Origin of the sequence: Gluconacetobacter asukensis, assembly GCF_014174375.1 — a bacterium.
In the GTDB taxonomy this organism is placed as follows: domain Bacteria; phylum Pseudomonadota; class Alphaproteobacteria; order Acetobacterales; family Acetobacteraceae; genus Gluconacetobacter; species Gluconacetobacter asukensis.
Window position 1 is genome coordinate 1 of the sequence record NZ_JABEQE010000016.1, and the last position, 57,057, is coordinate 57,057.

A 57,057-nucleotide genomic window follows, 5' to 3' on the forward strand; every position below is an offset into this window, starting at 1 on the left:
CCGGACCAAACGCCGACCACGCCGAAAGCCCGCCCCACGCCAGAACCGCAATCAACCCACCCAGCAGGCCAAGGATCAGCCACCCGGACAGACGCACCAGGCCCGCAAACAGGCGGTCACCGATTTCCGTGTTTGTGGTTTGTCTCACCGGGACCATGTCCCGGGATCGCGGCATCCGCTGCATCCATTTATTCCCGATGCCGTCCTTAATCCGTTCCTCCAATACATTTCGCCCCCTCGGGCTTCAATCGAACAGGATCGGAAGGGCAATTAAGTTTTTATGACATCCCCCACCCTCTCCATGAGAGGATACTTCGGAAATACCGGTGGAGAGCCGGAACGCGGCGAACATCACCCGTGCAGCGCCTTTTCGCCCCGCCGCACAATGCCATCAGGATCGCAGGAAACAACGCTCGGCAATCCGGCAGTCACGGCCCGTCATGTTCGTACGAAGCTGGCGCCCGGCGTGCGCACTCACCCCGCCGGCGATCCGAAGCGGATGCACGTCGCCCCCGCCCATGCAGCCTAGCTACGCCGCGGGCAGCCGCGCCAGCGAGGCCGGATAGGATTGCTGCCACGTACGCACCCAACCCGGCAGATGCTCGACCTCCAGCGGATGGGAAATCAGGAATCCCTGCACCACCGGGCATCCCAGCTCGTCCAGAAGCTCAAGCTGCTGCTTCGTCTCGACCCCCTCGGCCACGATGGACATGCCCAGATTGCGGCCGATACCAAGGACGGCGTTCACGATCAGACGGCTTTCATCGACCCGATTCAGCCCGTCCACGAAGCTGCGATCGATCTTCACTTCATTCAGCGGCAGGTTGACCAGATTGGCCAGCGTCGAGAAACCGGTGCCGAAATCGTCCATCGACAGGCCGACCCCCAGGGCCCGGATGGCACGCGCCGCCTGGATCGTGCTGTCCACATCGGCGATCATCGTGCTCTCGGTCATTTCCACCATCAGGCGGTTGGCCGGAATGCCGGTCTCCTGCAGGATGGCGGCAATCATCGACGGCAGGCCGGGCTCCCGGAAATGCCGCGCGGACAGATTGACCGACACCGACGGAATCCCGATCCCTTCCGCCATCCATCGCGCCATCTGGCGGCAGGCCTGGCGGAGCGCCCATTCCCCCAGCGCCTGGATCAGGCCGGTTTCCTCTGCCAGCGGGATAAAGCGCACCGGCGAGATATCGCCGCGCACCGGGTCATGCCAGCGCGCCAGCGCCTCCACTCCATGGATGGCGCCCGTATGCGGCGAAACCTGGGGCTGATACACCAGCCGCAGCCGATCGGACGCCAGCGCGGTCCTCAGCGCACTGCCCAGAATGACGCGGTCATGGGCTCGCTGGTTCATCGCCGGACTGAAGAAGCGGTAGCAGTTCCCACCCGCATCCCGCGCGCGGGAAACCGCAATCCGGGTATTGCGCAGCAACGTATCGACGGTGCCGCCTTTCTCACCGCCGGCACAGATGCCGATGCTGACGCCCGACGTGACCGGCAAGCCGTTGATGACGAACGGAAGCGCCATGCTCCGCAAGATGGCACTCGCAACCACTGACGCATGATCGACCGCGATGAACCCGTCCCGGTCCACGCAACAGCCCGGCCCCATCGGGGTGCGGCCACACCCGGTCACGATCGAAAACTCGTCTTCGCCGGTACGGGTCAGGATACCGTCCTGCCCCACCGCGCGTTTCAGCCGCTGGGCGACCGTCTCCAGCAGTTCATCCGCCCCCGCGCCACCCAGCCCGTCACGAATCGTCCTGAACTGATCGAGATCAATCGCGATCAGCGTCAGGCCGCACCAGCCCGGCCTGTCCTGCAGACCTGCGAGATGCTCGCGAAGCCACGTCCGGTTGGGCAAGCCGGTCACCGCGTCGTAATGCGCCAGTTGCGCGATTCGCACCCGTGCGCGCTCCTGTTCGACCGCCAGCGTGCAGAAATGGATGCAGGCCTCCACGACCCGGCGGTGCCACAGCGTCGGCTCCCGCCGGTCGAGAAAATATATGGCCAGCGCCCCAGCCACGCTGCCGTCGCGCAAACGCACCGGTATCGACCAGCTGGCGCGTATTCCCAGCGGGCGCACCTTGTCGCGCAATGCAGGCGACCAGCGCGGATCGGTCTCGATATCGGGGGCCAGGACCTCATGGCCGGAATAGATCGCTGCTCCGCAGGTCCCCACCATCGGGTTGACGGCCATCCCGTCGAAACCCGAGGCAAACGATTCCGGCATCGCGCCCCGGCCCGCCATCCAGGCCGTGCCCTCGTCCGTCACCAGCAGGACCGACACCAGGACATCCGGCAAAATCGCCTCGACCCTCTTGCAGATCAGCGCCATGACATCATTGAAGTCCGTCGCACTGCTCAGGGCCGTCGTCACGTCCTGCCGCAGGCTCTGCAATTCCATCGCCCGGGTCTTGTCGGCCAGAAGGACGATGACATCGCCATCCGCCGCGCCATCATCACTTACCGGGCTCACGGCCGTGCTCAGCCAGATCTCGCGTCCCCCGCGCGACCGCGCCCGCAGGTCGATCTCGAATGCCTTTCGGCCCCGCAGATTGTACCGGAACTCGCGCAGGACCGGCATGTCGGCCTCTTCCGCCGACAGGACGACCGAGACATCCCGCAACAGCACATCTTCCGGACGATAGCCCAGCAGGTGCTTGAAGGCCGGATTGACGTAGGTGATCCGGTCCAGCCCATCGAGGACCATCACACCCCGGTCGGTCCGATTGACAACGGTGGAACACAGTTCCCCGGCCTCACGCCGAGCGACCTCCACGCTCACATCACGCAGCGTGACGATCCATGCCGCACCGTCAGATGCGTCGCCACGCGCGACGACCGCTTCCAGCCAACGAACCGGGCAGCCGGGCCGGAAGAGCGGCAGTTCATGGGATGCCGGACCAGATGTCAGGTCCAGCGCGGGCACCATGTCGCGCACCGGCCGCCCCACCCACGAATCAGCCCCTCCGCCGCACATCGCCACGGACGCGTCGTTGACGAAAACCACCATGCCGCTGTCGTCGACCATGATCACGCCATCGGCCAGCGCGTTCAGAACCGACGAAAGAGATGACGGCCCATTGTGCAACGCCGGCTCCCTCATGAATCAATTCTCCACCCTGCAATCACCTCACGCAGGACATTCAGGACTGCTTGGAGACGATAGCGACGGTCAGCCCACCTGACCCGATATCTGGCTTTTTCTTATTCCATACCGCTGGCCGCCCGCAATGTTCGACAGGTCATATCCGCACACTTTCTACACATACCTGCCATTCAGCAAGTAAAAATGTAACATGATATAACTCAATACACCCTACGTCACTTTGGCGTACAGGCCGCCGAGCGGGCATGGAGATTCGGAGCCGCTTATTTTGTCATATTGTTGCAGAACCGCACTCATGACACCGGTTCCAATGTTCGCTTCCTGCCCCATCGAGAGGGTCCAACATTCTACGCCGGCCCTCCTCCCGGTCAGGAATTGGCAGCCTGATGCGAGATCGTGCACGCCCAAAAACCGGAAACCATCCGTACGCCAACGCACATATTCATTGTGTCAAAATATGCCTACCCACAGCCCCGATCAATAGTAACAAAACTGAAACAATTTTCTATAGTCTTTTTTCCCCTACAGTCTTAAAAAGACACACAAAAAAACAGTCCCATGGCATTGTCCCGACAAAGGCACCCCGTAAGCCGACCACCGCGCGCTTTCACCTGAATGACCGGCCTCGGCCCGGACAGGCGGCAACAATCCCGTCAGTGGACACCGCGCTGCCCGCCGAACCGATCACATGCCGACACGCAGAGTTTCAAGAAAATGCGCGAAAGGTTGGCCGACAGGAAGATCCCGCCCCAGACTGGTCATCCTGGCGAAAGCGGCGATGCCGGGCGAAATCGGAAACGACACGGCCTGTCGGCCGCAAGACGCCGCCCGCCCAGTCAGCCCGGGCCGGCGCCCTGGGCCGGGCATTTGGCGTAACGCCCTTTTTCGTCACGGCATTTGGCAGGCTTCGGCTTGGGACAGGTCGTAAACTTGCCCTTGGCGTCCCGACACGGCGCGGCGGCGGAAACCGGAGCCGACACGCCGATCAGGGTGACGACGGCCAGGCTCGAAAGAAGCAGGCGCAAGCGCATGTGAAAACATCCTTATCGCAGTGGAAGGCCGCCAGCATGCCAGCGTTGCCCGGCACCGGACAAGCAAATCCCCTATCGGGATCATCCCTCCGGCAGATCGTGGGGATGTGATCATGCGACACGCCTTGTTCGCGCGATGGCACATCCCACGTCCAGCAACGGGCAGACGGGTAAGAACGACCCTCGGCAAAGGAGGCAGTCATGGCCCATACCATCACACGCGGCATCTCCGCCACGCCACCCCGCTCGATCGGTTACTGGACCATCATGGTCGGCGGGATCGTCGCTCTTGTCATGTTCTATGCCGGCGTCCTGCTGTTCGGACAGGCCTGGTAAGGAAATGACGGCACGGTCCGGCAACATGGAGCCGGGACCGTCGCAGCAGGGCTTTTCTTTTCCGGGAAACATGCTCAGTCTGGCAGGACATGATGCATGGTCACGGGTGTATCGACGCGCCCGTTACACCGCGCGGGGCCGAAAGACGATGACGATAAGGACAAAGATCATCCTGTCCGCATTCCTCGCGGGTGTCGGCCTTGCGGGGCCGGCGCTGGCGGCTCCCGGCGTGGTCGTCGGCGGCACGGACATTTTCGCCGGCCCATCACCGGCCTATCCCATTGTCGGGGCATTGCCGCCGGGCGCCCCCATCGAAATTTTCGGATGCCAGCCGGGCTGGGGATGGTGCGACGTGGCCGGAGGCCCCTATCGCGGCTGGGCCCCCTCTGACAGGGTGCAGATCCTGTATGACGGCTCGCCGGGACCATTGAGCGAATATGGCCCCATGATAGGCCTGCCCCTGATCGGTTTCGCCTTTGGTCATTACTGGGGCGCGCATTATCGCGATCGCCCATGGTTCTCCAGTTACGATCGCTGGGGCGGTGGCCGTGGTCGCGGAGAGGACATCCGCGGCCGGGGACCAGGCGATGGTCCTGACAGACGCTGGGGCGCCGGTCCCGGAAGACCCGGACCAGGCAGCGGTTACGGCGGACCGGGCAACGGCCCCAGGGGAGCAGGTCCCGGAGGACCGGGACCCGGATGGAGTGGCCGAGGCGGCCCGCCGCCGGGCGACCATCGCGGAGGGGGCTTCCCCGGCGGCGGACCCGGCAATGCGCGCGGTGGCGATAACAGGGGCGGTGATCATCGGGGCGGCGGCATGCCCCATGCCGACATGCCCCATGGAGGTCCCCCCGGCGGCGACCGTGGGCATGATGGCCATGGCGGCCATGACAGGGGGCCCCGGTGATCATCATGGCGGACAAGTCTTGGGTTTGCGTCTGAACTTTGCTGATCTCTCCGGGTTCAACGCCCGGCATCCTGGGCAGGAGGACCATGTCGATGACACACGCGGCCGGCATCATCGGACATATCCTGGTCCGTGACTGGATCGGCACCAGGCAGCCCGCCCCCGCCGACGACCATCAGGGCATATGCCTGACACAGAACCCACGGACCCGTCGCGCCGACCGGCAGCGCTGGACAGGCAATCGGTCCCTGTCATGGCCCGGCTATGTCGCCTCGATGCGCCAGATGTCGGCGGGCCTGTCGCGCCGCGTCGCCTTCCGCCGACAGCGATAGACGCACAGTCCCGCCTACCCTGCACGAGGACCTCGCGCGGTGCCCCGGCGTCGTCCTCATTGACACATCGCAACATCCGCATCCTCATGGCAGGACATCGTGTCCACAGCCGTCCGGATTGCCATGCGCCGCGCCTCGCTCCTTCTTGCCGCCTCCTCTCTCCTCGCGGCCCATGCCACGCTTGCCGCCCCGGCACCCCCGGCCGATATCCTGCTGACCAACGGCACCATCCGCACCGTCGATCATGACGACAGGACGACCGAAGCCCTGGCCATCCGTGACGGACGGATCGTCTGGACCGGCTCCAGCGCCGATGCACCGGCCCACGCCGATGCCCATACGAAGACCATCGACCTCAAAGGCCATATGGTCATGCCAGGCCTGACCGACGGCCACATGCACCCGCTGGAGGGCGGCCAGAACCTGGTCGGCTGTTCGCTGGACTATCTTCCGCTGACCGCCGACCTGTTCACCGCCCGCATCCGCGCCTGCGCCGCCAACCCCGCCTATCGCACCACGTCCGGCTGGCTGGTCGTCCGCAACTGGTTCCAGGAGGCGATGCAGCCCGCCGGCCTGCGGATGACGAAAGCCGCGCTCGATTCCATCGACAGCACGCGTCCCATCATCGTCCTCTCTTCCTTCGGCCATTCGCTGCTGGCCAACAGCGCCGCCCTCCGACGCGCCGGCATCACCAAAGCAACGCCCAACCCCACCGGCGGCCAGATCATCCATGGCCCGGACGGACAGCCAACCGGTATCCTCGAGGACACGGCGCTGGATCTGGTCATGACCGTGCTGCCGCACCCAACCACGCAGGAAAATATCGCGGCAGCATCGGCAGCCCTCGCCGCCATGCGCGCCCAGGGCATTACCGGCTTTCTCGACGCCTGGGCCCTGCCCGAAGATCTGGATTCGTTCACCGCCCTGCAAAAACAGGGCAAACTGACTGCCCGCGCCCATTTCGCGCCCGTGATCGAGCCCGCGCAGGGCAAGGATATCGCGGGCGACATCAGGCGCCTGACCACCATTCGCGCCCGCTACGACCAGGGCCCCCTCACCCCCGCCCCCTCCATCACGGTACGCAACGTCAAGCTGTTCATGGATGGCGTCATCACCGCCCCATCCCAGACCGGACTGCTGCTCGCCCCTTATCTGGTCAACAAGGGAACGAAGGACCATCCGGACTGGCAACCCGGCCCGTCGAAGGGCCCCGCCCCCTACTTCCCGCTGGAAACCCTCAGCCCGCTGCTGAAGGCCCTCGTCACGGCAGGCTTCGACCCGCACATGCATGCCGATGGCGACGGCGCCGTCCGCCTGGCGCTCGACGCCATCGCGGCCACGCGCAAGGCGCTGCCCGCCAACGATTTCCGTCCGGCGATCGCGCATGACGAAATGGTCGATCCCGCCGACATGCCCCGCTACCGCGCGCTGAACGCCACCCCCGTCCTGTCCTTCCAGTGGGAAAAACAGGCTCCGGACACCACCGAGGGCGTACTGCCCTATATCGGCCCCGGCCGCGCCCCGTATCTCGAACCCGCTTCGCAGATGGAGAAGGCCGGCGCCCGCATCACCTATGGCAGCGACTGGCCGGTCGACCCGCTCGACGAATGGTTCGCGCTCAAAGTCGGCGTCACCCGCACCAACGCGCCCGCCGCCGGCGCGCAATACGGCAAGCCACTCGGCACGGAACCGGGCCTGTCGCGCGCCAGCGTGATGCGCGCCATCACCATCAATGCGAATGACGAGCTTCGTTCCGACCCGGTCGCCGGCTCGCTCGAACCGGGAAAATTCGCCGACCTCATCATCCTGGACCGCGACATCGCCACCATCCCGGCCGAGCAGATCGCCGGCACCAGGGTCCTGCTCACCATGGTCGGCGGCCGCATCGTCTACAGTACCGGAACCTTCAGCCCACCCGTCAGATAGGCCAGGGCCAGGTCAATGCACCGGCACGCCCGCTGTCACCAGCAGGGCGTGCAGCAGGATCAACATCAGCACCAGCCCGATCAGAACGGCGAACACACCCCCGAACAAGCGGAAGGCACCGATCGCCAGGCTGACCAGCAGAATGATCAGAAGCGCAGTCTGCAACTCGCCCCGGATGCCCATACCGGCAAGGACCTGCCGTGCCAGGTTCTCGATCGCGGCAACCGCCGTCAGGATCAGGCCGAACAAGCCCAGCAGCAGGCCCGTAACAACGGCAATGACGCCCTCCATGACGATTTCCCTTCCTGGCAGAGCCGGGGTCATCCCCGGCGCCCGGCCCCGTTACGGTGTTTTCGGCCGTCGGTCCATCCCGTCGAACCGCCGTAACCGGAAACGCCCCGCCCGGTCAGCCGTTCAACGCGCGGACATATTCTGCGCGCGTGTAAGGGCATCGAGGAACATGCGCGCACAGGCCTCCCAGGTAAACCGGGCGGCATGAGCCCGGCAGGCGGCACGATCCCCCCGCAACGCCGCCAGGATATTGCGCCGCAGGTCGGGCCCGATCGCACCCACCGCCGACACGCCCGGCGGCAGAATATCCCGCGGCCCGGTCACTTCGAAGGCCGCAACCGGCACTCCGCAGGCCAGCGCCTCCAGAATCACCAGCCCGAACGTGTCGGTCAGGCTGGGAAAGACGAACACGTCGCTGGCCGCATAGGCCGCCGCCAGATCCGCGCCGGTCAGATAGCCGGTAAACAGCACGTCCGGATAGCGCGCGGCCAGAGCCACCCGGTCCGGCCCGTCCCCCACCACGATCCGGGTGCCGGGAAGGTCCAGCGACAGGAACGCCTCCAGATTCTTCTCCACCGCCACCCGCCCGACATAGAGCAGGTACGGACCGCGTATGTCATACCGAACATGCCAGTCGATCGCAGCAGCATCGGGGTGGAACCGGTCAGCATCGACACCCCGGGTCCAGCATTCCAGATGCTGGAAGCCCCGCTCGCGCAGATCTTCAAGAAGACTGGCCGTCGGCACCAGCGTCAACGCCGCCGCACCATGGAACCAGCGCAGGAAGCGATAGGGCAGCGGCGTCGAGAACCCGATACGGGCGCGGATATATTCCGGAAAACGCGTATGGAATGACGAGGTGAAGCACCGCCCATGGCGGATCGCCCAGCGGCGCGCGGCCAGGCCCAGCGGCCCTTCGGTCACGATATGGATCGCATCGGGCCGAAAGGCTTCGATCAACCGCTCCAGCCGGCGGCCGGGCAGGATGCACAGCCGGATCTCGGGATAGGTCGGGCACGGCACGGTGCGGAACAGATGCGGGCCGATGATCTCGACCGTATGCCCCATCGCTTCCAGCGCGTCCCGCAGGCGCGAGACGGTGCGCACCACGCCGTTGACCTGCGGATACCACGCATCGCTGACCATCAGGATGCGCAGGGGGCCCTCCGCCGTGTCCTCCTGCCGTTCGGCAGCGGCAGCCACGCCGTCCGTCACTCAGGCACCGGCGGCAAACAGGGGCGACGCCAGCGGCGCAGGCGCCGGGAACCGGTTGCGGACATCGGTCACGTCCAGAAGTTCCATGCTGCCGTCATGATGTTCCACCAGCGCACTGCAACTTTCGACCCAGTCGCCGTCATTCATGTACAGCACGCCGTCCAGATCCTTGATCACGGCATGATGGATATGGCCGCAGATCACCCCATCCATGCCCCGGCGCCGCGCCTCGTCCGCCACGGCGGTCTCGAACCGATCGATGGCCATGACCGCGCTCTTCACCTGACGCTTCAGCCATTGCGACAGCGAGCGGTAGGGCAGCCCCAGCCGGCGCCGCGCCAGGTTGAACCAGCGGTTGACGACCAGCGCCAGCGTATAGGCCCGGTCCCCCAGCATCGCCAGGAAGGGGGCATAGCGCACCACGCTGTCGAATTCGTCTCCATGCAGGACAAGGAACTTCCGACCGGTCGCCGTCACATGCTCGGCCTCGCCGCACAGGCGGATGCCGGCGACTTCCAGCTCATGCGGCAGCCAGCGGCGGAACATCTCGTCATGATTGCCGGGAATATAGATGATTTCGGTCCCACTGCGTCCCATGCGCAGAATCAGGTTCAGCACATCGTCATGATGGCTGTTCCAGAACCACGACCGCTTCAGCTTCCAGCCGTCGATGATATCGCCGACCAGATACAGGCGCTGACAGGTCAGATTGCGCAGGAATTCCGCCAGCAGGTCGGCACGGCAATCGCGCGTTCCCAGATGGACGTCCGAAACAAAGACGGCCCGATAACTGGCGGATGCAAGTCGATCGTTCAGAATCACGTTCATCGCAAGCGGCATACCCTGATGAAGGACGTGCCCTCTCTAGCCGCATCCGACTATTTCTTTCGTGTATCTTTCATGAAACTATCTGCTCTCCTTCGGAACGGCCGCGCGGTCGGGCAAGGCAGGACCATCCAGGGCGCCCCCAGGCACCGGAACGGTCGTGCGGGTAAAACTGTCCAGGCTGCCCAGCGCCAGCAGAATCGTCAGCCAGAACAGTCCACCAAGCGCGAAGATGATCGCAAGCGGTGGCCCGCGCAGGATCTGCATGAAACCCAGCACGATGACCAGAACCATCAGGACCGCCACCACACAGACAGCGATACCGAGCCCTGCCCACGTGGCCGCCAGCTCCGCCGCCAGCAGCAGCACCAGCATCCCCCAGCAGGCCGCGATGCGCGCCATCACGCCCGCCCGATCAGATAGAGCAGCGGGAACAGCAGCATCCAGATCAGATCGACGAAGCTCCAATACAGCCCCACGACATCGACGGGCGTGCTCCATGCCGGACTGAATGCCCCCTGACGGGCCTTGCGGCAGATCCACAGGATCAACCCGATCCCGACCACCATGTGCATGCCATGCAGGAAGGTCGCCAGGAAATAGAAGCTGTAGAACAATGCAGCTGCCCCGGACGCCGGACCATGAAGGGCGAAATGCGGCCCGGGAAACAGGTTCTCGCTGAATTCCTGCCCCCATTCGACACCCTTCAGGACCAGGAACGCCAGGCCCAACCCCGCAGCGCCCAGTCCGGCCCGAACCACGCCGCGATTGTCGCCGCGCCTACCCGCCTCGACCGCCAGCGTATAGACCGCGCTGCTGGTGATCAGGATCAGGGTGTTGACCGCGCCGATCGTCAGGTTCGTATGGCGCACGCCCTCGGCCCATCCCCCGGCACGGGTCTGTGAATAGACCAGGCAGACCAGAAACAGGCCGCCGAACAGCAGCGCCTCGCTGGCCAGGAACAGCCACATACCGGCAATCGCGCTCTCGTCGCGATGCAGCGGCGTCTCATAAGGGGAATGGTGGTCCAGCACCGACCCGTCAGACATGATGCGGCCCTCCCGCATCCGCCCGGCCAGCACGGGCGTCCAGATCCCCGTAATCATAGGCATCGGTGGTCACAACCGGCGTCTCGGCAAAATTTTCGGTGGGCGGCGGCGATGCGGTCCGCCATTCCAGCCCCGTCGCCCCCCAAGGATTGTCGGGCGCCCGCGCGCCACGAAACAGCGACCAGCCGAAATAGACCAGCGGCATCACATAGGCGACCGCGAGGATACCCGCCCCCGCCGAGGACAGCACGTTCAGGATCTGGAACTGCGCGGGATAGGTGGCATAGCGTCGGGGCATGCCTTCGAAGCCCAGGATGAATTGCGGAAAAAAGGTCAGGTTGAAGCCGAAGAAGATCAGGGCGGCAGCCAGCCGTCCCCAGATCTCGGGATACATCCGCCCGGTGATCTTGGGCCACCAATAATGCAGCCCGCCGAAATAGGCCGACACCATGCCGCCGACCATGATGTAGTGGAAATGCGCGACCACGAAATAGGTCTGCGTCAGATGCACGTCAGCGGCCAGCGACGCCAGGAACAGCCCGGTCAGCCCCCCCACGGTGAACAGGCCGATAAAGCCCATCGCATAGAGCATCGGCGCATCCAGCCGGATGGACCCGCCATGCATCGTCCCCAGCCAGTTGAAGACCTTGATGGCCGACGGCACCGAGACAAAGAAACTGAACATCGAAAAGACGATCGCGGAATAAAGCGATTCCCCGGCCACGAACATGTGGTGCCCCCACACGATGAATCCGATCGCCGCAATCGAGACCGAGGACCACGCCACGAAGCGATAGCCGAATACGGGCTTGCGGCAGAAAGTGCTGACGATCTCGCTGACCACCCCCATGCCGGGCAGGATCATGATGTAGACGGCGGGATGGGAGTAGAACCAGAACATCTGCTGGAACAGCAGCGGATCACCGCCCAGTGTCGGATCGAACACCCCCACCCGGAACAGCCGCTCGAACGCCAGCAGCAGCAGCGTAATGCCCAGGACCGGCGTCGCCAGCACGAAGATGACGCTGGTGGCATACAGCGCCCACAGCATCAGCGGCAGCCGGTACCACGTCATCCCCGGCGCGCGCAGTTGATGGATGCTGACGATAAAATTCACCCCGGTGGCGATCGAGGAAAACCCGTTGAGGAAGATACCCAGCACGACAGGCAGCACCCTGCCCTCGCTATAGTCCGAGGAAAGCGGGGTATAGAAGGTCCACCCGGTCTCCAGTCCGCCCCGAAACAGGCCATAGAGCACCAGCAACCCCGACGCCACGAACAGGTACCAACTCAGAAGATTGAGGCGCGGAAAGGCGAGATCACGCGCACCGAGCATCAGCGGCACCAGGAAATTGCCCAGCGTGACCGGGATCGACGGCACCAGGAACAGCCAGACCATCACCACGCCATGCATGGTGAACATCCGGTTATAGGTCGCATCGGACAGGATGGTCCCGGTGGGTTCCAGCAATTGCAGCCGGATCAGCGCCGCGCCGACGCCCCCCAGCGCGAAGAAGGCGGTGATCGATCCCAGATAGAGCAACGCGATCCGCTTGTGATCGCGCGTCAGCAGCCATGATCGCAGGGTGCCGTCCTGCCAGAGATAGCTTTCCGACATCGCATTCAATTCCCTGCTTCTGGAGGAAGGGCGGGCGAGAGGGTCTGCAGATAGGCGACCAAAGCGGCCAGATCGTCCTCGGCCAGCACCCCGCGAAAGGACGGCATTTCGGTCGCGAACGACGCACCCGGGCGGTGGGGCGGATCAAGGATCGAATCATGCAGAAAGGCGGCATCGGCCACGATCGCCCGCCCATCCGCCAGCGCCACCCGACTGCCGTACAGCCCGACCATCGACGGCGCCCGGCTGGTATCCCCCGCATCCGGGGCATAGCGGCTGGAGGCATGGCAGCCGCTGCAACCGCTGCGGATGAACAGCGCCTCCCCCACCGTCGCCAGACTGCCACTGGCCGGGGCGCTGTTCAGCCAGCCGGCATAATCCGTGGCATTCATGACCGTCAGCGTGGCGGTCATGCGGGAATGGCCCAGTCCGCAGAACTGCGTGCAATAAAGACGAAACGATCCGGTCCGCGTCGCCGTGAACCACAGGCTCTGATACCGGCCGGGCAGCACGTCGTGCTTGATCCGCAGCGCCGGGATCGAGAAATCGTGGATCACGTCTTCCGATGTCAGCAGAAGCTGGACCGGCCGGCCCGCCGGCACATGCAGCGCGTTGATCTCGCGCTGGCCGCCCGGATACTGGATCTTCCACATCCATTGCTTGCCGGTGACATAGATCTGGATCGCATCCGCCGGCGGCCGGAAGCCCACGACATAAAGCTGCGTCGCCCACAAAAACAGGCCGAAGAAGATCACCAGCGTCGCCGAGGTCCAGGCGATTTCGAACCACCAGCTCTTATGTTCGGCGATGGCCCGCGCGATGGCCGTCGTCCGGCCGGCGCGAAAGCGCAGCACGTTCAGCACCATCAGCCCGAACACCAGCCCCAGCACCGCCAGGCTGATGATCACCAGCCCGGCCAGCAGGATATCGATCCGCATGGCATGGGCCGAGGCTTCGGGCAGCCAGGTCATCGCACCCTCCGCCAATGCGCCATGCCCAGCATGGTCCCCAGGGCCAGCACCGTCATCAGCGCGCCCAGTTGCAGCAGCTTGCGAACGGCCAGCGTATAGCGCCCGGTGACCGCATCGTAATGAAAGCACAGCAGCAGCACCGGCGACGCCTCGGCCCGCTGCCCCGCCGCCGCCTGCATCACGGCCTGGCGCACATCGCCGGAGCGGTAGCCCACCCCCAGCACATAGCCCGAAACCATGCCGGCCGGCGTCGTGAACACCAGCCCCATCGGGTGCAGATACTGCTTCAGCCCCGGATCGTAGCGCGCATGGAACCCCACCGCATCCGCCAGCCGCCGGATCGACGGCCCCTCTCCAACCAGAAAGTGCCAGCCCCGCTCCGCGCCCGGCGTGGCATGGCGGCCCAGATCGTCCTCCCGGGCCTGACGGGCCAGCGCAACGGTTTCGGCGGGGTCGATACTGACGACGATCAGCGTGTAATCGTCAGGCGTCTTCAGCCCGCTGCCATCCAGCGCATGCAGCAGGTCCTCGCGTTCCAGCGCGCATAGATTGGGGCACGCATAATAGCCGATCGACAGAATCGCCGGATGGCCGTCCACAAACGCCCCCAGCGGCAAATTGCGTCCCGCCGTGTCGGTAAAGCGCGCGTCCAGCGGCAGTGTCGCCCCCTGCCGCTGGGTGAAGGCCAGATCCCGCATCGTGCCCGCCCATGCCGGCATGGCAATCACCAGCACCAGCGCCGCCATGACGGCACGCCCGACCCTCCCCCCGCGCATCATGGCCGGTCCGCCACGGCGGCAGGCCAGTCGGGGATACCATCGCGGGCCACCTGCCGCATCGCCTGCCCGATCGGCACATGCGCCACCCCATGCGCGCGATCCACCCAGCCGAACCCGTTCAGCCGCGCCATGTCCGCCGCGCGAAAGGCCGCCATATCGGCCGGCGGATCGCTTTGCAGCGCGGGTGCTGCCATCGGCGGCAGAGGCGCGGCCAGCAGCCGGTCCAGCCGGTGCTGCGGAAACAGCAGATTGGCCACCACCGCCAGCATCACCAACGCCACGCCTACCCCAAGGCCAACGGCAAGGACGGGGCGCAGCGCAACATCCCGGGCCTCATGCCGGGGGCGGGAAAAAGGCGGGGCGGCAGCCGGCGCGGGATCGTCAGGCATGGCGTACCTCACGCTGCATCGCCCGGATGCCAAGCGCCGCCCCCGCTGCCCCAAAAAGCAGAAGCGACGCCAGCGTCAGCAGCACCGAAACCGACGCCTGCCCGGGCAACACCAGCCACAGATTACGCACGACCTCCATGGCCACCAGCAGCCCCGCCGCACCCAGAACAACGGGGCGCCGAACCTGCAACGGCGCAAGCATCAGCAGCGCAAAGGGCAACAGGAAATGCAGCAGCACGATCCCCACCGCGACGCCCCCCCACCCGCCATGCAGGCGGCGGCCATACCACGCCGCCTCGACCGGCAGATTGGACTGCCAGACGATCAGGAACTGCATGAAATCCAGATACGCCCACAGCACCGTCAGCCCCAGCAAGAGCCGGGCCAGTTCGCGCAGCACGATCCGGTCGGCCTGCGGAGCACCCGCCAGCAGCACCAGCAGCATGGCCAGCGCCAATGCCAGCAGGCCGGCCCCTGCGGAGGCAATCAGCCCGTAAGCACTGGAATTGAAGTGCGGATCGAGCGATTCCGTCAGATCGATGGACGCGAAACTGAACGTCAGGGCCAGCAGGATCAGCCCCGCCGGCGCAATACGCGCCAGCCCCTGCCCACGCAGGCACAACACCCCCAGCGTGCCCCAGATCCCGGCATACAGAGCAATCCGCAGCAGGGCGAAGAGCGGGTTCAGATAGAACCGGTTCGCGGCATGCGCCGCTCCCTCCCCATGCAGCCAGGGATAAAGCTCCCCCGCCCCGGCCAGCAGAACGGCCAGCGCCGGCAGCCCCAGCGGCAGGGTCGCCACGCCGGCACGCAGGGCAGGCCGCAGGATCTCGCCCCAACGCCCGCCCGTCAGCGCATGCACCAGCATCAACGCCATGCTGCCCAGCGGCCAGCCCAGCCATGCCGCGCACGCCCCCAGCCAAGGGCGATAGACAGCATGAGGCATCCACACCAACCCCGCCAGCACCGCCACCCCCGCCAGCCCGGCAACGGCCCATGCAACGCCTTCGACGGGGAGCCGAGCCCCGGTCATGGCGCAACCCGCTGTTCCGGCGTCAGGTCGGCCACCATCATATGCTGGCTGCGCTGCAACGCATGCACATAGGCAACGACGGCCCAGCGATCCTCCGGTGCGATCCGCTGGGCAAAACCATACATCACGCCCCGACCGTTGGTTATGACATCATAGACAAACTGCGGGCGCTCAGCGGCCAGCGGCGGCGGCGCGGGAAAGCCGCGCTGCACGATCATCCCGTGCCCATCGCCGGTCTCCGCATGGCAGGGCGCGCAGAAGACGTGATATTCGGTCTGTCCACGCTCCAGCAGCGCCATCGTCACCGGCGGCACCGGGGCAGAAATTTCGCCATACGCCACCGTACCGGCCGGAACCTCGCCAGGCGCGGTCGCACGACTGGCATACGGATTCTGCTTCTTCTGCTTAGTCATGTCGTCGCAGCCGGCAACCAGCACCAGCGCGGCAGCAAGTCCAAGGACAGTAGCAGGACGCGGCATCATTCCGCCACCTCCTCGATCCTGATCGGGGCATGCCGGGCCAGCACCCGTCGCGCGCACGCACTGTCGGCAGGGCGCACGACCAGCACATAGGACCCCAGCATGGCCCCGCGCATGCAATCGGCCTCATCGACCGGCTCATACAGGCGCAGCATCCCGGCCAGCAGCAGAAACCCGGCCATACCGGCGACGACCGCCCCCAGAACCGCCAGTTCGAAAGTCGCCGGCACATAAGATGGCCAGGACAGATCCGGCCGCCCGCCGATATTCTGCGGATAGCTGACGGTCGTGGCATAGGCCTGCATCAGAAAGCCTCCCACCCCGCCCACGATTCCGCCACCCAGCATGACGGTCGGCAGGACGGAGCCCCCCTCCACGCCGACCTCGGCCTCCCACGGCTCCATCGCCATATAGGTTTCGACAAAACCGCAATCGCCGCGCCGCATTTCGGCGGCAGCCTCCCTCATCCCCTCTTCGGTGGCGAAGGCGGCGACGATCATCCCACCCCTCCCCGCAGCATCGCGCGCATTTCCGCCATCGCCACCACCGGCATCAGCCGCACGATCAGCAGGAACGTGGTCAGGAACAGCCCGATCGTGCCGAACAGCAGGCTCCATTCCCATATCGTCGGCGTATATTGCCCCCACGAAGAGGGCATCTGCGTCCGCGCCAGACTGGTCACGATGATCTGGAACCGCTCCAGCCACATGCCCACCAGCACGCCCAGCCCGATCAGCCAGACCAGGGGCGCAGTCATTCGCACCGCGCGCCACCACAACAATTGTGGCAACACGATATTCAGGACGATGGTGCCCCAATAGACCGGCGCATACAGGCCAAAAACGCGCAGGACGAACATCGTCCGCTCCGCCGGGTCCGAACCGTAGAACGTGGAAAACGCATCCATGAGATAGGCATAGGCGACACACAGCGAACTGGTCAGGAACAGCCGGCCCAGCACATCGATATGCCGCGCCGTCACATAGGCCTGCAGCCCCAGCAGCGCGCGCAGCGGCAGAATGGCCACCAGCACGACGGCGAACCCCGACAGCGCCGCACCGAACACAAAAAAAGGCGGAAACTGCGTGGAATGCCAGCCGGTGGCGGCACTCCCCGCGAAATCCATGCCTACGATGCTGTGGACCGACACCACCAGCGGCGCCATCAGCGCGGCCATGACGGCATAGACCGCCCGATAATGCCGCCATTGCCGGCCCGATCCGCGAAAACCCAGGGCCAGCACACCATAGAACACACGTTGCCCCGGCCGCCCCGCCCGATCGCGCAAGGTCGCCAGATCCGGCAGCAGCCCGAAATACCAGAACAGGATCGACGCGAGAACATAAGTCAGGATCGCAAAGAAATCCCACACCAACGGACTGCGGAACTGCGCCCATAACCCCATCGTGTTCGGATAGGGAAACAGCCAGTAGAAGAACCATGGCCGCCCCAGATGCAGAATGGGAAAGATCGCGGCACACAGCGCCGCGCATAGGGTCAGACTTTCCGCCAGCCGATTCAGCGCCGTGCGCCATTCCACCCCCAGCAGAAAGAACAGCGCGGAAATGAACGTGCCGCCCGAAGCAATGGCGATCCACCAGACGTAATTGAGAATATCCAGCCCCCAGACCACCGGCCAGTCGATGCCCCAGATCCCCAGCCCGGCATAGAACAGCCACGCGACCGAAATCACGCCCATCCCCAGCAACCCCAGCGAGACTGCAAAGGCTACCCACCACCATAGCGGCGTCCAGGGACGTGCCCCCTCCCGCAGCGTCACCGCACAGATGCGCTCGGTCACCGATTGCGCGGTCTCGCCGGCGGCAATAACGGCCGGGGCACTCATGATTCGAGAGCCGGGTTGGGGTTGCGGATGCGCGCCTCATACGTCACGCGCGGATGCGTGCCCTGCTCGGGCAGCACACCATAAGTCAGCGGACTGGCCTTGCGATGCCTGACGGCAGCATCGGGATCGTTGATATCCCCGAAGGTAATGGCCTGCGTGGGACAGACGGCCTGACAGGCCGTCACCACCTGTTCCGCCACACCATCCCGGTCGGCCGCAATCCGTGCCTGCGCAATCCTCTGGACGCAGAAGGTGCATTTCTCCATCACCCCCCGCGCGCGCACCGAAACGTCCGGATTGCGGCTGATCGGCGGCCGGCGCTCCTGCTCGGCAAAGGCGAAGTAGTTGAATCGCCTGACCTTGTAAGGACAATTATTGGAACAGAATTTCGTGCCGACGCATCGGTTGTAGACCATTACGTTCAGGCCCTCCGAATCATGCGTCGTGGCACCGACGGGGCAGACCGTTTCGCACGGCGCCTGTTCGCAATGCATGCAGAGCATCGGCTGGAAGAACGTGTCCGGGGCATCCGGCGTTCCTTCATAGGCGCGATCGATCCGCAGCCAGTGCATCTCGCGCTGGCGCAGCACCTCATCCCGCCCCACCACCGGCACGTTATTCTCCGCCTGACAGGCGATCATGCAGGCATTGCAGCCGATACAGGCATTCAGGTCGATGCTCATCCCCCACGCCACCGGCGCGCCGGGGTCCCGCCGGTACAGGGCAGCTTCGGATGCCCGATGATCCTGCGCGGTACCGAGAAATCCCGGCTCCTGCCGAAACCGCGCCAGCGTGCCATGCCGCACGATGTCGGAAGGCGTATCCGCAACCAGCGTGGCATGATGTTCCGTGCAGGCCACGTCGACCCTGCGGCCGGTAGCGGCAATCCGCACCGGCCCCACGGCATCGCGCAACGGATACAGGTCGGTACCGACCCCATCCCCCGTTTCCCCGGCATGCCGCCGCCCCGACCCCAGCAGCCCGACGACACAGCCCGATGCCTGTCCCGGCTGCACCCAGACCGGCAGCACGGCCCGGCGTGCGTCCACCGACAGCACGATTTCATCTCCATTGCGCAAACCCATTGATCGCGCCAGATCCGGCGGAATCAGCAACGGATTCCCCCAGACACTCTTGCTGAGCGGCCGAGGCAATTCCTGCAACCAGGGATTATTCGCCTCACGCCCGTCCCACAAATGCGGGTCGGGCCGCAGCAGCAACGTCAGATCCGCGGATGCTGCCCCACGGGGCGAAACAGGCGGCATGACGGGCGAAATCGCCGCCTCGAGGCGCGCGCTGGCCGTACCGGGAATAACCCCGGCAGCCAGCGCCGCCCGCCAGTCGCGTTCCGACGCCAGATGCTCCCGCCAGACCTGCCGCACCAGTTCCCGCGCCGGGCGGCCAACCTCTCCGGCACAGAAGCGCAGGATGGTCGCGGCGCTGGTTCCGCCATAGAGCGGCATCGCCTGCGGCTGGAGGATCGTCGCCGTACCATCATCGGCACGCGCATCACCCCACGCCTCGAACCCATGCGCCAGCGGAACATGCCACCGCGCCGCCCGCGCCGTCTCATGCGGCCGATCCGCCAGCGCGACGCTGAGAGGAACACGCGGCAGCACCGCCGCAAAGCGCGGCACCTGATGGACCGGATTGACGTCCAGGATCAGCAGCGTGCGCACCCGCCCCTTTTCCATATCGTCCATCAGGTCCGACAAGGTGGAAACGGGCTGCACCGGGCGATATTCAGGCGGTTCGAAAACATCGAACACCTTGCCCCGCCCACCCAGCGCCTCGTTCATCGCATGGATCGCAGTATGGGCCGGTGCCCCGTAATCAGGGCCGAGATGAACCAACGCCCGCCCGCGATGCGCGCGCAGATCGGCCACCACCGCCCCCAGCCAGTCCGGACCGCCCGAAGGTTCCTCATTGTGCAGCAGAGCCGCAGCCAGACGCCCGATGATCTCCTCACAGGCACCAGGCGCCGCGATGAAGCGATGGTCGGCCGCCACCCCCGTCAGGCTGGGCGTCGGTTCCACGGCATACAGGCGGCTCATGTCCCCCAGCACCGGATTGCGCCGCCCGGCGAAGGCCCGCGCATGGCGCAGATGCCCCGGAGCGCTGTCCAGCAGGTCGCTATCCACCGCCAGCGCGACATTGACCTGCCGCAGATCCGGAATCACCATCGCCGGGCGCCCATAAGCCCTGGCCGCGCCCTGCCGCACCGCCTCCCGCCCGATCGCGTCCCAACGATGCCAGATGGCACCGGGATGGGCCGCCAGCAGCGCATCGATCGCCGCCCCCAGCGTAGGCGAGGTCACCGTCCCGGTCAGGATGCGCAAACCCGCCCCACCCGAGGCGCCCGCACCATCCGGCCCCGCGCGCAGAGCCTGAAGCGCGGTCGTCACCTCCTGCCACGCGGCAGGCATCCCATCATGCAACGGCCCGCTGGCCCGGTCGGGGTCATAGAAATCCTGAATCGCGGCCTGCGCGAACAGATCGGTGGCCCCCAGGCTGGACGGATGCCCGGGATTACCCTCCACCTTGATCGGCCGCCCCATCTGATGGGTGACGAGAATGCCGTTGGCATAACCATCGCGCACATGGGCACTGGCATAGATGTTGGGCACACCCGGTACCACCCCCGGCGCCGCCCGCACCGCCGAGACGAAGCCGCGATCCGGCGTCCCGGGATCACATCCCGCCAGCCCGCCGCCGGCCAATGCCAGGGCCAGCAGCTTCAGCGTCCGCCGCCGGTCCAGCGGATGCGCCAGCGCCTGCTCCAGTTGCGGAAAGCGCCTGATCCAGTCCTCTTCGTCGCCCGGCAGCCCCTCTAGCGATGGCATAGTGAGCACTCCGTCAGGTTGCGCCCGCCGATATGATAGGCACGCATCAGATCCGCCGGAGGCGGCGTCGCATGGTCCGGATGCCAGTCCATGTCATAGACATGCGCAAGCGGACGCAGGTTCGGCCCCGGATTGCGATGGCAGTCCAGACAGAACTGCATCGTCAGCGTCCTGGCTTTAAACGTCAGAGGCATGCGCGCCACGTCGCCGTGACAGCTCTCGCACCCAACCCCTTTGGAAACATGGATGCTATGGTTGAAATAAACGTAATCCGGCACATCCGTCACCCGCGCCCAGACAATCGGCCGGTCTTCCGTCAGGCTCTCGCGAACCGGCGCCAGCAGGGCGGCATTCGTCCAGATCTGCGAATGGCACGTCATGCAGGTGAAAGTCGGCGGCAGGCTGGCCTGCGCGCTACGCTCCACGCTGCTGTGGCAGAACCGGCAATCGATCCCCAGTCCCGCAACATGATGCTGGTGGCTGAAAGGAACCGGCTGCTGGATCGCCCACCCGACATGCCGGACATAATCCGACCGCGGCCATGCAAACCACCACAGGCACAGCCCCACGACGGCACCCACGGCCCCCAGCATCGCCACCGCGACGATGACGTTGGCGCGTGGACTGAATACCGCCGCCATCAGCCATGTTCCACCTTGCAGACCGGGGCGGCCCGATCCACCCGGGCATCGTTCCTGCCTCGAACGCATCCGAAGCAAAAAACGATCCCATCACGTCGCGGTGACTGACGTCAGCCGTTCAAATCCCCCGTGTTTTTCGCGTATTTTTCACGAACCCGTTCGTTCGTCGTCGGCCCGCCCATCGGTCAGGCTCCAGGGCACGACCGCATCACCCACCCGGCGGACAGTCACACGATAGACCGCGCGCATGGCCCTGTCGGTCAGGATCTCCGCCGGACGCCCCTGCGCCACGATCCGCCCGTCCCGCATCAGCACCAGCCGATGACAGAACCGCCCGGCCAGCGTCAGGTCGTGCAGCACCACCGCCACCCCCATGCCCGCGCGCGCCAGCCGACCGAACGACGCCATCACCGCCAACGCATGCGCGGGGTCCAGCGCCGCCACCGGCTCATCCGCCAGCAGATAGGGCGCCTCGACCGCCAGCGCCCGCGCCAGCCGCAGGCGGGCACGCTCACCACCCGACAACTGGCTGGCCGGCCGGTCGCGCAGATCCAGCAGCCCGGTTTCCGCCAGCGCGCATTCCACCGCCGCCCGATCATGCGCCCCGTCCCGCGCCGCACGATGCGGCAGACGCCCAAGTGCCACCAGATCCTCGACCCGCATCGGCGGCGGCGGCTCCCCCTCCTGCGGCAGAAAGGACAGGCGCCGAGCCCGCTCGCCCGGCGTCATCCCCGCCAGCCCGCGGCCTTCCAGCATCACCTCTCCCGCATCGGCAGACTGGATGCCGGACAGCACCCGCAGCAGCGTGCTCTTGCCCGCGCCATTGGGGCCGATCACCCCCACAACCTCACCGGGGGCCACCGCAACACACGCCTCATGCAGCACCCTCCGTCCCCCCAGCGACAGCGTCACCCCACGCGCGACCAGGCCGGTCATGCCTGGCTCCGCCGCATGGCGATCACCCGATGAAAGAAGACAGGCGCCCCGATCAGCGCCGTCAGCACGCCGATCTGGATCTCGGTGGCACCGGACAGCAGCCGCACCGCCGCATCGGCCACCAACAATAGCAGCGCGCCCCCCAATGCCGAGGGCAGCAACAGGCGCGACGGCTGGTGCCCCGTCAGCGGACGCAGCAGATGCGGCACCACCAGTCCCACAAACCCGATGGCCCCGCTGACCGCGACGCAGGACCCGACGGCGACGGCCGCCCCCACCACCACCCGCGTCTGAACACCGGACAGGCCGCGCAGGCGAAAGCCCATGCTCTCGGCCACCTCATCCCCCAGCGCCAGCGCGTCCAGCGCCCGCGCGGTCGTCAGCATCAGCAGGCAGCCCGCGACGGTGCCGGGCAGGCTGATCGACACATCGGTCAGGGTCCGGTCGGTCAACGACCCCATCACCCAGCGCATGACCTCATAGGCCGCATAGGGGCTGGGCATCAGATTCATCGCCATGGCCGTCAGCGCGGCGGCAAAACTGCTCAGCGCTGCCCCCGCCAGCAGCAGCACCAGCGTCCCGCCCTGTCCCACCAGCCCCAGCAGCAGCAGCACCGCCAGCAGCGCCCCCGCCAGCCCGCCCGCCGGCAGCAACAGCGCGGACACACCGGCCAACCCGGTATAGAAGACCAGCACCGCCCCCAGCGCCGCGCCGCCCGACACGCCCAGCAGACCGGGATCGGCCAGCGGATTGCGCAGATAACCCTGCATCACCGCCCCACACAGCCCCAACGCCGCCCCGATCGAAACCCCGAGAATCGCCCGAGGCAGGCGCAACTGGCCAACGATGATCGCCCCCACACTATGCCGGCCAGCCATCAGGTCGCGCAGGGCCGACGGCAACGAAACGGCGCTGTCCCCCCACGCCAGCGACAGCACCAGCATCACCAGCACACCCAACGCCAGGGCAGCGATCAGCGGATAGTCGCGGCGGTCGATCATCGGGACATCTCCAGCGCCTTGCGGGCCGCAATCAGCCTGTCCAGCGTATCGAGCGTCTGCGGCAGGCCGCATAGCCACATCCGGTCGGGCAAGGACAGACGATGCGAGGCGGGAAAGGCATCGCGCAAGGCCGGATGGTCCAGCATCGCCTGCGCCATCGACGTGCCGACATCGGATCGTGCCACAATCAGCAGGTCAGGCGGCCGGGTCAGCAGGCTCTCCAACGGCACAGCGAGCGCATGCCGCCCATCCAGCCCGTTCGCCGCATTGCGAAAACCGGCACGCACCAGCATATCGTCCGCCAGCGACCCCGCGCGGGTCACGAAACCATTGGCGGCATAGATCACCGCCGAGGGAACAGCCCCACCACCCGCCGAAACAGAATAAGCCGCGAGACGAGAGTTGAACGCGTCGGCCAGTTCCCGCCCCCGCGCAGGCACGCCCGCCGCATTTGCCACGGCCACGATCTGGCCCGGAATATCAACCAGCCGCTCGACAGGGTCGAACAGTTCGACCGGCATTCCCGCCTGCCGCGCCGCCAGCAAGGCGGTAACACCCGCATAGCGCCCACCCAGTACCAGATCGGGACGCGCCGCCACCACGGCCTCGGCCGTGGGGCGCACAACAGGGACCGACCGCGCCTCGCCGCACATCACGGAATAGGCGCAATCCCGCGCCAGCGGCGACAGGCCCGCAATGTCACGGGCCGGCACCAGTTGCAGCAGCAACTGGTCGGTACACAGATTCAGCGAAACAATCCGATGCCGGGGCTCGGCCCGCGCTCCTCCCGCCAGCACCACCGCCAGCAGCATGATCGCGGAGCATCGAGCCCAGGTCCGCATCCCGTCAGTAGGACAGCGTAAAGCCGCCATACCCGCCACGCCCGGGCTGCAGATAGCCGATCGGCTCCTCATATTGCCTGTTCAGCAAATTATCCGCATGGGCGTAGACCGAAACAAACCGGTTGATCTTGTAATTGGCCGCGATGTCGATCGTGACATAGCCATGCCCCTTGGCGCAGATGCTGCATGTCTCGCTGCCGATCACCGGCAGGTCACGCCAGCCGCTGGTATAGAGGATGTTGCCCGAGAAGGTCAGATCCCGGATCGGCGTCCATGTCGTATTGAAATTGAACTTATGCTGCGGGCGCTGCTGCAATTCCGTATGCAGCGTCTCGTCCCGCGCATGGGTCCAGGTGTAGCTCAGGTTGAATTCCAGGTCGCTGCGGGCCTTCCAGTTCAGAAAGGCCTCCACGCCATACATGCGCGCCTTCGCCACATTCTCGTATGAATAATTGTAGTTATACGAAGAGTCGATCGACAGGGACGACTGGATCAGGTTCCTCACCCGGTTGTCATACCAGGTGGCGCCGAATTTCAGGCGCTCATGCAGCAGCTTCTGTTCGACACCGGCATCATAGCCGATCAACTGTTCCGCCTTCAGGTTCGGATTGCCTTTTTCCGAATACCCCACGCCGACCTGATTGGCGAAGAGCTGATACAGCGAAGGCCCATGGAAGCCGGAGCCGGCGCTCGCCTTGATGATGGTCCCGGTCCCCGGCACATGGATGGCAGGCGCCACCCGCCAGGTCACATGGTTGCCGTAGCGCGAGTTGGCATCATAGCGGATATTGGCCGCACCATAGAGGATGCGGTTCCAATTCCCCTGATACTGCCCATATCCCGCCGTCGTATCCATGCCGGCCGAATTGTTATACCCGCTGTCCCACATGCTGGACGCGGTATGGCTGGTGTTGAAATTATCGTGGAAATGTTCGGCACCGATCAGGAACTGCCCATACTGCTTCAGGTCGAAGGTCCCATGCCAGTCGATCTTCAGCCGGTCGGAACGATAATAGCTGGGGTCCGGATTGAGCGGGCTGCCATAGCTCGTGCCGGTCTCCGTCCAGCGATTGCGGTTGGTCATGTATCCCAGCCCGATCACCTGGTCGAACAGCCCGTTGAACGACACAAGATGCGCCGTGCCGCGCACGATCGCCTCATTCTTGTTGTTCTGCTCACGCACCCCGGACGCCCCATACAGGTTCTCGCTCTGCAGGTCGTACACCGAATAGGAATGATAATTCGACTGGATCAGGCGCGCCGTCAGGCCCAGGTCGAACGTCCGGGTCACATCATATCCCAACCGGATATTCGCGCTCCGATTGTCGTTGCGGTTCCCTTCGCTCCGTTGCTGGCGGTCGGCACCGTAATACCGCTCGATATAGGATGGGATATTGTTGAACCCATCCATGCGGTAATGGGACAGCGCGACATTGTAATGAAACCGCCCCTTGCTGCCACGCGCACCCAGCACCTGGTTGAACGTGCCATACTCCCCACCCTCGAGCCGGACGAACGGCGCAAAGCGCCCCTGCCCCTGCGCGGTGGTGATGTCGATGACGCCCGCCATGGCATCGGCACCATACAGGCCGCTCTGCGGCCCGCGCAGGATTTCGATCCGCCCCATGCCATCGGTCACGAACTGTCCAGCATCGAACGCACCGCTGGTCGAACTGCCATCATTGATGTCCATGCCGTCCAGCCGGACCTTGACCTCGTTCGAATTGTTCCCGCGCATGAAAATCGAGGTCGTGCCGCCGAACCCGCCCGTCTGCACGACATTCAGCCCAGGCTGCCGCTCCAGGATATCCGCCAGGCCACGGCGCTGCTGGGTCTGGATCTGCTGTTCGGTCACGATCGTCACGCTGGAGCCGATGTCATCAACGCTGACCGGGCGGCGGGCGGCACTGACCGTAATGGTCTCCCCTCCATCCCGCTGCTTCAGCGCGACATGGTTGCCGACAGCCGCGACCGGGCGCGTCGTCGCGGTAGCCGGACGGACGGGAGGAACCTTCGCCGGCACGGGCGCGGACGGCACCTCCTGCGCCAGCGCACCGGACAGGCCGACGGCGGTAAACAGCGTGGAGAAAAAAAGAATCGAGCGAAAATCGTGCATCAGGACCGTTCTCGTGACCATGCGCGGCTGCCACGAGACCACGGGCCACGATCCGCCATCCGATGCCGTGATGACGTCCCTGTCCCGTCCGCCAGATCACCCCGCCTGACGGTTCCCGGTCGCAACCAGTGCTGACGGCAGGTCTCCTGGCTCGCGGTTGTCGTTCCGCATGGCCTTCCCGGGTTGAACGAAACCCCAGTGGCCCCGGGCCATGACGCCCGGCGATGCGTGAACATGCCGCCTACAGTTGCGGGGACAGCCACAGGCTTGGGCCTTCTGGCCCGCACTGTGTTCCCTTTTAATCCTCGTTGAGAGGAACCATCGCGCCCTTCATAGAATCTGAGCCCCGCCTGTCAAGAAAAACGCATGGCCAGCTTCAATAGAACCGCCACACTTCGTCCCAGGCACCACGACATGAAATGGCGGCGAAACTCCCTCGTCCCGCGCAATTGTTTCTTTTCCCTTGATCGCCTGCGCCCGATCCCGATTGATCGGGTCATGACCGCTCCCCCCGCCGCTCCGACCGATACCCACTGGCTGCTCCTGGCCCGCCACCCGCCCGTGGCGATTGCGCCAGGCACCTGTTACGGCCGGCTGGACGTCGCCTTACGCCCCGGCTGGGAACGCCATGCCGACGGGCTGGCGGTGCTGGCGCGCGGCGCGGCACTCCGCGTGATCCACAGCGCGCCGGCCGCCCGCTGCCAGATGGTCGCCGGGCGGCTGGCCACCACGACCGGCCTGCCGTTGCGGATCGACCCACGCCTGGCAGAACTGGATTTCGGCACGTGGGAGGGCCAGCCGTGGGCGGATATCGACCGCGCGGCGCTGGATCGCTGGGCGGCAGACCCGGAAGGGTTCGCCCCCCCCGGCGGCGAGAGCGGCGCGGCCCTGCGCCGGCGCGCCCTGTCCTTCTGGGCCGACCTGCTGCACGAGGGGCAGCCGGCCGGAATCATCGCTCATGGCGGTCCGTTGCGCCTGTTATGGGCGCTGGCGCGCGGCAGGGCGCCGGACCTGCTCGCCTCCCCGCCGCCGCAGGGGGGCGCCGGCCTGTTCCCCCTGCCGGCCGTCAGCCGGTCAGCACATCCCACAGCAGCTTGCCGTTCAGCCCCAGAATAATCAGCGCCACCCCCCAGGACAGGACGGCAACCGGGCGGGAGATGGCAAAGGGCCCCATCATCCGCCGGTCGGACACGAACCAGACCAGCGGAACGACGGCAAACGGCAATTGCAGCGACAGCACCACCTGGCTGAACACCAGCAGCCGGTCGACGCCCGCATTACCGTACAGGGCCGTCACCACCACCACCGGAACGATGGCGATCCCCCGCGTGACCAGCCGCCGCGCCCAGGGCGGCAGGCGCAGGTCCAGGAACCCTTCCATCACGATCTGCCCCGCCAGGGTCCCGGTCACGGTCGAATTCATCCCCGCTGCCAGCAACGCCACGGCGAACAGCGTGGCGGCAGCCCCCAGCCCCAGCAGGGGCGAGATCAGGCGCCAGGCCTGCCCGATATCGGCCACGTCGCGATGCCCGCTCTCATGAAAGGCGACGGCGGCAACGATCAGGATCGCGGCATTGACGAAGAACGCCATCATCAGCGCCAGCGTACTGTCCCAGGTCGCCCAGCGGATCGCATCGCGCCGCCCGGCCTCCGACCGCTCATAGGCCCGGCTCTGCACGATCGAGGAATGCAGGTACAGATTATGCGGCATCACCGTCGCCCCGATGATGCCGATGGCAACGTACAGCATCCCCGGGTCGGTCAGGATCTCCGGCCGGGGCACCAGCCCCCGCAGCACCGCCGCCACGGGCGGGGCCGCAGCCACGATCTGGATCGCGAAACACACCGCAATCACGCTCAGCAGCCCGATCACGAAGGCTTCCAGCGCACGAAACCCCCGGTTCATCAGCATCAGCACCACGGTGGCATCCAGCGCGGTCACCACCGCGCCCAGCAGAAGCGGAATGCCGAACAGCAATTGCAGCGCGATCGCGGTGCCGATGACCTCGGCCAGGTCGCAGGCGATGATCGCCGCCTCGCACGCCACCCACAGCATCACGGCCACCGATGGCGCGAAACGGTCGCGGCAGGCCTGTGCCAGGTCGCGCCCGGTGGCAATGCCCAGCCGCGCCGACAGGGCCTGCAGCAGGATCGCCATCAGGTTGGACAGCATGATGACCGAGAGCAGCGTGTAGCCGAACGCCGAACCACCGGCCAGGTCGGTCGCCCAGTTGCCCGGGTCCATATAGCCGACCGACACCATGTAGCCCGGCCCCAGAAACGCCAGCAGCCGCCGCCAGCCGACCGCCCCCGGCGGAACCCGTATCGAAGCGCTGATATCGTCGGGGCGCGAGGGCGATGCCGCGCGCATCCTGCCGCCACCACCCTTCACGCCGATGGATGCATCCACACCAGGGAAACGATCAGACATCGATTGGAACGCCCTCCGCCGGAAACGGGATTACGGACCGCCTATGGCCCAGCCTAGGACCGGACGAGAGGAATATGCAACATGCTATATGATGTGGCCGAGGCAATGTGACCAGACGCACAACCCGCTGCCCCCGCCGGGTTTTCCGTCCCTGCCGCATCGCGCGAATCCGATCGGGCATCACGCACATTGTAAAATCCGTGAGATCAGTCTTGAGTGAGGAGCCGCCACCGGCACGCACCCTGTCGAGGAGGATGCAGCGTGAAGAAATTCCTGTCCGCCGGACTGACTCTCTACGCCCTGGGCCTGCACACGGCGGTTTGCGCGACGCCCGACCCGGCAGCCATGACGACCGGACAGGTCACCTTCATGATGAAGGAGATCGGAGTCGGCGCCGGCTACACCTGGGGCACCGGCCAACTGGTCTATGGCGGCCGGTCCTACGACTTCACAATTTCCGGCGGTGGGCTGGGCAGCCTCGGATATTCCTACATCAAGGGCCACGGCACCGTGCGCAACCTCGCCCGCCTGCAGGATTTCGACGGCACCTACTGGGCCGTGCAGGCCGAAGCGACGATGGGGCGAGGCCTGGGCAGCAAACTGATGGAAAACAACCACCAGGTGGATATCGACCTGACAGCCGCCACCGCCAGCGGCGCCCGCCTGTCGGCGGAAGCCATGCGGATCACGCTCCACCTGCGTCCCCCCGGCTGAGAGGCTGGCCGGCAATGCGCGCTGGTGGCGATCCGGCGCGCGTTTCCTGCGCTTCGCTGCTCACGGCCATCAAGGCCGCTCCGCTGCGATGCTCGGAAACACACGACGGCCGTGCCGCTGCGCGGCACTCTCGCTCACCAGCCCACATTTCCGACCAGCCTCTGCGAGGCGACACGCTGTTTCAGAAGCCCTGCTGGCGGCGGCCGTAAGGCCCGTCTCCCCCGCCCGGCTGCTTTTCAGATCTTACGATCCCCGCATGGTCCCCCATCCCGCCCCGAGCGGGTGGAATGCGCCCGGCACAATGGACATCGGCACACTTAAATATTAAGTATTATTCTCAACTGAACCTCACGTGCCGAAACGGACCCGGGATGCGACTGAACGAACTGAAACTGGGGGGCAGCGCCATCATCGACCATGTGGAAGACCACACGGCCGGCGACCCGGTCGCCGAACGGCTGCGCGCCCTGGGTTTCGTGCCGGGCGAGCCGATCCGGATCGTGGCCGTGGGGCCGATCGGCGCCGACCCGATCGCGGTCGGCATCGGCTTTACCCGCTTCGCCCTCCGCCGTGCGGAAGCGTCGCGCGTGCTGCTGCGCGACGCGGCCTGATCCCCCGGGCCCCCGACATGAGCCTCCTCTGACATGAGCGTCCTCAACGCCGCCCTGGTCGGCAATCCGAACTGCGGCAAGACGGCCCTGTTCAACCTCCTGACCGGCAGCCGGCAGAAGGTGGCGAACTATGCCGGCGTCACGGTCGAACGCAAGGTCGGACGGCTGACCACCCCGGGCGGGCTGGCGGTGCGCCTGCTCGACCTGCCGGGCGCCTACAGCCTGGTCGCCACCAGCCCCGACGAGGCCGTGACGCGCGACGTCTGCGCCGGCACCTATCGCGGCGAACCCGCGCCGGAACTGCTGGTCTGCGTGCTGGACGCCACCAATCTGCGCCTGCACCTGCGCTTCGCGCTCGAGGTCCGGCAGATGGGCCGGCCGATGATCCTCGTGCTGAACATGATCGACGCGGCAAGGCGGCAGGGCATCGCCATCGACGTGCCGCGCCTGGCCGCCGAATTCGGCGCCCCCGTGGTCACCGCCGTCGGCATCCGCCGCAATGGCGGGCAGGAGGTCCTGCGCGCGCTCGACCTGCCCCCCCCGCCTCCGCCGCCCGCCCTGCCCCCGGGCAGCGATTTCCATGCCGAGGCCCGCCGCATGCTGGCCGACTGCGTCGCCCGCCCGTCACGGCTGGGCATGGCGCTGGAAGAGCGGCTGGACCGCTGGTTCCTGCACCCCGTCTGGGGCATGGTGATCCTGTTCGCCCTGATGTTCGTCATGTTCCAGGCCGTCTTCTCCTGGGCCCAGCCGGTGATGGACCTGCTGGATGCCGGCACCGCAGCCCTCGGCCAGGCCGTCGGCACCGTGCTGCCCGACGGCCCGCTGCGCAGCCTTATCGTCGACGGCGTCATCGCCGGCGCGGGCAGCGTGGTGGTGTTCCTGCCGCAGATCCTCATCCTCTTCCTGTGGATCCTGGCACTCGAGGAATCCGGCTACCTGCCCCGCGCCGCCTTCCTGCTGGACCGCATCATGGCCACGGCAGGGCTCAGCGGCCGGTCGTTCATCCCCCTGCTCTCCAGCTTCGCCTGCGCGGTGCCCGGCATCATGGCCACGCGCACGATCCAGAACCCCCGCGACCGGATGATCACGATCCTGATCGCCCCGCTGATGACCTGCTCCGCCCGGCTGCCGGTCTATACGCTGCTGATCGCGGCCTTCGTGCCCGAACGGCGGATCGGCGGCCTGTTCAACCTGCACGGGCTGGTGCTGTTCGCGCTCTACCTGGCCGGCATCCTCAGCGCGCTGGTCGTGGCCCGGGTGCTGAAGAACCGCGACCGGCAGGAGGAACATCCCCTGCTGCTGGAACTGCCGGCCTACCGGCTGCCCAACCCGCGCGACCTCGCCCTCGGGCTGAAGCAGCGCGCGGTGATCTTCCTCTCACGGGTAGGGTCGATCATCGTCACGGTCAGCGTCCTGCTCTGGGCGCTCGCCAGCTTTCCCGCCCCGCCGGCCGGCGCCGTCGGCCCCGCGATCGAATGGAGCCTGGCCGGCCGGATCGGCCACTGGATGCTCCATGTCATGGCGCCGATCGGCTTCAACTGGCAGATCTGCGTCAGCCTGATCCCGGGCCTGGCAGCGCGCGAGGTCGCGGTCAGCGCCCTGGCCACCGTCTATTCCCTGGGCGCCACGGATGGCGACGCCGCCCGCCAGCTCCAGCCGCTGCTGTCGGCACATTGGAGCCTGGGCACGGCCCTGTCGCTGCTGACATGGTATATCTTCGCGCCACAATGTTTTTCAACCCTCGCCGTAATCCGGCGTGAAACCGGGTCCTGGCGTATGGTAGGCATAACGGCAGGCTATCTGTTCGCCATGGCCTACGGCGCCGCCTTCATCGTCTGGCACGCATCGCTTCTTCTGGGTTGGGGGGGCAGTCCATGATCGAAACCATCGTGATCGTCACCATCGTCACGGCCTCCGCGCTCTACTGGGTGCGCCGGCTGGTGCCCGCCAGCCAGGGCATGTTCTGGCGCGGCAGCGCGGACATGCTGCGCGCGGTCCACGCCCCGCGCGCGCTGCGCGACCGGGCCGCGCAACGGGCCCTGCAGGGCGACAAGCCCCCTTCCGGCTGCGGCGCCTGCACCAAATGCGGCGACGGCGGCGGCTGCCACTGAGAAGACCGGGCCGGCCAGAATCTCCTCAACCGGAGCCCCTTGAACCTGCAGGGGCACATGCCAACGTCACGTGCCGGCCGTCTGGCGGCCTGGCCGAGGATATATGTCCCGGGGGGATGGATCATGAATGCCATCACGCTTGTCCTGTCGGCGGCGCTGCTGCTGGCCGGCGCCCTGCTCGCGCGCGAACAGGGCCTCTATCACCCGATCATCGCCCTTCCATTCGTCGTCCTGTCGGCATTGACGTTCCTGTCGCTGCGGATGGCCAATGTCTGGCAGAAATTCGTGGTGCTGCGGATGGGCCGCCTGCAAGGCGTGCGCGGACCGGGCCTGTTCATGATCATCCCCGTCATCGACCGGATCGTGGCGGTGATCGACGAGAGGATTCAGACCACCGCGTTCAATGCCGAACAGGCGCTGACCCGCGACACGGTGCCGGTGAATGTCGATGCCGTGATCTTCTGGCACGTCCGCGACGCCGAGGCCGCCGCCTTGCGGATCACGAACTACCGCGAGGCCATCGACCGGGTCGCCCAGACCTCGCTGCGCGAAATGATCGGCGCGTCCATGCTGGCCGCGCTGCTCTCCGACCGCCGCTCTTCCAATGAGCAGTTGCGCGCGGAAATCGGCGCCAAGACCGCAGCCTGGGGCATCGACGTGATGTCAGTCGAAATCCGCGACGTCGCCATTCCCGTGGCATTGCAGGACGCGATGTCGCGCCAGGCCCAGGCCGAGCGTGAAAAACAGGCCCGGATCATCCTGGGCTCGGCAGAGGCCGAGGTGGCGAGCCGCTTCGTGGATGCCGCCGAGGCCTATGCCGGCCACCCGGCCGCCCTTCAATTGCGGGCCATGAACATCATCTACGAAACGACCAAGGAGCGCGGGGCCACGATCCTGATCCCCACTTCCATGATCGACAGCATGAACCCAGCCTCGGCCCTGATCCTCGCCAACGTCGCCGCCCAGGGGGCGGCCACGTCGGTGCGCACCGCCGCCGAGTGACATGGATTCCACGCGGTTCGGCTAATTTCTGTCCTTAATCAGGTCGGGGACAGCTTGTCAGCCTGTGCCATTTTCCGGGGCCGCCTCTCGAACCGGGTTCAGTTGAAACTGACATCAACACCGGCAAAGACGCCGAAACCGTCTCCGACCAACTCGGCAGCTGCATCCCCCTTCGTCGACGTGTAAACGGGAACCACACCCATCGCGTAATGCTTGTTGGCAAGGTTATAGAACTGAAGATAAACGCGACGGCTCTTCTGCGGCCAGAGATAACCGAGTGTATAGCTATAGATATGATACGGCGCCGTTCTCGCTCCATTGTCGTAGGATGCGACGATTGAAGACGCTGCCTCGACATCGAACGTGGTATAGAAACCGTTCTTGAAGTCCGCGTGCAGTTCACCCTGATAATAATGCTCCGGCACACCGGGAAGACGATTATGACCGAAGACCGGATCATGATTGTAATGGAAATCCGACCATGTGTAGGATTGCATGTAGGTAATGGCGTTCCCGTTCCATTTGAACAACGTGCCATTTATTCCAGCTTCGACACCCTGATGAGTCGTGCGCGAGGCGTTGGTGAAGACCGCACTGTTATAGAGCTGCGAGACCGCCGTGACCGCCGAGAGAAGCTCGTTATGCACGGCCGAATGGTAGTAGGAGACACTCCAGTGCTGGCCCCTGTATGTCCCGTCCGAGCCGACCTCGAAGGTCGTCGCGGTCTGCGGCTCCAGCTTCTGCCAGCCTTCGGTCTGCCCCTGCGCGAGACCGGAGGTGTAATGCGTGCCCGAAAGGAACTGCCAGTCCTGCGCGGACTGAACGCTGCGGCTCACATTGCCATAGATACGGATATCCGGCGTAAGCTGGTAACGGAATCCGCCACGCGGCGCAAAATTCAGCGGCGCCGTGCTGAAATGATTCTGAACCGGATAGACCACCGACCCGGAACGTGGATCGTAGCTCAGTCCGCCACCGGCCGTCAGCCAGAAGTTCCTGAAGATTTCGGTATTATTGCTGACATGGAATACCGTGCTGCTGCCACCCAGCTTCTGCTTGGTGAGGAGCGTGCCCACCGGCACGGTGGGATAGGCGGCCTGCCGGCGAACCAGGTTCATGAAGTTGCTTCCCGGCAGGTCACCTGTCGCGTAAACACCGGCGGTCGTCTCGGATTTATGACCAAGTATCGTGTCGTTTCGATTATAGTTTATGACGCCGCTCAGATAAAAGTTGTTGTAGATTGACGCGGTATTGCCGAGCTGGTGATCCATTGGCGCGTCGATATAGGTCGCCCCGATGACGACGCGGGAGGCATCGTCGATGCGGACAGTCGTCCGATTGCCGAAATACTTTGTTCCAGGCTCGATCGTATAGGTTCCCCAGGTGCTATAGGGATATTGGGCCTGTTTCGGATTCTCCCTGACCTGCGCGCGCGTCAGATAATAGGGATTGCCCTCATAGGTCTGGCGGTAGCGGAAGAAGAAGCGCGTATCGACCGAATCATTAAAGCGGTAGCCGTAGTTGAAATTGATGCCGAACGAAGTCGCCTTCGTCTGGTCCTGGTAGCCGGCACGATATGAGTTCGTGACACTGATATAGTAATCCGATTTGCCGATGACCTTGCCGGAGGAAAGCTGCTCCTTCACATAGCCGAAGCTGCCCGCTTCGACGCGTGCCTGATAGGTCTTCGCGTCGTAGCCAGTGAAACTATGGAAGTTGATCAGGCCGCCGAGCTGGAGCGAGCCGCTGTCGAGCCCGTTACCACCACGCAGGACCTCCGTATACTGGATGCCCAGCGGCTCCATGAGTTCGTTGAACGAGCCGATGGGCGTGGTCGCCGGCAAGTCGTCGAACAGCACGATGACGCCGGCACGCGTCGCGTTCGCTCCAACCTGGAGGCCAGACCCGCGGATGGACAGGCGGAGATCGTCCGAGCCGGCCGGGGCCTGCGCGTACACACCCGGCTGATAGCTCAGCAGATCGGCGGAAGTCGCGTTGCGCTGTTTGAGCACCATCGCGGAATCGATGATGTTGGTCCCACCGGGGATCGAGAGAAGCTGTGCGCCTGCCCGCCGGATCGGGGCCAGACGGGCAGCCGTCACGTCCACCTTCTCCGCGTCCGACGCGCTGGCGCCCCCCATATACATGCCGCCCATGTCGTCATCCGCAGCGTTCACGGCATTCGCGGCCTTCACAGCCGGCCCGGCCTTGCCCGACGAAGCCTTGGCCACAGGCTTCTGTGTCACGGCCTTCGCCGGTGTCGCATTCGTCCCACGATGATGGCCGTTCGTCTGAACATTCGTCCGGGTCGCATCCGCCGACTGGGCACGGGCCGCGTCAAGGCTTTCAAACGACACCGAGCCCAGCAGCAGCGTCGCCAGCGATGTCGTCACCGCATGTCTCATGGTACCGTAACGGGTCCTGTCCTGATAAGGCATGATCTGTCCTATTTGTAACATCTTTGTCCTGGTCTCTATTCTTCTTCCCTGAAGGACAGCCGACATCGGTCCGCCCATCGGGCACCGCGCGAAGCAATGCTCACCGCGCGAATTCCTCGCCATGCCCAAGGGCAATCAGGATGTCCCGCCGAGGCGCAATGAAGGCCGGGTCGCGCCTCCAGTGACCACCCATCGCCAGCCCGGCCACAACCCACGCCAGCCCGCTGACAAGGCCCGGCCACCGCGGGCGGAAGACAGGCCGTACGAAAACCGGCAGGGCAGCACTGCCGACCGCCTGCCCGGTCAGGTCAGACATGCGCCGCCTCCCCTTTTGTCACGTCATCGACAATGCCGCGCGCGAAACGCTGCGGGTCGAGATCGGGGCTCATCACACCGATGGTCTTGAGCTGCGCCGCGTAGAACGCCACCTCGGCCGCAAGATCATGACCCAGCGGATGCATATGGTGCGTCTGCATCCGCAGGACGGCGGCAATATCCTCGACCGGCGCCTTGACCGCACCATATTGCGCAAAGGCGCGCGCCACCTGCATCGGATCGGCGGCGCAGATTTCCGACGCCTGCACCATGGCATCGGCCAGCGCCAGCACGGCCGGCCGGTCGCGCCGCAACAGCATATTGCTCGCCGCTACCACGCAGCATACCCGCCCCTGCCAGGGCGCGGACAGGTTGGACAGGATCTCCACCAGATCCCCGCCCGACCGGCGCTGCGCGAGATACATCAGCGGATCGGAATCGGCGTAGGCCTGGATATCATTTTTCAGCAACGCGGCTTCCAGCAGCGGCGCCGGATAGACACGCCACGTCACATCCCGCAAAGGGTCCACGCCATTGCTCTTCAGCAGCAGGGCGAACGTATTGTAGGCAAAGCCGGTCGCATCCGCGATGCCGATGGTCTTGCCGCGCACGCTGGCGATATCATCCGTCACCCCGGCGCGGCGCGAGCCGACCATGCGCATGCAGCCGCCATGCGTTCCCGCAACCAGCTTCAGGTTGAACCCCTGTTCCAGCGGCTTGATGAACTGCATGATCATGCCGGCACCCAGATCGACCTTTCCGGTCGCCACCGCCTCCAGCAGGGTCGGGGTATCGGTCCAGTTCGTGAATTCGACCTTCAGCCCACGGTCGCGATACAGCCCGATCTGTTCGGCCAGGATCAGCGGCGCGACGCAGGGCGCATTCACCGGCAGCGACAGCCGCACGATGCGCAGCCCGTCCGCCGTGCGCGGCAGCGGGCGCGCGCCGGAATGCCGGGCCGCCAGCACCGTGCCGCCCGCCACGGCGGCCAGCGCACCCAGCACGACGGCCCGCCGCCCCCAGCGCACACCCGCTTCGGGCGGCGGCTCGACGATATCGTCGACCGAACGGTCATCCGATGGATGGGACATGACGCGCCTCAGCTCCAAGGATGCAGCGGCGGCCTGCGGCCATTGAAGTAGTAGTCGCCGACGATCGCGTATTTCCACCGCACCGGGTCATGCAGCGTGTGGGCCCGCGCATTGCGCCAGAGCCGGTCCAGCGCCAGCGAACGGTCGGTCGATGCCGTACCCCCCAGTTCGAACAGCCGGTTCGTACTCTCGATGGCGATCTCGGTCGTCAGGATCTTGGATTCCGCGACCGCGATCTGCGCGGCAGCCACCGAATCCGGGGTGGGCTCATCCAGCGCCACGTCGATCGCCCGGCCTGCCACGTCCAGCAGTGCCCGGGCCGCACTCAGCCGGACATGCAGCCCCCCGAGCGCATGAATCGTGTAAGGGTCATCACGCGCCCGCTCGGCGGCACTGTCCACCCAGGCACGGGTCCGCGTGCGGACAAAATTCTCGGTCTCCGCAATCGCGGCTTCCGCCAGCCCGGCATCGATCGCCGACTGGATGAATTGCGAAATCGCGCTGTCCGTCGTCGGGTTTTCAGGAAGATAGGCCTTCCAGGCCGCAACGACCCGCCGTTCCGGAACCCGCACATTCTCGATCAGGACCTTGCCGCTTCCGGTACCGCGCTGACCGAACGACGCCCAGTCGTTGATGACGGTCAACCCCGGCGCCGCACGATCGGCAATGGCCAGCCAGCTCCGCTCCTCCTCGTCCAATGCCACGATCTGCACCAGATCGGCCGCAAGCGCGCCGCTGGCATAATGCTTGACGCCATTGACGACCACATCGCGCCCATCCCGCACGAAACGGGTCTTCAGATCGCTTACGGTGCGCGTGCCGGTTTCGGAAAAAGCATTGCCAAAACGCCTTCCGGCCAGAATTTCAGCGAACAGATCCGCCTTCTGTTCTTCAGTCCCGGTGGACCGAATAACCGCCACCGTGGCCAGATGATTCTGCGTCAACTGGCCGATCGACGAATCCGCCGCCGAGATCAGCCGGATCACGTGCCCCACCGTCACATAGGACACATCGGCGCCGCCATAGGCGCGCGGCACGGTAACCCCCCACAGGCCCGAAGCGGAATAAAGGTCCAGTTCGGCAGAAGGAAACAAATCCCGGCGGTCACGCTCCACGGCCCCTTCCGCGATCCGCGCCGCGACATCCCGCGCAATCGCGATCGCCTCTTCATCGTCGCGGATCACATGCGCCGCAGGCCGGGCAGCCGGCGGCGGAACCACGCCGCCGTCACCGACAACTAGGGGAATGCTCATGCTTATTATCCGTATTCTGTCCCGTAAGTCGGGAAATCAGGAAGCCAGGACCCTCTGCCCGGCCTTGCGGCGAACCAGTTCTCCATGCGGCGCGTGAATCCGCCCGCACAACGCGTCCCGATGACATCGCTCCAGCGGATTGCGCGCGTTCAGCCCCGCATTCCCCGCCAGCGACAGCAGATGCAGCGTCAGATCCGCCGCCCCGTCGATCACCCGTGCCTTGATGACGGCCGCGCCACGATCGGCCGCCTCGGCCCTGCCGGCGGCGACGTCTCCCGCATACAGGTCGAGAAGCATCCGGTTCTCGTCCAGCGCCAGCACCACCCTGCCAACCGCATCCTGGACCGAGGGCAGCGTCGCCAGCGGCTGGCCCAGATTCGACGGCACGCGCCCGCGCAGAAAGCCCACCGTCCAGTCCAGGCCGGCGCGCACGATCCCGTCATACAGCGCCCCCAGCAGGCCGGTATTCCACCGCATCATGCCGCCGAGCACCGGATGCCTCGCGTCGCTTTCGACCAGATCCGTGACATCTCCGGCAGGGACGGCAACATCACGGAATTCGACCTCGTGACTATGCGTCGCCCGCATGCCCACATGGTCCCAGTTCCGATGCACGATCACCCCGTCCGCCCGCGCCGGCACCAGGAACAGCCCGACGCGCGGCGCGGGCTCGTCGGTCCGGGCCCGCACCAGCAACCATGCCAGTGCCGGGATGCCCGTCACATAGGCCTTGCGCCCCGTGATCCGCCATCCGTCCGGCATGGCGGTGGCCACCGTCTCGGGCAGGCCACCATAGGAGGCCGAGCCCAGATCGGGCTCCGCCAGCGCGGCATTGATCAGCCCCGGCCGCCGGACATTCTCGTCCTCAAGCCGGGCCGCCAGCGCCTCCGGCCACCCCGCCCGCGCCGCAATCGTCGCATGAACCATGTAATGATTGACGATCACCAGCGCGGTGGAGGGGTCCCCCTGCGCCAAGCTGCCGATCACCGCCTGCGCCGTCGCCAGCGATCCGCCCAACCCGCCCGCTTCCCCCCAGCTGGGCAGCGCCATCAGGCCGGAAGCAATGAAATCGGCGATATCGTCGAACGGAAAGCCCGCATCCCGATCATGCCCGGCCGCCCGGTCCGCCAAGAGGCCGCGCAGCGATGCCGCCCGCGCCAGGATCGCATCCTGGTTCGCGCCACCCACCTGTTCCGCACTCTCACCCCTGGAGACGACGCGGGACGTCGGAATCGAAATCATGAGGCTACCCGCGTCATGCCGGCACCCCGCCGGCCGCCGCATTCTGGCGCTTCAGCCCTTCGAGATAAGGCGTCCACAGCCGCGTCCCATTCAGCGCAAGGTCGCCCAACTCCCTCTGGCGCTGCGCCGCCGGATTGTGAGAGGCCAGGACACGGGCATTGCGCCAGTGCCGGTCATAACGCCGCGTCTCGCTGGTGGCGGACGCCCCTCCGACCTCGAACAGCAGCGTCGCCGCCTCGAGCGTCTGCCCGACGATGATCTGCTGCGCCTTGAACGCGATTTCCTGCGCGGTCTCGATCGCCGGATGGCCCGTCTCGCCCTTCTCCCAGAACGGCTCGGCCACCGCCAGCGCGTCGGATACCGTATCGACCAGGGCAGCGGTCGAGAACGCCAGCGCCGACAGCCGCCCGACCACGCCCTGGACCACCGGATCATCCTTCTGGATCACCTTGCCCGGCACGCCGAACAGGCGCGTCCGGGGCCGCACGAATTCCAGCGCGTCACGCAGCACCGCCTGCGCAATGCCGGCCAGCGCCGTGTTATGAAACTGCTGATAATAAGCCCCCAGATAATCCGGGGCGGGCAATTCCGTCAGCGGGGTCTGGTCCAGGATCTGGGCGGCGGGAACGGCAACATGGTCGAAGATCGTCGTCCCGCTGCCCGTCAGGCGCTGCCCGAACCCGTCCCAATCGTCGATCCGGGTCACGCCGGGGCTGTCGGCCCGCACGGCCGCATGGACACGCGCGGTCTCATTGGCTGCCCACACCACGATCCAGTCGGCGTAGAGCGTGCCGGTGGAGTAATATTTGGTGCCGTTCAGCACCCAGCCCTGGGGCGTCTCATGCAGGGTGGTCTTGATGACCGTCTCATCGTTCCGCTCGGCCATCGCCGCGCCGAACAGCGCACCGTCATTGATCACGTCGAACCAGGAACGTGAGTCCGATGCCTTCTGACGCCGCCCCTCGATAAAGGCAAAATGCGCCCGCACGATCTGCGGAATGTTGGAATCCGCCGCCGCCAGCCCGCGCAGGAGCGCAAACGTCTCACGCAGCGAGGCCCCCAGCCCCCCGGCCTCCTTCGGAACGCGCAACCGCCCGAAACCGGCATCCAGCAGGGCACGCACGGGCGCGCGCGCCAGTTCACGGTGCTGCTCCCGCTCCACCGCCCCCGCCGCGATCTCGGCAAAAAGCGGAGCGTAACGCGCCTCGAGCGATGGTTCGCGCGCACTCTCAAGGGACGACTGGGTCATGCCTCAATTCACCATTAAAAAACGTTATTATGCGCAGCGTAATTCACGAATCGTCCGTTGTATAGTTGATTTTATTTTCACTATCTATTGTAGTGATAAATGACCAAAGCACGGCAATCGGTCCACGACCGTCTCGTTCCGTCACCCAAAAGAAAGACGTGCCGTCAGCCGCACGACGGGGCATCATCGGCCGCAATGGCCCCGTCCCGATGGAGTGAGACGCAATGACCGGCTCGATCGCCGCCTTTATCGACGCCCTGCCCAAGGCGGAACTGCATGTGCATCTGGAAGGCACGCTGGAGGCATCGCTCAAGATGGAGCTGGCCCACCGCAACGACCATCCGCTGAAGGACAGCAGCGCAGAGGCCATCCGCGCCGGCTACACCTATCACGACCTGCTGTCCTTCCTGAACCTCTATTACGAGGGCGTCGAACTTCTAAGGACGGAACAGGATTTTTACGATCTGTGCTATCAGTATCTCAGGAAGGTCGCCTCCCAGAACGTCCTCTATGCCGAGATGTTCTTCGACCCGCAGCTTCACACAAGGCGCGGCATTCCCTTCGCGACCGTCATCACCGGCATCACCCGCGCCCGCAAGGCCGCCGAACGCGATTTCGGCATCCGCTCGCAGCTCATCATGTGCTTCGTGCGCGAAATGAGCGCGGAATCGGCCGACGAAACCTTTACCCAGGCCCTCCCCTATCTCGACGACATCATCGGCGTCGGGCTCGATTCCTACGAGACCGGCAATCCGCCCGCCAAGTTCGCCCATGTCTTCGCCCGCGCCCGCGCAGCCGGTCTGCATGTGACCATGCATTGCGACCTGGACCAGGAAAACACACACGAACATATCCGCCAGGCGCTCGACGACCTCGCCAGCGAGCGGATCGACCACGGGCTGAACGTGCTGGACCGCCCCGAACTGGTCGCCCGCGCCCGCGAACGGGACATCGTCTTCACCATCTGCCCGTCCCCCAACGACGTCATCCGCCCCGGATGCGGCCGGCGCGACCTGCGCGGCATGCTGGATGCCGGGCTGCGGATCACCATCAATTCCGACGATCCGGGATATATGAACAGCGCCTACATGACCGAATGCCTGCGCAGCGCGCAGCAAACGGCGGACCTGACACGGGCGGAACTGCTGGCCATCAGCCGCAACGCCTTCGATTCCGCCTGGATCCCCGACGCCGAACGCCGCCAGTATCTCGACGCGCTGGATCGCTTCGCAGCCCTCCAGGCCTGAAGGTCACGCCATGCACATCTTCTCGGCCGCGCAGACAGCCAGCCTCCTCCCCTTCCCCGAACTGGTCGACACCCTGCAGGACGTCCTGCTGGAGTACGCCGCCGGACAGATTCAATGCCCGGAACGCATGGTCCTCGACACGGCGGATGCCAGCGGCCACCTGCTCTGCATGCCCTCCGTCGCCAGCGACATCATGGCGACCAAGCTGATCACGCTCTTTCACGGCAACCGCACGCTGCCCGTCATCCAGGGGCAGGTGACCTGCTGCGACGCACGCGACGGCGCGTTCCTCTTCACCCTCGACGGGCCCGAAACCACAGGCCGCCGTACCGCCGCAATGTCGATGCTGGCTATCCGCCTGCTGCACCGCACGGCGCCACACCAAATCCTGATCATCGGCACCGGCACGCAGGCACGCGGCCACATCAACGCCCTGCGCGCCCTCCACCCCGACGCATCCATCCGCATCCGCGGCCGCAACCCGGCCGCGGTCGCCACCCTCTGCGCCACTCTCGACCCGACCGGCCACCATGTCCGCCCCGAGGCCCCCGGCGACGCCGAAGCCGCGGATGTCGTCATCACCACCACCAGCAGCCACGACATCATCTATGATGCAGCCTCCCGCGCCGGCCGCCTGGTCATCGGCGTCGGCGCCTACCGGCCCGAAATGATCGAAATCGGCCCGAACCTGGTCCTGAACAGCCGGCTCTTCGTCGACGATCCCGTCGGCGCACCGTCCGAGGCCGGCGACCTGATCCAGGCCGGCGTGGACTGGCAGACCGTCCACCCCCTGGCCACGTCCATCCACACGCCCCCGCCGCCCGACATGCCGGTCCTCTTCAAATCGGTCGGCTGCGCGGCGTGGGACCTGGCAGCCTGCCGCCTCGCCCGCCGCCTGGCAGAGAGCGTGGAATAACGAACCCGCCAGCCGGGTCGCTACCCATCCGCCTGGCCGCGCAACGCGCGCCAGGCGGCCAGGGCCCGCTCCCGCGCCGCCTCATGCACGACGATCGGCGCCGGATACCCCGCGACACCGCCCGCCAGCCACGGCGCATGGATCTGCGTATCGGACAGCCCCGCCAGTTCCGGCACCCAGGTGCGGATATAGGCGCCGGACGGGTCGAATTTGCGCGACTGGATCAGCGGATTCATCATCCGGAAGAAGGGCGCAGCTTCCACCCCGGTTCCGGCGACCCATTGCCAGTTCATGCCGTTGCTGGCCGGGTCGTAATCGACCAGCGTGCGCGCAAACCAGCGCTCGCCCTCCCGCCAGTCGATCAGCAGATGCTTCACCAGGAACGAGGCCGCAACCATGCGCACGCGGTTATGCATCCAGCCGGTCCGCCATAACTGGCGCATGCCCGCATCAACCAGCGGGTAGCCGGTCCGCCCGCGCTGCCACGCACGCAACCCGTCCGGATCGCGCCGCCACGCCATGGCATCGAATTCCGGACGCAGATTGCGCGACGCCAGATCGGGGCACGCAAACAGCACCGACCACGCGAAATCCCGCCACCCCAGTTCCGCCATGAATTTCGCCAGCCCGGCGGCGCGCGGCTGCGCAACGGCCGCCTGCCGGATCTGCGCGGGCGTGATATGCCCCCAGCACAGGAAGGGCGACAGGCCAGAAGTCGCCGGCCGCGCCGGAAAATCCCGATCCCGCGCGTAATCCTCCAGCGGACCGTCCAGAAACTGCTCCAGCGCCTCCCGCGCCGCAGCCTCGCCCGGCGTCCAGGCCTCCTCCAGCCCCTCCGTCCAGCCGGTCGCCCGCATCTCGCGCCCGACGGCCCCCACCTCCGCCGTCGGCGGCAGGCCAGCCGGGTCCAGCGTGGCAAACGCAATCCTCTCCGGCGCCGGCAAGGGCGGCCGCTCATGGCCCATCTGGCACGCCGCACGCCAATAGGCGCCAAAGACATGATAGGGCTGCCCCATCCGGGTGCGGATCGTCCACGGCTCATGCAGCAGCGCACCCGCAAAACTATGGGCCGGGGTGCCCTGCTCCTTCAGCATCGCCTTCAGCCGTGTATCCGTCTCCCGTCCTTCGGGGTCGTAGCGCCGGTTCCAGAACACCGCCTGCGCCCCGGTCGCCGCAACCACCGCCGGCAGAACCCGGATCGCCGGCCCGTGAAAAACATGCAGCCCCCCGTCAAGCGGCCGGAGCGCGGCATCGAACGATTCCAGCGCCCGGCCCAGCCACCAGCGCGCTGCAACCTGCCCGGCTGCATCGTCAAGAATATGGATGCACAGCACCGGCGCTCCGGTTTCCACCGCCGCCGTCAGCGCCGCATTATCCGCCAGACGAAAATCATGGCGAAACCAGACGATCACCGGAGCTGTCACAATCATCCGATCCTTTCGGGCAGCCTCCACCCGTCAGGTCAGATACCAGCCCCTACAGCGCTTTCAAACCCGTATCGATCTTTTCCAGGACCTCGTCCGTCATCACGCCACCCGAAAATTTCGCCAGCGTCTTCAGTGACAGGCCCTTGGCCATCCCGATCTGCGGATGTTTGGAGAACCCGGGCAGAACCGTTTCGACAACCGCCTTGGCCTGCTCATCGGCAAGAATCTCACGAACGGTCGAATTGATGGAAAACGACATGCCAGACACCTTTCAGATCCTATCGATCAACCCGAAAACCCTACCCTTTAACCACCCGCACGCACATGGTTCCCCTTCAACGCACGATCTTCTTCCGCCAGCAGGGCGAGCGTGTCCCGATATTCCCGCCGCAACCGGGCAATCAGCGTCGCGGCCGGCACAACGGATTCGACCGCGCCGATCCCCTGCCCCGCCCCCCAGATATCCCGCCACGCCTTCGCCCCGCCGCCCGAGAATGTCGACACGTCCATGCGCGACGGATCGGACAATGCGAGATCATGCGGGTCAAGACCGGCCTCGCGAATGCTGGGGGCCAGATAATTGCCATGCACACCGGTAAACAGGTTTGAATAGACGATGTCTTCAGCAGATGATTCCACGATCATCCGCTTGTAGCGCGGGTCGGCCGCCGCCTCCTCCGTCGCGATGAACGCCGAGCCGATATAGGCCAGGTCAGCCCCAAGCGCCCGCGCCGCGACAATCGCGCGGCCGTTCGCAATGGCACCGGACAGCGCGAGCGGCCCATCGAACCACGCCCTGATTTCCTGCACCAGCGCGAAGGGCGATTGCGTTCCCGCATGTCCCCCCGCTCCGGCGGCCACCGCGATCAACCCATCCGCCCCACGCGCCACCGCCTTTCGCGCGAACTCATTGGTGGTCACATCATGCAGGACGATGCCGCCATATTCATGCACCGCATCATTGACCTCCGGCCGCGCACCAAGCGACGTGATGACAACCGGCACCTTGTACCTGACCACCAGTGCCAGATCCTCGTCCAGCCTGGCATTGCTGCGGTGAACAATCAGATTGACGGCAAACGGCGCATCCTTCCCGGTCAGGGACGATGTCAGGCAGTGCAGCCATTCTTCCAGAACCGGCGCCGGTCGCGCATTCAGCGCGGGAAACGATCCCACTACCCCGGCACGGCAACAGGCCAGGACCAGTTCGACGGTCGAGACAAGAAACATGGGCGCGACGATAGCCGGCAACGCCAGCCTGCCCTGAAACGCCATCGGCATGGACATGCCCCTCTCCCACCCGTCACGGGTTCCACCCCGGCAATCGCACCCAAAATTTCTAACATTTGTTAGCCCCTATCTACTCCGGGCGCCAGTCCGCGTCGAGCCGCAAACGCGGCCCCTTCCATCACGGATGGTTGAGGGCACAAAACCTTACGATGCCAATAGAAAATGACAAATCCCCCAACAAATCCTGTATTCTTTCAAATGCCGGACCGACGGGCCGAAACAATCCAGTTCTGGAATCGACCGAGAATGACGATATCCCGCACGCCGCCGAACAGAAGAACCCGGGCGCCCGCCGGACGCTCCGTCCTCTCTGCCATGCGCGCGCTCCAGGGCAGCCCGAATGGCGAGGAATCCGGCACGCAGGCCGAACGCCGACAGGAAATCCTCGAGGTCGCCGCACAGCTTTTTTCCGAACGCGGCTACAAGGCCACCTCGATCCGCCAGATCGCGGACGCGGTCGGCATGATGGCCGGATCGCTTTACTACCATATCCAGTCAAAGGAATCCCTTTTCGTCGAGATCCATAACCGCGCGCTCGACGCGGCAGCCAGCCGGATCTTCTCGGCCATCGCGCCCCATACCGCGCCCTGGGCCCGGCTCGAGGCCGCCTGCGCCGAATTGCTGGATATCCAGCTCAGCCTGACATCCATCACGCTCCCGCTGATGAACAGCATCATCTCCGCACCGCCGGACGTGCGCAGCGCACTGATCAAGAAACGCGACGAATTCGAAACGATTTTTCGCAACATCATCGACGACCTGCCGCTGCCGGCCACGATCGATCGCGACATCTACCGGATCCTGCTGCTGCGCGTCCTCAACACCGCCAGCGACTGGTACCGCAGCGGTCGCATGTCCCACGACCAGATCGCCCACCAGATCTTCACCATTTTCAGGCACCAGGCCGAAACGGAAGCGGACAGGGAAACCGCCCCCACATCGACCAAGCCACGCAACCGCCCGACAGGACGCACGCCGAAGCCGGGACGCCGCCCCGCTGCCCAAGCCTCTTCCGATATACTCGACAAATCAATGGCCTGAAAAAAATCGCGGCCTCCGAAACCGCGAGGCCAGGCCCCTCCTCAGTTCGCCGCCCCCAGCAGCCCGTCGCGAAACCCTTCGGTCGGCGCCGCCGCACTCAACAGCGACTGCACAAGCCCCACCCCGAACGAGGGGTCAGCGATCGACGCCACCACCACACCGTTACGCTGCATGCTGACCCCCTGATCCGTTACGAGGATAAGCTGCGCCTCGCCCCTCTTCGCGGCGGCCAGATGGCCGGTAAAAGCGGCATAGGAGGCTTCGTTCTGTGCACTGCATGCATAAAGCTTGCAGTAGCGGGCATGGATCGAATCATATTCGTCCTTCACCCGCTCCAGCGGCGCATCATGAAGGAATTCGGTATAAATGACTTTCGGATTCGGCCCCTCGGCAATAGTTTTGCCATCATGGGCCGGCGAGACGAGGTAAAGCCCGGTCGCATACCCATCCACCAGATGATAGAAGACACGCAATCCCACGCCATTGAGCTTCAGGGACGTATTGCCGATCTTCAGATCATCGGGAAAGACGGCCCCTCCGACCCTGGTGTCCGCATGACCGGCGGATGATGCTCCCATCAACCCGGCCACCAGGGCCAGGCCGATATGGAATGACGACCTGCGCAATCCAGACATAAGGCAATCCTCCAGAGCATGCCGGACACCACCGCATGCGGCATCCCGGTTTGGACTTGACGGCTGAACAGTCTGAAACACAAAAACGCCCGATATACGCCACCCACCGGCGCAACCCGGCTATCCGCGACGGGAATTGCGATGCACAATCCGCGGCGGAGAAGCAACCCGGTCAGCTTCGCATGAAATCGCGCAGCAACTTTCCGGTATCGAGCGGAAATTCCGGGTCGGGCGCAATCCGTTTATAGACACCACTGGCCCGCCCGATCGGCTTGCCCTTCACCCGCGCCAGCCCCTGGACGAAGACGGTATTCCGCGTGATCCGCAGCACGTCGGCGCTGAATTCTATCCAGTCGCCGGGCATGCCCGGCGCCAGGAAATCGACACCCAGCGACATCGTGGGCAGGATCGGCACCTGCAGATCATTCTCGAACAGTGTCGCCATGGCCATATACCCGTCGAAGACGGTGGCGATCATCCCGCCATGGCAGATCCCCGCATGATTGCAATGACGAGGCTCCACGGTAAAGCCGGCCAGCAATCGCCCGTCCGATTCCGCCACGTCAAACCCACCGATCGCCGCGTCGAAGCCGGTTCCACTGAGCAGGGGCAGCGGACGAAATCCCGCGGGCCGCGCCCCCGCCGGCGAAGTGTCAGACAGATGGACCATCACATCGTTCCCCGGAAAGCAGGCAGATCCGCACGAAATGCCGTCCCGCTCCTCCACCCGGCGAAGCAGGACGGCACGCACGTCAGAATGCGTCGTCGGCCAGCGCCATCATCGACGCCTTGCCTGCCTTGATCTTCAGATAAAGCGACGCCGTTTCCGGAAGAACACGATCATAGAAGAAACGGGCGGAGGCAATCTTCCCGCTATAGAATGCCTGATCCGGCCCGGCGGCGAAGGATTTCGGCACGGCCACCGCCACCGTCCGCGCCCACAGATAGGCCAGCGAGACCAGTCCGATCAGCCGCAGATAATCCGTCGCGGCCGCCCCCGCCTCCTCCGGGTCCTTCATCCCGCGCTCGGCAATCTGCCCAGTCGCAAGCTGCAACGCCCCGAACGCGCGCTCCAGCCCGGTGACCATCTCGCCCAGCAGCGGATTCTCCTTGTTCTCGGCAATAAACGCCGCAATGGGGTGAAAGAGCCCGCGCAGATTGCGCCCCATATGCGGCGGCAGCTTGCGCCCCACGAGGTCGAGCGCCTGAATCCCGTTCGTTCCTTCATAGATCATCGCAATCCGCGAATCCCGCACCAGCTGCTCCACCCCATGATCGGCGATATAGCCATGCCCGCCATAGGTCTGCACCGCGAGATTGGCCGATTCAAACCCAAGGTCGGTGAACAGCGCCTTCACCACCGGCGTCATCAGCGCCACGAAATCCTCGGCGTCGCGACGCTGGCGTTCGTCGGCCCCATGCTCGGCCACATCCAGGGTCATCGCCACCCACGCCCCCAGCGCCCGGCAGCCCTCGGCATTGACGCGCATGGTCATGAGCATGCGCCGCACATCGGGATGCACGACGATCGGGTCGGCCGGCAGCGCCGGATATTTCGCCCCCGCCAGCGACCGCCCCTGCAGCCGCTCCTTCGCATAGGCCACGGCGCTCTGGTACGAGACCTCGGCAATCCCCAGCCCCTGGATGCCCACGCCCAGCCGCTCGGCATTCATCATGGCGAACATTGCCTGCATCCCCTTGTGCGGGGCGCCGACCAGCCAGCCCTTCGCGTCATCGAAGGCCAATTGGCAGGTTGCCGAGGCCTTGATGCCCATCTTGTGCTCGATGCCCGTGCACAGTACGCCATTGCGCTCGCCCGGCGTCCCGTCCTCGCGCGGCAGGTATTTCGGCACCAGGAACAGGCTGATCCCCTTGATCCCGGCCGGAGCATCCGCCAGCCGCGCCAGCACCAGATGGATGATGTTCTCGGACAGGTCATGCTCCCCGGCCGAGATAAAGATCTTCGCCCCGCTGACGCGGTACGTCCCATCCTCCTGCGGCACGGCCTTCGTGCGCAGCAGCCCCAGATCCGTGCCGCAATGCGCCTCGGTCAGGCACATGCTCCCCGACCATTCGCCGCTGATCATCTTCGGCAGATACAGCGCCTTCAGTTCGTCCGAACCATATTTGCGCAGCGCCACCATCGCGCCGCCGGTCAGGCCCGGATAGAGCCCAAAGGACAGGTTGGTCGCGCAGATCATCTCCGAGAGCATCATGCCAATGGTCTCGGGCAGCCCCTGCCCGCCAAACTCCGGCGGCGCGGACAGCGCCGACCAGCCGGCCTCGCAGAACTGCCGATAAGCCTCCCGGAACCCTTTGGGCGTGGTGACGACCCCATTCTCCAGCCGGCACCCCTCCCGGTCGCCCGACGCGTTCAGCGGCAACAGCACTTCGGAGGTGAATTTCCCCCCCTCCTCCAGCACCGTCTCCGCCAGATCGGCATCGACTTCGGAAAACGCCTCAAGCGTCGTGAGCCGCGAGAAATCATGCAGCTCGGTCAGCACGAACTTCATGTCGCGCAGGGGCGGTGTATAGGTTTGCATCTCTCTGTCTCCCCTTGCGTCAGTTTCTGAGGGGCTTGCCGGTTTCGAGCATGTGCTCGATCCGGTCCAATGTCGGAATGCTCTGGATCAGCTCCAGGAACGCCGTGCGCTCCAGCTCCAGCATGTCCTCCTCCGTCACATTCTCCGTGCTGTCATGCGCGCCGCCGGTCAGGATAAAGGCCAGCTTCCCCGCCACGGTCACGTCATGGGGTGTCGCAATGCCCTGCCGCACCATGCCCTCCACCGCCATGTCGAGCGCAAGCTTCCCGCCCGCCCCCGCCAGATGGAATTCCGGCTTCGGCGGCGGGTGGTATCCCTCGACCAGCGACAGCGCCAGCTCCTTCGCGTCGGCCAGCAGCCGGTCGCGATTCATGGTGATGCCATCGCGATCACGCAGGATATGCATCCGCCGCGCCTCGGCGGCCGATTTCGAGACCCGCGCCGTGGCGATCATCTCGAACACCTCGCGCGTCGGCGGCATCGGCCCCCCGGCCGTGTGCGGATCGGCCCGCAGCCGGTCCAGCATCTCGCCGCACCCGCCCCAGCCCGGGACCAGCCCCACTCCGCATTCGACCAGCCCGATATAGCTCTCCGCATGCGCCTGCACGGCATCGGCATGCAGCACGATCTCGCACCCGCCGCCCAGCGCCATGCCGGCCGGCGCCGCCACGACCGGGAACGGCGCATATTTCAGCGCCTTGTAGACAGCCTGCCCGCGCACGACGAGCTTCCTGATCTCCCCCCACGCCGCCATGTTCGCCGCAAAGGCCGCCAGGCCAAGATTGGCACCAGCCGAAAAATGCGTGGCATCCGAATAGAGCACCAGTGCCTTGAAATGCTCCCCGACATGGGCAATCGATTTTTCCAGGATCGCCATCACGCTCTCATCGAACGTGTTCATCTTCGTCGTGATCTCGAAGCACGCCACCCCGTCGCCGATATCCCACAGCGCGCCCGACCTGCTCGACAGCACCGGCTTGCCACGCTTGCGGAAATCGCCCAGCAGGATAACCCCTTCGGCCCGCGCCACCGGATGCCAGGCACCATCCACACCAAAAGCCTGGGTCACGCCGTCCCGGTCCTGATAGAACCGCCCGTCCCCGACCGCCTCGATCAGCGCCGGCACCGCGATTCCTTCCTGACGCAGCAATGCGGCCAGCTTCGCGGCCCCAATCTGGTCGATCAGCGCAAACGGCCCCTTCTTCCAGTTGAATCCCAGCTCCATCGCCTTGTCGACACCGACGATATCGTCCGAGATCTCGGGCACCAGCGACGCCGCATAGGCCAGCGTCTCGCCCATCACCTTGCGCGCATAGGCCCCGAACCGGTCACCGGAGGCCAGCAGCCCGGCCGCATCCCCCGCACCCGGCGGCAGCGTAAACCGTTCGGAGACCGCATAGGCACCCGTGGCCAGATCGATCGATTCCTTGACCTTCCCGCCACCCGCCTTGCTGACGCGGTAAAAGCCACCCTTGCCCTTGCGGCCGGTATAGCCCCCCTCGATCATCTTCCCGATCAACGGCAGATCGTCGGCAAAGGCATGGTACCGGTCCCCGGCCGCCAGCAGCGACTTCATGCTGGCCGAGATATGCGGCATCAGATCGATACCCACCAGGTCGAGCAACCCGAACACGCCGGTCTTGGGAATGCCGAACGGCCGGCCGATGATCGTATCGACCTGCTCCACCGTCAGCCCATGGTCCACCGCCACCCGCGCCGCCGCCTGCATCCAGAACGTGCCGATGCGGTTGGCGATGAAACCCGCCGTGTCCTTGGCCCGCACGACACTCTTGCCCAGCCACCGGTCGCAGAACTCCGTCACCGTACCGACATGCGCCGGATCGGTCGCCGGCCCGGTCACGATTTCCAGCAGCCGCATGTAGCGCGGCGGGTTGAAGAAATGGGTAATCAGGAAATCGCGCGTGAAACGCGCCGGCAGCCCCTCCACCAGCCGCGCCAGCGGAATGGTCGAGGTATTCGACGAAATCGGCGTGCCGGGCCGACGAACGGCGTCAAGCCGGCGATAGAGCGCCTGCTTGAGGTCAAGCCGCTCGATAATCACCTCGACCACCCAGTCGCATTCCGCGACCCGGGCGAGATCGTCATCGATATTGCCGGTCGTGATCAGCTTCGCCGCCGCCGGGTCCATGAAGGGCGCCGGATCGGTCTTCAGCGCCCTGGCGATCGCGTCATTGGCCAGCGCGTTCGGGTCCGCCCCGTCCGCCTTGCGGTCCAGCAGCAGCACCGGCACCCCGGCATTGGCAATCTGGGCGGCAATCCCCGCCCCCATCACCCCCGAGCCGATCACGCAGACGCGCGAGAAGGTCGGCCGTGCGCCGTCCGTCCCGCCAGATGTGACATACTGGATCATCAGATGCGCTCCAACACCGTGGCAATGCCCTGCCCACCGCCGATGCATTGCGTCGCCAGCGCGTACCGCGCGCCCTCGCGCCCCAGAAGCTGCGCCGCCTTGCCGACGATGCGCGCGCCGGTGGCGCCCAGCGGGTGGCCCAGCGCGATCGCGCCGCCATCGATGTTCAGCGTCTCGTCACGCAGCCCGAGTTCGCGCACGCAGGCGATCGACTGGGCGGCAAAGGCCTCGTTCAACTCCACGACGCCCACGTCCCCGATCGCAATCCCCGCACGCTCCAGCGCCTTGCGTGACGAGAGGATGGGGCCCAGCCCCATCACCTCGGGCGCACAGCCGGAAATGGCGATCGAGCGGATGCGCGCCAGCTTCGGCAACCCCTTGCGGTCGGCATACGCCTCCGAACAGACCAGCACGGACGCCGCCCCGTCGGTCAGCGGCGAGGACGTGCCCGCCGTCACCGTGCCATGGGCCGCGTCGAAGGCCGGCTTCAACCCCGCCAGCCCCTCCGCATTGGTGTCCGGACGCGGGCAGCCATCGACCGAGACCACACCGTCACGGGTCTGGATCGGCACGATCTCCGCCTCCAGCCGGCCCGCCGCGACGGCATCGCGGGTACGCGCCTGGCTGCGCAGCGCGAACGCCTCCTGCTCCGCGCGACCGATCTCGTATGTCCGCGCGACATTCTCGGCCGTGATGCCCATGTCCATGTACGCACCCGGGCGCTTCTTGTAGAGCGCCGGATTGGGCAGCGGATTGAACCCACCCATCGGAATGCGCGTCATGCTCTCCACACCCGCGCAGATAAAGGCCTCCCCGGCCCCCATGCGGATCGCCCCGGCCGCCATATGGACCGACTGCATCGAAGACCCGCAGAAACGGTTGACCGTCACCCCACCCACCGAAAGCGGCAGGTCGCTCAGCAGCGCCACGATCCTGCCGAGATTGAAACCCTGCTCTCCTTCCGGAAACGCACAGCCAAGGATCAGGTCCTCGATCTCCTCGGGCGCAACTCCCGTACGCTCCACCAGAGCCCGGACGACCTGGGCCGCGATATCATCGGGGCGCATCCTGACGAACTGCCCCTTGCGCGCGAGCTGAAACGGCGATCGCGCATACCCTGCAATGACAACGGAATTCATGAATGGCGCTCCTGGCAATGCCCTCGCCCATTATGTCTAACGTTTGTTTGGAACGAAGGCGCGCGTTGTGCCCCCTTTGATAATTGAATGGCAGCCTCCCAGCAAAGACGCTTTGTCGTGATGACACGGTTCATTGATGGAACCCGCTACCGCCCGGGGAAGGAAAACCCGCGCAATCCCGCAGATATTAATCATATATATCAATATATTATCATAATAACCTGCCCTTCATGCCTCACGCCACACCCCTCAAAAATTCTCAAAAATTCATACGAACGGTCGTTAGATTTTTTTCTTCCCTCCCCGGAATCGCGGGAAAGACCACCGCCGGCACCCGCCGGATATCCACGTCACACTCCCGCATCGACACCAGACCGAGCGCCGATCTCAAACATGTGACGGAAAGAGGAAAAACGGATAATTTCTTTTCTTATCATGATTCTATGCAATTTCCCTGCATACCCGGCCCCCTCTTCCACCACGCACGGGGCTCCACTCTCTACCTATCGACTGTTCGATAAAAACGCGGCGCGATATAGACTTCCCTTGTCGAACGGTACCACGCCCACCAGATGCCGCGTCCGCGCCGCCCGGTACCCGAACACTGGAGACCTCTACATGAGCCAACGGGACATCATGGAGTTCGACGTCGTGATCGTCGGCGGCGGCCCGGCCGGGCTGGCGGCCGCCATCCGGCTGAAACAGCTCATGCCCGACGAATCCGTCTGCCTGATCGAAAAAGGCAGCGAAATCGGCGCGCATATCGTCTCCGGTGCGGTCATCGAGCCCCGCGCGCTCGACGAATTGCTGCCCGACTGGCGCAACCGCAACGCCCCGCTCGACACGCCGGTAACGCGTGAGGAGATGTATCTCCTGACCGAACGCAAGGCATTCCGCATCCCCGCCCTGCCATGGGTCATGCCGCATCTGGCCAATCACGGCAATTTCGTCGTCAGCCTGGGCGATGTCTGCCGCTGGCTGGCCACACAGGCCGAGGCGATGGGGGTGGAAATCTATCCCGGCTTCGCCGGCGCGGACGTGCTGATCGAGAACGGTCGCGTCGCCGGCATCCTCACCGGCGACATGGGCATCACCCGCGATGGCACGAAAGGCCCGAATTTCGCGCCGGGCATGGAACTGCGCGGCAAATACACCCTGTTCGCCGAAGGCTGCCGCGGCTCCCTGACCAAGCGCGTCATGGCGCATTTCAACCTGCGCCAGGGCGTCGATCCGCAGACCTACGGCCTGGGAATCAAGGAAGTCTGGGAAATCCCTGCCGAACTGCATGAACCCGGCCTGGTACTGCACAGTTTCGGCTGGCCGCTGGACGACCGGACCTATGGCGGCGCCTGGCTCTACCATTTCGGCAGAAACCTCGTCTCCTACGGCTTCGTCACCGGGCTCGACTACGCCAATCCATGGCTCTCCCCCTATGACGAAATGCAGCGCACCAAGCTCCACCCGGTCTACCGCAAATATTTCGAAGGTGGCCGCCGCCTGATCTACGGCGCCCGTGCGCTGTCCGAAGGCGGGCTGCAATCCCTCCCCCGCCTCACCTTCCCCGGCGGCGCCCTGATCGGCGACACCGCAGGCTTCCTCAACACGCCCAAGATCAAGGGCACCCACACGGCCATGAAATCCGGCATGCTCGCCGCAGAGGCCATAGCCGCAGCCTATGCGGCAGACGCGCCGGAACCCGATACCTTCACCGACCGGCTGCAGGTGTCGTGGCTGCATCAGGAACTCTCGGCCGCCCGCAACATCCGCCCCGCTTTCGCCCGATGGGGCACGCTGCGCGGAGCGCTCTATGCCGGCATCGATGCCGCCATCCTGCGCGGCCGCGCTCCCTGGACGCTCCATTTCCACCATGCGGACCACGAGACCCTGCGCCCCGCCGCATCGTGCCCGCCGCTCTCCTATCCCAGGCCCGACGGCACGATCACCTTCGACAAACTCTCCTCGGTCTTCCTGTCCAACACGAACCACGTGGAGGACCAGCCGGTCCATCTTCGCCTGCGCGACCCGGCCCTGTGGAAGCCCATCAACTGGGACACGTACCGCGCGCCCGAGATCCGCTACTGCCCGGCCGCCGTCTATGAAGTCGCCGATGCCGAAACCGCGCCCCGGCTCGTGATCAACGCGCAGAACTGCGTCCACTGCAAAACCTGCGACATCAAGGACCCGCCCCAGAATATCGACTGGTACACGCCCGAGGGCGGCGGCGGCCCCAACTATCCGGGCGGCATGTGATCCGCCCCCAACCCTTCATTCTCCCTGAGGAACCATGAAAATCCTTGTCCCCATCAAACGCGTCGTCGATTACAACGTGAAGGTCCGCGTCAGGCGCGATGGCGGCGGCGTCGAGACCGCCGGCGTCAAGATGTCGATGAACCCGTTCGACGAAATCGCGGTCGAAGAAGCCCTGCGCCTGCGCGAGAAGGGCGTCGCGAGCGAAATCCTGACCGTCTCCATCGGCGTCCCTCAGGCCGCCGACACGCTGCGCACCGCCCTGGCCATGGGCGCCGACCGCGCCATCCTGGTCCAGTCCGAGGAAAGCCCCGAACCGCTCGCCGTCGCCAAGATCCTGAAAATCCTCGTCGATCGCGAAAAGCCCGATCTCGTCATTCTCGGCAAGCAGGCCATCGACGACGACATGAACGCCACCGGGCAGATGCTCGCCGGCCTGCTGGACTGGCCACAGGCTACCTTCGCCAGCCGGGTCGAGAAGACGGCGGACGGGCTCGCCGTCACGCGCGAAATCGATGGCGGCTCGGAAACCCTGTCCCTCGCCCTGCCCGCCATCGTCACCGCCGATCTGCGCCTGAACGAGCCACGCTACGCCGCGCTGCCCAACATCATGAAGGCCAGGAAGAAGCCGCTGGAGACCATCGCGGCCGCCGATCTCGGCGTCGACCTGACGCGCCGCCTCACCATCCTCTCGATGGCCGAGCCCCCGGCCCGCAAGGCAGGCATCAAGCTGGGCAGCGTGGCCGAACTGGTCGAAAAACTCCGCAACGAAGCCAAGGTGATCTGACCATGACCGCGCTCGTCCTCCTGGATGCCGAAGACGGCACCATCCCGCAGACCTCCCGCTCGGCCATCGCGGCGGCCACCAGCCTTGGCGACATCGACGTGCTGGTGACCGGCGGCGCCGACACCATCGCAGCCGCGGCGGCAAGTGCGGCGAAAATCCCCGGCATCCGCAAGGTCCGCACCGCGTCGGGCGAAGCCTTCGCCCACGGCCTGGCGGAACCGCTGGCGGCGCTGCTCGTCGCCCTGGCCCCGGACTATGACCATATCGTCGCCGCCGCAACCGCCATCGGCAAGAGCGCCCTGCCCCGCGCCGCTGCCCTGCTCGACGTGCAGGTGATCCCCGATGTCATGGATATCAAGGATTCCGAGACCTTCGTGCGGCCGATCTTCGCGGGCAACGTGCTGGTCACCCTGCATTCGTCGGACGCTAAGAAGCT

The 57,057-nt window shown here is 65.5% G+C and carries 52 protein-coding genes and 1 riboswitch (1 of these 53 only partly in view); of the genes, 16 read left to right on the plus strand and 36 right to left on the minus strand.

The window, feature by feature from the left end:
* Window positions 1-529: 529 nt before the first annotated feature.
* Window positions 530-3,112, minus strand: coding sequence for an EAL domain-containing protein (locus HLH35_RS15490; protein WP_246385149.1), 2,583 nt, complete (start codon window positions 3,110-3,112; stop codon window positions 530-532).
* Between the two features lie 839 nt (window positions 3,113-3,951).
* Window positions 3,952-4,146, minus strand: coding sequence for a hypothetical protein (locus HLH35_RS15495; protein ID WP_182980008.1), 195 nt, complete (start codon window positions 4,144-4,146; stop codon window positions 3,952-3,954).
* A 201-nt stretch (window positions 4,147-4,347) separates the two neighbouring features.
* On the opposite strand from HLH35_RS15495, the gene HLH35_RS20260 reads away from it, so the two are divergent.
* The 4 genes from HLH35_RS20260 to HLH35_RS15510 all read left to right on the plus strand — a co-directional run bounded on the left by HLH35_RS20260 (window position 4,348) and on the right by HLH35_RS15510 (window position 7,647).
* Window positions 4,348-4,482, plus strand: a complete 135-nt coding sequence (locus HLH35_RS20260; RefSeq protein ID WP_275944254.1) for a hypothetical protein — start codon at window positions 4,348-4,350, stop codon at window positions 4,480-4,482.
* Between the two features lie 148 nt (window positions 4,483-4,630).
* A complete protein-coding gene (locus HLH35_RS15500) occupies window positions 4,631-5,389 on the plus strand; it encodes an SH3 domain-containing protein (RefSeq protein WP_182980009.1) in 759 nt (252 codons plus the stop codon).
* Between the two features lie 86 nt (window positions 5,390-5,475).
* Window positions 5,476-5,721 carry a hypothetical protein gene (locus HLH35_RS15505; RefSeq protein WP_246385150.1) on the plus strand — a complete coding sequence of 82 codons (246 nt, stop codon included), beginning with the start codon at window positions 5,476-5,478 and terminating at the stop codon, window positions 5,719-5,721.
* A gap of 99 nt (window positions 5,722-5,820) precedes the next feature.
* Window positions 5,821-7,647: an amidohydrolase gene (locus tag HLH35_RS15510; RefSeq protein ID WP_338029371.1), complete on the plus strand. Its 1,827-nt coding sequence runs from the start codon at window positions 5,821-5,823 to the stop codon at window positions 7,645-7,647.
* Between the two features lie 12 nt (window positions 7,648-7,659).
* Here the strand turns inward: HLH35_RS15510 and HLH35_RS15515 are convergent, their stop codons facing one another.
* The 19 genes from HLH35_RS15515 to HLH35_RS15605 form a co-directional block, all read right to left on the minus strand.
* Window positions 7,660-7,938 (minus strand): hypothetical protein, encoded by a 279-nt coding sequence (locus HLH35_RS15515; RefSeq protein WP_182980010.1) that lies wholly within the window; start codon window positions 7,936-7,938, stop codon window positions 7,660-7,662.
* A gap of 123 nt (window positions 7,939-8,061) precedes the next feature.
* Window positions 8,062-9,096: a glycosyltransferase family 4 protein gene (locus HLH35_RS15520; protein WP_182980064.1), complete on the minus strand. Its 1,035-nt coding sequence runs from the start codon at window positions 9,094-9,096 to the stop codon at window positions 8,062-8,064.
* Between the two features lie 57 nt (window positions 9,097-9,153).
* Complete coding sequence (locus tag HLH35_RS15525) at window positions 9,154-9,981, minus strand: UDP-2,3-diacylglucosamine diphosphatase (protein ID WP_182980011.1); 828 nt, start codon at window positions 9,979-9,981, stop codon at window positions 9,154-9,156.
* A gap of 78 nt (window positions 9,982-10,059) precedes the next feature.
* The gene (locus HLH35_RS15530; RefSeq protein ID WP_246385154.1) at window positions 10,060-10,380 is read right to left on the minus strand and encodes a hypothetical protein; all 321 of its coding nucleotides are present in this window, start codon (window positions 10,378-10,380) and stop codon (window positions 10,060-10,062) included.
* Window positions 10,380-11,027, minus strand: coding sequence for a cytochrome c oxidase subunit 3 (locus HLH35_RS15535; protein ID WP_182980012.1), 648 nt, complete (start codon window positions 11,025-11,027; stop codon window positions 10,380-10,382). Before HLH35_RS15535 ends, HLH35_RS15530 begins: the two co-directional genes overlap by 1 nt.
* Window positions 11,020-12,645, minus strand: coding sequence for a cytochrome c oxidase subunit I (locus HLH35_RS15540; RefSeq protein WP_182980013.1), 1,626 nt, complete (start codon window positions 12,643-12,645; stop codon window positions 11,020-11,022). The genes HLH35_RS15535 and HLH35_RS15540 overlap by 8 nt, the downstream gene beginning before the upstream one ends.
* 5 nt (window positions 12,646-12,650) lie before the next feature.
* Window positions 12,651-13,616 carry a cytochrome c oxidase subunit II gene (coxB, locus tag HLH35_RS15545; protein ID WP_182980014.1) on the minus strand — a complete coding sequence of 322 codons (966 nt, stop codon included), beginning with the start codon at window positions 13,614-13,616 and terminating at the stop codon, window positions 12,651-12,653.
* Window positions 13,613-14,395, minus strand: a complete 783-nt coding sequence (locus HLH35_RS15550) for an SCO family protein (RefSeq protein WP_182980015.1) — start codon at window positions 14,393-14,395, stop codon at window positions 13,613-13,615. The genes coxB and HLH35_RS15550 overlap by 4 nt, the downstream gene beginning before the upstream one ends.
* Window positions 14,392-14,784: a hypothetical protein gene (locus HLH35_RS15555; RefSeq protein ID WP_182980016.1), complete on the minus strand. Its 393-nt coding sequence runs from the start codon at window positions 14,782-14,784 to the stop codon at window positions 14,392-14,394. Before HLH35_RS15555 ends, HLH35_RS15550 begins: the two co-directional genes overlap by 4 nt.
* Window positions 14,777-15,817, minus strand: a complete 1,041-nt coding sequence (locus tag HLH35_RS15560) for a hypothetical protein (protein ID WP_182980017.1) — start codon at window positions 15,815-15,817, stop codon at window positions 14,777-14,779. Before HLH35_RS15560 ends, HLH35_RS15555 begins: the two co-directional genes overlap by 8 nt.
* Window positions 15,814-16,299, minus strand: coding sequence for a c-type cytochrome (locus HLH35_RS15565; RefSeq protein ID WP_182980018.1), 486 nt, complete (start codon window positions 16,297-16,299; stop codon window positions 15,814-15,816). The genes HLH35_RS15560 and HLH35_RS15565 overlap by 4 nt, the downstream gene beginning before the upstream one ends.
* Window positions 16,296-16,796, minus strand: coding sequence for a DUF3341 domain-containing protein (locus HLH35_RS15570; RefSeq protein WP_182980019.1), 501 nt, complete (start codon window positions 16,794-16,796; stop codon window positions 16,296-16,298). The genes HLH35_RS15565 and HLH35_RS15570 overlap by 4 nt, the downstream gene beginning before the upstream one ends.
* The gene (gene nrfD, locus HLH35_RS15575; RefSeq protein WP_182980020.1) at window positions 16,793-18,142 is read right to left on the minus strand and encodes an NrfD/PsrC family molybdoenzyme membrane anchor subunit; all 1,350 of its coding nucleotides are present in this window, start codon (window positions 18,140-18,142) and stop codon (window positions 16,793-16,795) included. Before nrfD ends, HLH35_RS15570 begins: the two co-directional genes overlap by 4 nt.
* Window positions 18,139-20,985, minus strand: a complete 2,847-nt coding sequence (locus tag HLH35_RS15580; RefSeq protein ID WP_182980021.1) for a 4Fe-4S dicluster domain-containing protein — start codon at window positions 20,983-20,985, stop codon at window positions 18,139-18,141. The genes nrfD and HLH35_RS15580 overlap by 4 nt, the downstream gene beginning before the upstream one ends.
* On the minus strand, window positions 20,973-21,626 hold the full coding sequence (locus tag HLH35_RS15585) for a cytochrome c3 family protein (RefSeq protein ID WP_182980022.1): 654 nt from the start codon (window positions 21,624-21,626) through the stop codon (window positions 20,973-20,975). Before HLH35_RS15585 ends, HLH35_RS15580 begins: the two co-directional genes overlap by 13 nt.
* Window positions 21,627-21,773: 147 nt before the next feature.
* On the minus strand, window positions 21,774-22,562 hold the full coding sequence (locus HLH35_RS15590) for an ABC transporter ATP-binding protein (protein WP_182980023.1): 789 nt from the start codon (window positions 22,560-22,562) through the stop codon (window positions 21,774-21,776).
* Window positions 22,559-23,563, minus strand: coding sequence for a FecCD family ABC transporter permease (locus HLH35_RS15595; RefSeq protein WP_182980024.1), 1,005 nt, complete (start codon window positions 23,561-23,563; stop codon window positions 22,559-22,561). The genes HLH35_RS15590 and HLH35_RS15595 overlap by 4 nt, the downstream gene beginning before the upstream one ends.
* Window positions 23,560-24,375 carry an ABC transporter substrate-binding protein gene (locus HLH35_RS15600; RefSeq protein ID WP_182980025.1) on the minus strand — a complete coding sequence of 272 codons (816 nt, stop codon included), beginning with the start codon at window positions 24,373-24,375 and terminating at the stop codon, window positions 23,560-23,562. The genes HLH35_RS15595 and HLH35_RS15600 overlap by 4 nt, the downstream gene beginning before the upstream one ends.
* 34 nt (window positions 24,376-24,409) lie before the next feature.
* Window positions 24,410-26,542 (minus strand): TonB-dependent receptor plug domain-containing protein, encoded by a 2,133-nt coding sequence (locus HLH35_RS15605; RefSeq protein WP_408870134.1) that lies wholly within the window; start codon window positions 26,540-26,542, stop codon window positions 24,410-24,412.
* A 98-nt stretch (window positions 26,543-26,640) separates the two neighbouring features.
* A riboswitch (cobalamin riboswitch) is annotated at window positions 26,641-26,859 on the minus strand.
* Between the two features lie 160 nt (window positions 26,860-27,019).
* On the opposite strand from HLH35_RS15605, the gene HLH35_RS15610 reads away from it, so the two are divergent.
* Window positions 27,020-27,637, plus strand: coding sequence for a histidine phosphatase family protein (locus tag HLH35_RS15610; protein WP_182980026.1), 618 nt, complete (start codon window positions 27,020-27,022; stop codon window positions 27,635-27,637).
* Here the strand turns inward: HLH35_RS15610 and HLH35_RS15615 are convergent.
* Window positions 27,588-28,892 (minus strand): Nramp family divalent metal transporter, encoded by a 1,305-nt coding sequence (locus tag HLH35_RS15615; RefSeq protein ID WP_246385155.1) that lies wholly within the window; start codon window positions 28,890-28,892, stop codon window positions 27,588-27,590. The genes HLH35_RS15610 and HLH35_RS15615 overlap by 50 nt on opposite strands.
* Before the next feature lie 321 nt (window positions 28,893-29,213).
* Between HLH35_RS15615 and HLH35_RS15620 the strand changes: the two genes are divergently transcribed.
* The 5 genes from HLH35_RS15620 to HLH35_RS15640 all read left to right on the plus strand — a co-directional run bounded on the left by HLH35_RS15620 (window position 29,214) and on the right by HLH35_RS15640 (window position 33,390).
* A complete protein-coding gene (locus HLH35_RS15620) occupies window positions 29,214-29,666 on the plus strand; it encodes a hypothetical protein (protein ID WP_182980028.1) in 453 nt (150 codons plus the stop codon).
* Window positions 29,667-30,037: 371 nt separating this feature from the next.
* The gene (locus tag HLH35_RS15625; RefSeq protein ID WP_182967937.1) at window positions 30,038-30,277 is read left to right on the plus strand and encodes a FeoA family protein; all 240 of its coding nucleotides are present in this window, start codon (window positions 30,038-30,040) and stop codon (window positions 30,275-30,277) included.
* Window positions 30,278-30,310: 33 nt separating this feature from the next.
* Window positions 30,311-32,155 carry a ferrous iron transport protein B gene (feoB, locus tag HLH35_RS15630; protein WP_182980029.1) on the plus strand — a complete coding sequence of 615 codons (1,845 nt, stop codon included), beginning with the start codon at window positions 30,311-30,313 and terminating at the stop codon, window positions 32,153-32,155.
* The gene (locus HLH35_RS15635) at window positions 32,152-32,388 is read left to right on the plus strand and encodes a DUF6587 family protein (RefSeq protein WP_182980030.1); all 237 of its coding nucleotides are present in this window, start codon (window positions 32,152-32,154) and stop codon (window positions 32,386-32,388) included. Before feoB ends, HLH35_RS15635 begins: the two co-directional genes overlap by 4 nt.
* Window positions 32,389-32,511: 123 nt before the next feature.
* On the plus strand, window positions 32,512-33,390 hold the full coding sequence (locus tag HLH35_RS15640) for a slipin family protein (RefSeq protein ID WP_182980031.1): 879 nt from the start codon (window positions 32,512-32,514) through the stop codon (window positions 33,388-33,390).
* A 98-nt stretch (window positions 33,391-33,488) separates the two neighbouring features.
* On the opposite strand, the gene HLH35_RS15645 is transcribed toward HLH35_RS15640, so the two are convergent.
* From HLH35_RS15645 to HLH35_RS15670, 6 genes are all read right to left on the minus strand, one after another.
* Complete coding sequence (locus tag HLH35_RS15645; RefSeq protein WP_182980032.1) at window positions 33,489-35,828, minus strand: TonB-dependent receptor family protein; 2,340 nt, start codon at window positions 35,826-35,828, stop codon at window positions 33,489-33,491.
* A gap of 100 nt (window positions 35,829-35,928) precedes the next feature.
* Entirely contained in the window at window positions 35,929-36,144 is a 216-nt protein-coding gene (locus tag HLH35_RS19780; protein ID WP_220790718.1) for a hypothetical protein, read from the minus strand.
* Window positions 36,137-37,234, minus strand: coding sequence for an ABC transporter substrate-binding protein (locus HLH35_RS15655; protein ID WP_182980033.1), 1,098 nt, complete (start codon window positions 37,232-37,234; stop codon window positions 36,137-36,139). The genes HLH35_RS19780 and HLH35_RS15655 overlap by 8 nt, the downstream gene beginning before the upstream one ends.
* Before the next feature lie 8 nt (window positions 37,235-37,242).
* Window positions 37,243-38,487, minus strand: a complete 1,245-nt coding sequence (locus HLH35_RS15660; protein WP_182980034.1) for an SfnB family sulfur acquisition oxidoreductase — start codon at window positions 38,485-38,487, stop codon at window positions 37,243-37,245.
* 36 nt (window positions 38,488-38,523) lie between these two features.
* Window positions 38,524-39,729, minus strand: a complete 1,206-nt coding sequence (locus HLH35_RS15665; RefSeq protein ID WP_182980035.1) for an acyl-CoA dehydrogenase family protein — start codon at window positions 39,727-39,729, stop codon at window positions 38,524-38,526.
* 13 nt (window positions 39,730-39,742) lie between these two features.
* Window positions 39,743-40,978: an acyl-CoA dehydrogenase family protein gene (locus tag HLH35_RS15670; RefSeq protein WP_182980036.1), complete on the minus strand. Its 1,236-nt coding sequence runs from the start codon at window positions 40,976-40,978 to the stop codon at window positions 39,743-39,745.
* 224 nt (window positions 40,979-41,202) lie between these two features.
* Here HLH35_RS15670 and add point away from each other — a divergent pair, with 224 nt between their 5' ends.
* A complete protein-coding gene (gene add / locus HLH35_RS15675; protein ID WP_182980037.1) occupies window positions 41,203-42,225 on the plus strand; it encodes an adenosine deaminase in 1,023 nt (340 codons plus the stop codon).
* Between the two features lie 10 nt (window positions 42,226-42,235).
* The gene (locus HLH35_RS15680; protein ID WP_182980038.1) at window positions 42,236-43,141 is read left to right on the plus strand and encodes a delta(1)-pyrroline-2-carboxylate reductase family protein; all 906 of its coding nucleotides are present in this window, start codon (window positions 42,236-42,238) and stop codon (window positions 43,139-43,141) included.
* 20 nt (window positions 43,142-43,161) lie between these two features.
* Here HLH35_RS15680 and HLH35_RS15685 read toward each other — a convergent pair whose 3' ends face one another.
* Genes HLH35_RS15685 through HLH35_RS15695 form a run of 3 tightly spaced genes read right to left on the minus strand, consistent with a single transcriptional unit; the run spans window position 43,162 to window position 45,855 of the window.
* The gene (locus HLH35_RS15685) at window positions 43,162-44,571 is read right to left on the minus strand and encodes a cryptochrome/photolyase family protein (RefSeq protein ID WP_182980039.1); all 1,410 of its coding nucleotides are present in this window, start codon (window positions 44,569-44,571) and stop codon (window positions 43,162-43,164) included.
* Window positions 44,572-44,617: 46 nt separating this feature from the next.
* Window positions 44,618-44,827 carry a hypothetical protein gene (locus HLH35_RS15690; RefSeq protein WP_182980040.1) on the minus strand — a complete coding sequence of 70 codons (210 nt, stop codon included), beginning with the start codon at window positions 44,825-44,827 and terminating at the stop codon, window positions 44,618-44,620.
* Between the two features lie 47 nt (window positions 44,828-44,874).
* Complete coding sequence (locus HLH35_RS15695; protein WP_182980041.1) at window positions 44,875-45,855, minus strand: NAD(P)H-dependent flavin oxidoreductase; 981 nt, start codon at window positions 45,853-45,855, stop codon at window positions 44,875-44,877.
* Window positions 45,856-46,104: 249 nt separating this feature from the next.
* On the opposite strand from HLH35_RS15695, the gene HLH35_RS15700 reads away from it, so the two are divergent.
* Window positions 46,105-46,899: a TetR/AcrR family transcriptional regulator gene (locus HLH35_RS15700; protein WP_246385151.1), complete on the plus strand. Its 795-nt coding sequence runs from the start codon at window positions 46,105-46,107 to the stop codon at window positions 46,897-46,899.
* Between the two features lie 41 nt (window positions 46,900-46,940).
* On the opposite strand, the gene HLH35_RS15705 is transcribed toward HLH35_RS15700, so the two are convergent.
* From HLH35_RS15705 to HLH35_RS15725, 5 genes are all read right to left on the minus strand, one after another.
* Entirely contained in the window at window positions 46,941-47,534 is a 594-nt protein-coding gene (locus HLH35_RS15705; RefSeq protein WP_182980042.1) for a chalcone isomerase family protein, read from the minus strand.
* Between the two features lie 172 nt (window positions 47,535-47,706).
* Window positions 47,707-48,204: a PaaI family thioesterase gene (locus HLH35_RS15710; RefSeq protein ID WP_182980043.1), complete on the minus strand. Its 498-nt coding sequence runs from the start codon at window positions 48,202-48,204 to the stop codon at window positions 47,707-47,709.
* An 82-nt stretch (window positions 48,205-48,286) separates the two neighbouring features.
* Window positions 48,287-50,077: an acyl-CoA dehydrogenase C-terminal domain-containing protein gene (locus HLH35_RS15715; protein ID WP_182980044.1), complete on the minus strand. Its 1,791-nt coding sequence runs from the start codon at window positions 50,075-50,077 to the stop codon at window positions 48,287-48,289.
* Between the two features lie 19 nt (window positions 50,078-50,096).
* Window positions 50,097-52,448, minus strand: coding sequence for a 3-hydroxyacyl-CoA dehydrogenase/enoyl-CoA hydratase family protein (locus HLH35_RS15720; protein WP_182980045.1), 2,352 nt, complete (start codon window positions 52,446-52,448; stop codon window positions 50,097-50,099).
* The gene (locus HLH35_RS15725) at window positions 52,448-53,587 is read right to left on the minus strand and encodes a thiolase family protein (RefSeq protein WP_182980046.1); all 1,140 of its coding nucleotides are present in this window, start codon (window positions 53,585-53,587) and stop codon (window positions 52,448-52,450) included. Before HLH35_RS15725 ends, HLH35_RS15720 begins: the two co-directional genes overlap by 1 nt.
* Window positions 53,588-54,205: 618 nt before the next feature.
* On the opposite strand from HLH35_RS15725, the gene HLH35_RS15730 reads away from it, so the two are divergent.
* The 3 genes in view from HLH35_RS15730 to HLH35_RS15740 are tightly spaced (at most 34 nt apart) and all read left to right on the plus strand, a layout consistent with a single transcriptional unit that may run on beyond the window.
* A complete protein-coding gene (locus tag HLH35_RS15730; RefSeq protein ID WP_182980047.1) occupies window positions 54,206-55,837 on the plus strand; it encodes an electron transfer flavoprotein-ubiquinone oxidoreductase in 1,632 nt (543 codons plus the stop codon).
* A gap of 34 nt (window positions 55,838-55,871) precedes the next feature.
* On the plus strand, window positions 55,872-56,621 hold the full coding sequence (locus tag HLH35_RS15735) for an electron transfer flavoprotein subunit beta/FixA family protein (RefSeq protein ID WP_182980048.1): 750 nt from the start codon (window positions 55,872-55,874) through the stop codon (window positions 56,619-56,621).
* 2 nt (window positions 56,622-56,623) lie between these two features.
* On the plus strand, window positions 56,624-57,057 hold the beginning of the coding sequence (locus HLH35_RS15740) for an electron transfer flavoprotein subunit alpha/FixB family protein (RefSeq protein WP_182980049.1). The gene runs 502 nt beyond the window's last position; the window shows 434 of its 936 coding nt (coding positions 1-434); its start codon is at window positions 56,624-56,626; its stop codon lies beyond the right edge, outside the window.

What these genes read in the sequence shown, in the direction of transcription:
- HLH35_RS19780 (WP_220790718.1), bottom strand. Translation starts at nt 36,144, where the DNA reads ATGTCTGACCTGACCGGGCAGGCGGTCGGCAGTGCTGCCCTGCCGGTT.
- coxB (WP_182980014.1), bottom strand. Translation starts at nt 13,616, where the DNA reads ATGACCTGGCTGCCCGAAGCCTCGGCCCATGCCATGCGGATCGATATC.
- HLH35_RS15645 (WP_182980032.1), bottom strand. Translation starts at nt 35,828, where the DNA reads ATGCCTTATCAGGACAGGACCCGTTACGGTACCATGAGACATGCGGTG.
- HLH35_RS15695 (WP_182980041.1), bottom strand. Translation starts at nt 45,855, where the DNA reads ATGTCCATGCCGATGGCGTTTCAGGGCAGGCTGGCGTTGCCGGCTATC.
- nrfD (WP_182980020.1), bottom strand. Translation starts at nt 18,142, where the DNA reads ATGAGTGCCCCGGCCGTTATTGCCGCCGGCGAGACCGCGCAATCGGTG.
- HLH35_RS15640 (WP_182980031.1), top strand. Translation starts at nt 32,512, where the DNA reads ATGAATGCCATCACGCTTGTCCTGTCGGCGGCGCTGCTGCTGGCCGGC.
- HLH35_RS15690 (WP_182980040.1), bottom strand. Translation starts at nt 44,827, where the DNA reads ATGTCGTTTTCCATCAATTCGACCGTTCGTGAGATTCTTGCCGATGAG.
- HLH35_RS15685 (WP_182980039.1), bottom strand. Translation starts at nt 44,571, where the DNA reads ATGATTGTGACAGCTCCGGTGATCGTCTGGTTTCGCCATGATTTTCGT.
- HLH35_RS15680 (WP_182980038.1), top strand. Translation starts at nt 42,236, where the DNA reads ATGCACATCTTCTCGGCCGCGCAGACAGCCAGCCTCCTCCCCTTCCCC.
- HLH35_RS15590 (WP_182980023.1), bottom strand. Translation starts at nt 22,562, where the DNA reads ATGACCGGCCTGGTCGCGCGTGGGGTGACGCTGTCGCTGGGGGGACGG.
- HLH35_RS15715 (WP_182980044.1), bottom strand. Translation starts at nt 50,077, where the DNA reads ATGCAAACCTATACACCGCCCCTGCGCGACATGAAGTTCGTGCTGACC.
- HLH35_RS15500 (WP_182980009.1), top strand. Translation starts at nt 4,631, where the DNA reads ATGACGATAAGGACAAAGATCATCCTGTCCGCATTCCTCGCGGGTGTC.
- add (WP_182980037.1), top strand. Translation starts at nt 41,203, where the DNA reads ATGACCGGCTCGATCGCCGCCTTTATCGACGCCCTGCCCAAGGCGGAA.
- HLH35_RS15505 (WP_246385150.1), top strand. Translation starts at nt 5,476, where the DNA reads ATGTCGATGACACACGCGGCCGGCATCATCGGACATATCCTGGTCCGT.
- HLH35_RS20260 (WP_275944254.1), top strand. Translation starts at nt 4,348, where the DNA reads ATGGCCCATACCATCACACGCGGCATCTCCGCCACGCCACCCCGCTCG.
- feoB (WP_182980029.1), top strand. Translation starts at nt 30,311, where the DNA reads ATGAGCGTCCTCAACGCCGCCCTGGTCGGCAATCCGAACTGCGGCAAG.
- HLH35_RS15540 (WP_182980013.1), bottom strand. Translation starts at nt 12,645, where the DNA reads ATGTCGGAAAGCTATCTCTGGCAGGACGGCACCCTGCGATCATGGCTG.
- HLH35_RS15555 (WP_182980016.1), bottom strand. Translation starts at nt 14,784, where the DNA reads ATGCCTGACGATCCCGCGCCGGCTGCCGCCCCGCCTTTTTCCCGCCCC.
- HLH35_RS15635 (WP_182980030.1), top strand. Translation starts at nt 32,152, where the DNA reads ATGATCGAAACCATCGTGATCGTCACCATCGTCACGGCCTCCGCGCTC.
- HLH35_RS15655 (WP_182980033.1), bottom strand. Translation starts at nt 37,234, where the DNA reads ATGTCCCATCCATCGGATGACCGTTCGGTCGACGATATCGTCGAGCCG.
- HLH35_RS15550 (WP_182980015.1), bottom strand. Translation starts at nt 14,395, where the DNA reads ATGATGCGCGGGGGGAGGGTCGGGCGTGCCGTCATGGCGGCGCTGGTG.
- HLH35_RS15615 (WP_246385155.1), bottom strand. Translation starts at nt 28,892, where the DNA reads ATGCGCGCGGCATCGCCCTCGCGCCCCGACGATATCAGCGCTTCGATA.
- HLH35_RS15605 (WP_408870134.1), bottom strand. Translation starts at nt 26,542, where the DNA reads ATGGTCACGAGAACGGTCCTGATGCACGATTTTCGCTCGATTCTTTTT.
- HLH35_RS15535 (WP_182980012.1), bottom strand. Translation starts at nt 11,027, where the DNA reads ATGTCTGACGGGTCGGTGCTGGACCACCATTCCCCTTATGAGACGCCG.
- HLH35_RS15515 (WP_182980010.1), bottom strand. Translation starts at nt 7,938, where the DNA reads ATGGAGGGCGTCATTGCCGTTGTTACGGGCCTGCTGCTGGGCTTGTTC.
- HLH35_RS15560 (WP_182980017.1), bottom strand. Translation starts at nt 15,817, where the DNA reads ATGACCGGGGCTCGGCTCCCCGTCGAAGGCGTTGCATGGGCCGTTGCC.
- HLH35_RS15585 (WP_182980022.1), bottom strand. Translation starts at nt 21,626, where the DNA reads ATGGCGGCGGTATTCAGTCCACGCGCCAACGTCATCGTCGCGGTGGCG.
- HLH35_RS15725 (WP_182980046.1), bottom strand. Translation starts at nt 53,587, where the DNA reads ATGAATTCCGTTGTCATTGCAGGGTATGCGCGATCGCCGTTTCAGCTC.
- HLH35_RS15670 (WP_182980036.1), bottom strand. Translation starts at nt 40,978, where the DNA reads ATGACCCAGTCGTCCCTTGAGAGTGCGCGCGAACCATCGCTCGAGGCG.
- HLH35_RS15665 (WP_182980035.1), bottom strand. Translation starts at nt 39,729, where the DNA reads ATGATTTCGATTCCGACGTCCCGCGTCGTCTCCAGGGGTGAGAGTGCG.
- HLH35_RS15565 (WP_182980018.1), bottom strand. Translation starts at nt 16,299, where the DNA reads ATGATGCCGCGTCCTGCTACTGTCCTTGGACTTGCTGCCGCGCTGGTG.
- HLH35_RS15710 (WP_182980043.1), bottom strand. Translation starts at nt 48,204, where the DNA reads ATGGTCCATCTGTCTGACACTTCGCCGGCGGGGGCGCGGCCCGCGGGA.
- HLH35_RS15495 (WP_182980008.1), bottom strand. Translation starts at nt 4,146, where the DNA reads ATGCGCTTGCGCCTGCTTCTTTCGAGCCTGGCCGTCGTCACCCTGATC.
- HLH35_RS15595 (WP_182980024.1), bottom strand. Translation starts at nt 23,563, where the DNA reads ATGATCGACCGCCGCGACTATCCGCTGATCGCTGCCCTGGCGTTGGGT.
- HLH35_RS15530 (WP_246385154.1), bottom strand. Translation starts at nt 10,380, where the DNA reads ATGGCGCGCATCGCGGCCTGCTGGGGGATGCTGGTGCTGCTGCTGGCG.
- HLH35_RS15525 (WP_182980011.1), bottom strand. Translation starts at nt 9,981, where the DNA reads ATGAACGTGATTCTGAACGATCGACTTGCATCCGCCAGTTATCGGGCC.
- HLH35_RS15730 (WP_182980047.1), top strand. Translation starts at nt 54,206, where the DNA reads ATGAGCCAACGGGACATCATGGAGTTCGACGTCGTGATCGTCGGCGGC.
- HLH35_RS15735 (WP_182980048.1), top strand. Translation starts at nt 55,872, where the DNA reads ATGAAAATCCTTGTCCCCATCAAACGCGTCGTCGATTACAACGTGAAG.
- HLH35_RS15580 (WP_182980021.1), bottom strand. Translation starts at nt 20,985, where the DNA reads ATGCCATCGCTAGAGGGGCTGCCGGGCGACGAAGAGGACTGGATCAGG.
- HLH35_RS15705 (WP_182980042.1), bottom strand. Translation starts at nt 47,534, where the DNA reads ATGTCTGGATTGCGCAGGTCGTCATTCCATATCGGCCTGGCCCTGGTG.
- HLH35_RS15660 (WP_182980034.1), bottom strand. Translation starts at nt 38,487, where the DNA reads ATGAGCATTCCCCTAGTTGTCGGTGACGGCGGCGTGGTTCCGCCGCCG.
- HLH35_RS15490 (WP_246385149.1), bottom strand. Translation starts at nt 3,112, where the DNA reads ATGAGGGAGCCGGCGTTGCACAATGGGCCGTCATCTCTTTCGTCGGTT.
- HLH35_RS15610 (WP_182980026.1), top strand. Translation starts at nt 27,020, where the DNA reads ATGACCGCTCCCCCCGCCGCTCCGACCGATACCCACTGGCTGCTCCTG.
- HLH35_RS15625 (WP_182967937.1), top strand. Translation starts at nt 30,038, where the DNA reads ATGCGACTGAACGAACTGAAACTGGGGGGCAGCGCCATCATCGACCAT.
- HLH35_RS15570 (WP_182980019.1), bottom strand. Translation starts at nt 16,796, where the DNA reads ATGATCGTCGCCGCCTTCGCCACCGAAGAGGGGATGAGGGAGGCTGCC.
- HLH35_RS15720 (WP_182980045.1), bottom strand. Translation starts at nt 52,448, where the DNA reads ATGATCCAGTATGTCACATCTGGCGGGACGGACGGCGCACGGCCGACC.
- HLH35_RS15700 (WP_246385151.1), top strand. Translation starts at nt 46,105, where the DNA reads ATGACGATATCCCGCACGCCGCCGAACAGAAGAACCCGGGCGCCCGCC.
- HLH35_RS15600 (WP_182980025.1), bottom strand. Translation starts at nt 24,375, where the DNA reads ATGCTGCTGGCGGTGGTGCTGGCGGGAGGAGCGCGGGCCGAGCCCCGG.